The organism is Mesobacillus boroniphilus JCM 21738, assembly GCF_000517385.1.
GTDB classification, from domain to species: Bacteria; Bacillota; Bacilli; order Bacillales; family Cytobacillaceae; genus Mesobacillus; species Mesobacillus boroniphilus.
Map to the genome: position 1 here is coordinate 1 of NZ_BAUW01000002.1, position 57,671 is coordinate 57,671.

At 43.1% G+C, this 57,671-nt stretch carries 41 protein-coding genes and 18 pseudogenes; 58 read left to right on the top strand and 1 reads right to left on the bottom strand.

Annotation, left to right across the window (positions count from 1 at the left end; all coding sequences use genetic code 11):
• The first annotated feature begins 408 nt into the window (after positions 1 to 408).
• From coaBC to spoVM, 12 genes and pseudogenes are all read left to right on the top strand, one after another.
• Positions 409 to 1,617, top strand: a pseudogene (coaBC, locus tag JCM21738_RS00895) (bifunctional phosphopantothenoylcysteine decarboxylase/phosphopantothenate--cysteine ligase CoaBC).
• Positions 1,614 to 4,027 (top strand): annotated as a pseudogene (priA, locus tag JCM21738_RS00900) (primosomal protein N'). The pseudogenes coaBC and priA overlap by 4 nt, the downstream one beginning before the upstream one ends.
• Before the next feature lie 137 nt (positions 4,028 to 4,164).
• Entirely contained in the window at positions 4,165 to 4,650 is a 486-nt protein-coding gene (gene def, locus JCM21738_RS00905) for a peptide deformylase (protein WP_023614944.1), read from the top strand.
• A pseudogene (gene fmt, locus JCM21738_RS00910) lies at positions 4,647 to 5,599 on the top strand (methionyl-tRNA formyltransferase). Before def ends, fmt begins: the two are co-directional and overlap by 4 nt.
• Positions 5,592 to 6,940 (top strand): annotated as a pseudogene (gene rsmB / locus JCM21738_RS00915) (16S rRNA (cytosine(967)-C(5))-methyltransferase RsmB). Before fmt ends, rsmB begins: the two co-directional pseudogenes overlap by 8 nt.
• A 1-nt stretch (position 6,941) precedes the next feature.
• A pseudogene (gene rlmN, locus JCM21738_RS00920) lies at positions 6,942 to 8,032 on the top strand (dual-specificity RNA methyltransferase RlmN).
• Positions 8,033 to 8,036: 4 nt separating this feature from the next.
• Positions 8,037 to 8,788 (top strand): annotated as a pseudogene (locus tag JCM21738_RS00925) (Stp1/IreP family PP2C-type Ser/Thr phosphatase).
• 5 nt (positions 8,789 to 8,793) lie between these two features.
• Complete coding sequence (gene pknB / locus JCM21738_RS00930; protein WP_023614939.1) at positions 8,794 to 10,740, top strand: Stk1 family PASTA domain-containing Ser/Thr kinase; 1,947 nt, start codon at positions 8,794 to 8,796, stop codon at positions 10,738 to 10,740.
• Between the two features lie 18 nt (positions 10,741 to 10,758).
• Positions 10,759 to 11,640 carry a ribosome small subunit-dependent GTPase A gene (gene rsgA / locus JCM21738_RS00935; RefSeq protein WP_023614938.1) on the top strand — a complete coding sequence of 294 codons (882 nt, stop codon included), beginning with the start codon at positions 10,759 to 10,761 and terminating at the stop codon, positions 11,638 to 11,640.
• Positions 11,641 to 11,643: 3 nt separating this feature from the next.
• Entirely contained in the window at positions 11,644 to 12,285 is a 642-nt protein-coding gene (rpe, locus tag JCM21738_RS00940) for a ribulose-phosphate 3-epimerase (protein WP_023614937.1), read from the top strand.
• A gap of 96 nt (positions 12,286 to 12,381) precedes the next feature.
• Positions 12,382 to 13,029: a thiamine diphosphokinase gene (locus tag JCM21738_RS00945; RefSeq protein ID WP_023614936.1), complete on the top strand. Its 648-nt coding sequence runs from the start codon at positions 12,382 to 12,384 to the stop codon at positions 13,027 to 13,029.
• Between the two features lie 137 nt (positions 13,030 to 13,166).
• A complete protein-coding gene (gene spoVM / locus JCM21738_RS00950) occupies positions 13,167 to 13,247 on the top strand; it encodes a stage V sporulation protein SpoVM (protein ID WP_023614935.1) in 81 nt (26 codons plus the stop codon).
• Between the two features lie 362 nt (positions 13,248 to 13,609).
• On the opposite strand, the gene rpmB is transcribed toward spoVM, so the two are convergent.
• Positions 13,610 to 13,798, bottom strand: a complete 189-nt coding sequence (gene rpmB / locus JCM21738_RS00955; RefSeq protein ID WP_023614934.1) for a 50S ribosomal protein L28 — start codon at positions 13,796 to 13,798, stop codon at positions 13,610 to 13,612.
• A 294-nt stretch (positions 13,799 to 14,092) separates the two neighbouring features.
• Between rpmB and JCM21738_RS00960 the strand changes: the two genes are divergently transcribed.
• The 46 genes and pseudogenes from JCM21738_RS00960 (at position 14,093) to JCM21738_RS01180 (ending at position 57,663) form a co-directional block, all read left to right on the top strand.
• Positions 14,093 to 14,455 carry an Asp23/Gls24 family envelope stress response protein gene (locus JCM21738_RS00960; protein ID WP_023614933.1) on the top strand — a complete coding sequence of 121 codons (363 nt, stop codon included), beginning with the start codon at positions 14,093 to 14,095 and terminating at the stop codon, positions 14,453 to 14,455.
• A 15-nt stretch (positions 14,456 to 14,470) separates the two neighbouring features.
• Positions 14,471 to 16,141 (top strand): DAK2 domain-containing protein, encoded by a 1,671-nt coding sequence (locus JCM21738_RS00965; protein WP_023614932.1) that lies wholly within the window; start codon positions 14,471 to 14,473, stop codon positions 16,139 to 16,141.
• A gap of 142 nt (positions 16,142 to 16,283) precedes the next feature.
• Positions 16,284 to 18,331, top strand: a pseudogene (recG, locus tag JCM21738_RS00970) (ATP-dependent DNA helicase RecG).
• A 168-nt stretch (positions 18,332 to 18,499) separates the two neighbouring features.
• Positions 18,500 to 19,069: a transcription factor FapR gene (gene fapR, locus JCM21738_RS00975; protein ID WP_023614930.1), complete on the top strand. Its 570-nt coding sequence runs from the start codon at positions 18,500 to 18,502 to the stop codon at positions 19,067 to 19,069.
• Positions 19,070 to 19,082: 13 nt separating this feature from the next.
• Positions 19,083 to 20,063 (top strand): phosphate acyltransferase PlsX, encoded by a 981-nt coding sequence (gene plsX, locus JCM21738_RS00980; protein WP_023614929.1) that lies wholly within the window; start codon positions 19,083 to 19,085, stop codon positions 20,061 to 20,063.
• A 56-nt stretch (positions 20,064 to 20,119) separates the two neighbouring features.
• Complete coding sequence (fabD, locus tag JCM21738_RS00985) at positions 20,120 to 21,067, top strand: ACP S-malonyltransferase (RefSeq protein WP_023614928.1); 948 nt, start codon at positions 20,120 to 20,122, stop codon at positions 21,065 to 21,067.
• A pseudogene (gene fabG / locus JCM21738_RS00990) lies at positions 21,064 to 21,806 on the top strand (3-oxoacyl-[acyl-carrier-protein] reductase). The gene fabD and the pseudogene fabG overlap by 4 nt, the downstream one beginning before the upstream one ends.
• A gap of 149 nt (positions 21,807 to 21,955) precedes the next feature.
• Positions 21,956 to 22,189, top strand: coding sequence for an acyl carrier protein (locus tag JCM21738_RS00995; RefSeq protein ID WP_023614926.1), 234 nt, complete (start codon positions 21,956 to 21,958; stop codon positions 22,187 to 22,189).
• A gap of 359 nt (positions 22,190 to 22,548) precedes the next feature.
• Positions 22,549 to 23,322: a ribonuclease III gene (gene rnc / locus JCM21738_RS01000; RefSeq protein WP_023614925.1), complete on the top strand. Its 774-nt coding sequence runs from the start codon at positions 22,549 to 22,551 to the stop codon at positions 23,320 to 23,322.
• Between the two features lie 60 nt (positions 23,323 to 23,382).
• A pseudogene (gene smc / locus JCM21738_RS01005) lies at positions 23,383 to 26,947 on the top strand (chromosome segregation protein SMC).
• Between the two features lie 108 nt (positions 26,948 to 27,055).
• Positions 27,056 to 28,058 (top strand): annotated as a pseudogene (gene ftsY / locus JCM21738_RS01010) (signal recognition particle-docking protein FtsY).
• 100 nt (positions 28,059 to 28,158) lie between these two features.
• A pseudogene (locus JCM21738_RS01015) lies at positions 28,159 to 28,475 on the top strand (putative DNA-binding protein).
• 13 nt (positions 28,476 to 28,488) lie between these two features.
• Positions 28,489 to 29,841: a signal recognition particle protein gene (gene ffh / locus JCM21738_RS01020; RefSeq protein ID WP_023614921.1), complete on the top strand. Its 1,353-nt coding sequence runs from the start codon at positions 28,489 to 28,491 to the stop codon at positions 29,839 to 29,841.
• A 109-nt stretch (positions 29,842 to 29,950) separates the two neighbouring features.
• Complete coding sequence (gene rpsP, locus JCM21738_RS01025; RefSeq protein ID WP_023614920.1) at positions 29,951 to 30,223, top strand: 30S ribosomal protein S16; 273 nt, start codon at positions 29,951 to 29,953, stop codon at positions 30,221 to 30,223.
• 14 nt (positions 30,224 to 30,237) lie between these two features.
• Positions 30,238 to 30,468 (top strand): KH domain-containing protein, encoded by a 231-nt coding sequence (locus JCM21738_RS01030; protein WP_023614919.1) that lies wholly within the window; start codon positions 30,238 to 30,240, stop codon positions 30,466 to 30,468.
• Positions 30,469 to 30,690: 222 nt separating this feature from the next.
• Positions 30,691 to 31,083, top strand: coding sequence for a YlqD family protein (locus tag JCM21738_RS01035; protein WP_023614918.1), 393 nt, complete (start codon positions 30,691 to 30,693; stop codon positions 31,081 to 31,083).
• Positions 31,084 to 31,090: 7 nt separating this feature from the next.
• A complete protein-coding gene (rimM, locus tag JCM21738_RS01040; protein WP_023614917.1) occupies positions 31,091 to 31,609 on the top strand; it encodes a ribosome maturation factor RimM in 519 nt (172 codons plus the stop codon).
• Positions 31,606 to 32,349: a tRNA (guanosine(37)-N1)-methyltransferase TrmD gene (gene trmD, locus JCM21738_RS01045; RefSeq protein ID WP_023614916.1), complete on the top strand. Its 744-nt coding sequence runs from the start codon at positions 31,606 to 31,608 to the stop codon at positions 32,347 to 32,349. Before rimM ends, trmD begins: the two co-directional genes overlap by 4 nt.
• A gap of 130 nt (positions 32,350 to 32,479) precedes the next feature.
• A complete protein-coding gene (gene rplS / locus JCM21738_RS01050) occupies positions 32,480 to 32,824 on the top strand; it encodes a 50S ribosomal protein L19 (RefSeq protein ID WP_023614915.1) in 345 nt (114 codons plus the stop codon).
• 228 nt (positions 32,825 to 33,052) lie between these two features.
• Positions 33,053 to 33,606, top strand: a pseudogene (gene lepB / locus JCM21738_RS01055) (signal peptidase I).
• Between the two features lie 60 nt (positions 33,607 to 33,666).
• Positions 33,667 to 34,553: pseudogene (ylqF, locus tag JCM21738_RS01060) on the top strand (ribosome biogenesis GTPase YlqF).
• Positions 34,554 to 34,630: 77 nt separating this feature from the next.
• Positions 34,631 to 35,398 carry a ribonuclease HII gene (rnhB, locus tag JCM21738_RS01065; protein WP_023614912.1) on the top strand — a complete coding sequence of 256 codons (768 nt, stop codon included), beginning with the start codon at positions 34,631 to 34,633 and terminating at the stop codon, positions 35,396 to 35,398.
• Positions 35,399 to 35,423: 25 nt separating this feature from the next.
• Entirely contained in the window at positions 35,424 to 36,254 is an 831-nt protein-coding gene (locus JCM21738_RS01070) for a TP0910 N-terminal domain-containing protein (protein ID WP_052019527.1), read from the top strand.
• 59 nt (positions 36,255 to 36,313) lie between these two features.
• Positions 36,314 to 36,979 carry a hypothetical protein gene (locus JCM21738_RS22060; protein WP_052019528.1) on the top strand — a complete coding sequence of 222 codons (666 nt, stop codon included), beginning with the start codon at positions 36,314 to 36,316 and terminating at the stop codon, positions 36,977 to 36,979.
• Complete coding sequence (locus tag JCM21738_RS22065; protein ID WP_052019529.1) at positions 36,940 to 37,278, top strand: hypothetical protein; 339 nt, start codon at positions 36,940 to 36,942, stop codon at positions 37,276 to 37,278. Before JCM21738_RS22060 ends, JCM21738_RS22065 begins: the two co-directional genes overlap by 40 nt.
• Positions 37,275 to 37,560: pseudogene (locus JCM21738_RS01080) on the top strand (EscU/YscU/HrcU family type III secretion system export apparatus switch protein). The gene JCM21738_RS22065 and the pseudogene JCM21738_RS01080 overlap by 4 nt, the downstream one beginning before the upstream one ends.
• Before the next feature lie 321 nt (positions 37,561 to 37,881).
• The gene (gene sucC, locus JCM21738_RS01085) at positions 37,882 to 39,042 is read left to right on the top strand and encodes an ADP-forming succinate--CoA ligase subunit beta (RefSeq protein WP_023614909.1); all 1,161 of its coding nucleotides are present in this window, start codon (positions 37,882 to 37,884) and stop codon (positions 39,040 to 39,042) included.
• Positions 39,043 to 39,064: 22 nt separating this feature from the next.
• Positions 39,065 to 39,967 carry a succinate--CoA ligase subunit alpha gene (gene sucD, locus JCM21738_RS01090; RefSeq protein ID WP_023614908.1) on the top strand — a complete coding sequence of 301 codons (903 nt, stop codon included), beginning with the start codon at positions 39,065 to 39,067 and terminating at the stop codon, positions 39,965 to 39,967.
• 64 nt (positions 39,968 to 40,031) lie between these two features.
• Entirely contained in the window at positions 40,032 to 40,886 is an 855-nt protein-coding gene (dprA, locus tag JCM21738_RS01095) for a DNA-processing protein DprA (protein WP_023614907.1), read from the top strand.
• A 381-nt stretch (positions 40,887 to 41,267) separates the two neighbouring features.
• Positions 41,268 to 43,343, top strand: coding sequence for a type I DNA topoisomerase (topA, locus tag JCM21738_RS01100; RefSeq protein ID WP_023614906.1), 2,076 nt, complete (start codon positions 41,268 to 41,270; stop codon positions 43,341 to 43,343).
• 431 nt (positions 43,344 to 43,774) lie between these two features.
• On the top strand, positions 43,775 to 45,082 hold the full coding sequence (trmFO, locus tag JCM21738_RS01110; RefSeq protein WP_023614904.1) for an FADH(2)-oxidizing methylenetetrahydrofolate--tRNA-(uracil(54)-C(5))-methyltransferase TrmFO: 1,308 nt from the start codon (positions 43,775 to 43,777) through the stop codon (positions 45,080 to 45,082).
• A gap of 60 nt (positions 45,083 to 45,142) precedes the next feature.
• A pseudogene (gene xerC / locus JCM21738_RS01115) lies at positions 45,143 to 46,044 on the top strand (tyrosine recombinase XerC).
• Between the two features lie 19 nt (positions 46,045 to 46,063).
• Positions 46,064 to 46,606 carry an ATP-dependent protease subunit HslV gene (hslV, locus tag JCM21738_RS01120; RefSeq protein ID WP_023614902.1) on the top strand — a complete coding sequence of 181 codons (543 nt, stop codon included), beginning with the start codon at positions 46,064 to 46,066 and terminating at the stop codon, positions 46,604 to 46,606.
• 19 nt (positions 46,607 to 46,625) lie between these two features.
• Positions 46,626 to 48,028: pseudogene (gene hslU / locus JCM21738_RS01125) on the top strand (ATP-dependent protease ATPase subunit HslU).
• 128 nt (positions 48,029 to 48,156) lie between these two features.
• A pseudogene (gene codY, locus JCM21738_RS01130) lies at positions 48,157 to 48,935 on the top strand (GTP-sensing pleiotropic transcriptional regulator CodY).
• 484 nt (positions 48,936 to 49,419) lie between these two features.
• Entirely contained in the window at positions 49,420 to 49,815 is a 396-nt protein-coding gene (gene flgB, locus JCM21738_RS01135; RefSeq protein WP_031307882.1) for a flagellar basal body rod protein FlgB, read from the top strand.
• Positions 49,816 to 49,817: 2 nt separating this feature from the next.
• Positions 49,818 to 50,267, top strand: a complete 450-nt coding sequence (gene flgC, locus JCM21738_RS01140; protein WP_023614898.1) for a flagellar basal body rod protein FlgC — start codon at positions 49,818 to 49,820, stop codon at positions 50,265 to 50,267.
• Between the two features lie 45 nt (positions 50,268 to 50,312).
• On the top strand, positions 50,313 to 50,591 hold the full coding sequence (gene fliE, locus JCM21738_RS01145) for a flagellar hook-basal body complex protein FliE (protein ID WP_232215895.1): 279 nt from the start codon (positions 50,313 to 50,315) through the stop codon (positions 50,589 to 50,591).
• Positions 50,592 to 50,700: 109 nt separating this feature from the next.
• Positions 50,701 to 51,638, top strand: a pseudogene (gene fliF / locus JCM21738_RS26465) (flagellar basal-body MS-ring/collar protein FliF).
• Positions 51,625 to 52,254, top strand: coding sequence for a flagellar M-ring protein FliF C-terminal domain-containing protein (locus JCM21738_RS26470; RefSeq protein ID WP_256360155.1), 630 nt, complete (start codon positions 51,625 to 51,627; stop codon positions 52,252 to 52,254). The pseudogene fliF and the gene JCM21738_RS26470 overlap by 14 nt, the downstream one beginning before the upstream one ends.
• Before the next feature lie 11 nt (positions 52,255 to 52,265).
• Complete coding sequence (fliG, locus tag JCM21738_RS01155; RefSeq protein ID WP_023614895.1) at positions 52,266 to 53,282, top strand: flagellar motor switch protein FliG; 1,017 nt, start codon at positions 52,266 to 52,268, stop codon at positions 53,280 to 53,282.
• Positions 53,266 to 54,036: a flagellar assembly protein FliH gene (gene fliH / locus JCM21738_RS01160; protein WP_051391333.1), complete on the top strand. Its 771-nt coding sequence runs from the start codon at positions 53,266 to 53,268 to the stop codon at positions 54,034 to 54,036. The genes fliG and fliH overlap by 17 nt, the downstream gene beginning before the upstream one ends.
• Positions 54,036 to 55,349 (top strand): flagellar protein export ATPase FliI, encoded by a 1,314-nt coding sequence (gene fliI / locus JCM21738_RS01165; protein ID WP_023614893.1) that lies wholly within the window; start codon positions 54,036 to 54,038, stop codon positions 55,347 to 55,349. The genes fliH and fliI overlap by 1 nt, the downstream gene beginning before the upstream one ends.
• 7 nt (positions 55,350 to 55,356) lie before the next feature.
• Entirely contained in the window at positions 55,357 to 55,803 is a 447-nt protein-coding gene (gene fliJ, locus JCM21738_RS01170; RefSeq protein WP_023614892.1) for a flagellar export protein FliJ, read from the top strand.
• Positions 55,804 to 55,807: 4 nt separating this feature from the next.
• Complete coding sequence (locus tag JCM21738_RS01175) at positions 55,808 to 56,407, top strand: MotE family protein (protein ID WP_023614891.1); 600 nt, start codon at positions 55,808 to 55,810, stop codon at positions 56,405 to 56,407.
• Positions 56,408 to 56,436: 29 nt separating this feature from the next.
• Positions 56,437 to 57,663 (top strand): flagellar hook-length control protein FliK, encoded by a 1,227-nt coding sequence (locus tag JCM21738_RS01180; protein ID WP_023614890.1) that lies wholly within the window; start codon positions 56,437 to 56,439, stop codon positions 57,661 to 57,663.
• Positions 57,664 to 57,671: the final 8 nt, after the last annotated feature.

Genomic DNA, 57,671 nt, shown 5'->3' on the forward strand with positions numbered 1-57,671 from the left:
TTTACCAAACTATGTCTCGTTGGGCTGTGTTAATAAAGACTGTTGATTTCCGTTCCAGGCGCTTCGCTTTCCGCGGGGCTGGCGCTGAGCCTCCTCGTCGTTTCACTCCTGCGGGGTCTCACCTTCCAGCTTATCCCGCAGGAGTCTACGCGCCTTCCACTGCAATCAACAGGATATAAAAATGTTTGTAAGTATTAACACAGCCATTTTATTTATAGGGAAACATAGAAAAGTACTAAAGGTTCCTAATGATTTCTTGGTCAGATAAGCCACCTTGCAATCATCAAAAATGGGCCAAGCTTCTAAATTTCTAAAAGTACCTGCCTTGCCTATTTCATGCTTAATCTGTGAAAAAATGTTATAGTTCAATCATAATGATAGTTTGTTGTAAAATGGGGGTTCTCTGACATGCTGAACGGTAAAAAAATTCTATTGTGCGTGACCGGTGGGATCGCTGTATATAAGGGTGCTGCGTTGACGAGCAAGCTTACCCAGGCTGGCGCTGAAGTGAAGGTGATCCTGAGTGACTCTGCGGCTAAATTCGTAACTCCGCTCACTTTTCAGGCATTGTCCAGAAGTGAAGTTTATACAGATACATTCGACGAGAAAAATCCTGAAAATATCGCCCATATCCATTTAGCTGATTGCTGATTTAATTATAATTGCTCCGGCAACTGCCAACATCATCGGCAAGCTTGCAAACGGGATTGCGGACAATATGATTTCTACCACACTCCTGGCTGCAACTGCACCAGTATGGGTTGCACCCGCGATGAATGTACATATGTACCAGCATCCTGCTGTCAAGAAAAACATGGAAACTCTAAGGAGCTTCGGTTATGAATTTATTGAACCGGGAGAAGGATATTTAGCGTGTGGATACACAGGAAAAGGCCGTCTTGAGGAACCTGAGACAATCGTGGAGCTAGCACGCCAGTTTTTCGATAACCCAAGCGGGGAACTGTCGGGTAAAACCCTTTTGATTACTGCGGGCCTACAAGGGAGAAAATCGATCCTGTCCGCTTTCTTACCAACCATTCAACTGGCAAGATGGGGTATGCAATAGCAGGAGAAGCTGTGAAAATGGGTGCAAGAGTGATCCTGGTTTCCGGTCCGGTTAACCTCGAACCTCCGAATGGAGCTGAATTGTTCAAGGTGGAAAGTGCGGAGGATATGTACCAGGCTGCACTAGCACATTTTGATGAAGCAGATGTCCTGATTGGCACCGCAGCCGTCGCGGATTACCGGCCGAAGTATATATATGAAGAAAAAATGAAGAAAAAAGAAGGCGACCAGGCTCTTGAGCTGGAAAGAACAAAAGATATCCTTTTTGAGCTTGGTCAAAGGAAAAAGGACCAGGTGATTGTTGGATTTGCGGCTGAAACAAATGATGTCGAAAACTATGCAAAGGGCAAGCTTGCCAGAAAAAACGCAGACATGATTGTGGCAAATAACGTCAAGCAGGAAGGGGCTGGCTTTGGTACTGATACCAATATCGTGACCATTTTCAAAAAAGATGATACGAACATTGCACTGCCTCTGATGCTAAAAGCAGATGTAGCCCGTCATATCCTTACCGAAGTTCTCCAATTGTTAAAAAAGGATGAAAGCTTATGAATATAGCAAGCGTTATTGTCGATGTGCCTGCAAAACAAACCGACAAAACTTTTGACTATAAAATTCCTGAAAAATACAAAGATGTCATCAAGCCTGGGACAAGGGTGATTGTACCCTTTGGTCCAAGAAAAATTCAGGGGTTTGTCAGGGACCTTAAGGGAGAGTCCAGTTTTTCGAAGCTGCGGGCAATCATTGAACCTCTTGACTTGACACCGGTATTGAATGAAGAGCTTTTACAGCTGGGTGACTGGTTGACTGAGCAAACATTAAGCTATAAAATCTCCTCTTATCAGGCAATGATTCCAGCAGCTTTAAAGGCTAAATATGAAAAGAAAATTGTTCTGGCAAAAGGAACAGAGTTTACCGACCTGTCTGGAAACTTAATAGAGTTATTCAGAGAAAATAGAGAAATTAAATGGGAGGATGCCGTTTCGAAGGGGCTTGTCCAGCAACTCCAAAAGGAAGCGGCATCTGGCAGGGTAGATGTTGTTTACCAGGTGAAGGACAGGGTACGTAAAAAGCTGCTCAAGCATGTTTCCCCAGCAATTAAATCTGAACAGCTGAAGGAGATACGGGACAAACTTCCACCCCAGGCGTCAGGGCAACAATCTGTGCTCGACTTCTTTCTTGAGCATCAGGAGCCTGTGGAACAGAGGCTGATACTCTCCACTCTCGGAATCTCCCAGGCATCAATTCAATCACTTGTTAAAAAAGGTATACTGAAAGTTGAAGAGCTGGAGGTATACAGAGATCCATATTCAGAACGGGAATTTGAACGGAAAATTGCTCTCGAACTGACAGAAGAGCAAAAAAAGTCTATTACCCCAATTCTTTCTGCAATTGAAAAGGATTTGCATGAAGTCTTCCTATTGTACGGTGTTACAGGCAGCGGGAAGACGGAGATCTATTTACAATCCATCCAGGAAGTTTTGAGGAAAGGCAAGGAAGCGATTGTCCTTGTGCCGGAAATTTCATTAACGCCACAAATGGTCACGCGTTTCAAAGAGCGGTTTGGTGATTTGGTGGCTGCCATGCATAGCGCCTGTCGGCTGGGGAGAAGTATGATGAATGGCGGAAAATCCAGCGCAAGGAAGTAAAAGTTGTTGTAGGTGCGAGGTCAGCGATCTTTGCTCCATTTGAGAATATCGGCATCATCATCATCGATGAAGAACATGAAACAAGCTATAAACAAGAGGGAAACCCAAGATACCATGCAAGGGACGTGGCAATCCAGCGGGCTATAACAAATGCTTGTCCAGTTGTCCTTGGCAGTGCAACACCTTCACTTGAATCATTTGCGCGGGCGCAAAAAGGAAGGTATACTCTGCTATCCCTTCCAAAGCGGATGAACAATCAGGCGCTCCCATCAGTTGAAATCGTTGATATGCGAGAGGAATTGCGGACGGGAAACCGGTCTATGTTTTCGGTAAAGCTTTTTGAAAAGATAAAAGACAGGCTGGAGAAAAAAGAGCAGACTGTCCTGTTTTTGAATAAACGCGGACATTCGTCGTTTGTGATGTGCCGTGATTGCGGATACGTCATGAACTGCCCGCATTGCGAAATTACGCTGACATACCACCGTTATAATGAGCAGATGAAATGCCATTATTGCGGCTATGAAGACAGGGTGCCGATAATTTGTCCTGAGTGCAACAGTGAGCATATACGCTATTTCGGTACCGGGACTCAAAAGGTTGAGGAAGAATTGTTAAAATTGATTCCTGAAGCGAGAATCATCAGGATGGATGTTGATACAACCGGAAGGAAAGGTTCACATGAAAAGTTACTGACTGCTTTTCAGGAGGGCCAGGCAGACATTTTACTCGGAACGCAAATGATTGCGAAAGGGCTGGATTTTCCAAACATTACATTAGTAGGTGTTCTTTCGGCTGACACAATGTTGAATCTGCCCGATTTCCGGTCCTCGGAAAAAACATTTCAGCTTTTGACGCAGGTTAGCGGGAGGGCTGGAAGGCATAAGCTTCCTGGAGAGGTAGTGATCCAGACTTATACCCCTGAGCATTACAGTGTTGAGCTTGCCGGGACACAGGATTATGACCGGTTTTACCAGCAGGAGATGCTGATCCGGAAGGTTCATCAGTACCCGCCATTTTATTACCTTTCCCTGGTAACTGTCAGCCATGAAGAATTGATGAAAGCCGTATCAGTTACTGAAAAGATCGCAAAGTTCATTTCCTCAAGGCTGACGAATGAAGCAGTCGTTCTGGGTCCTGTAGCATCGCCGATTCCACGGATCAACGATAGATATCGCTATCAATGTCTGATAAAATACAAAAAGGAACCCGAACTTAAAAATGCCTTGAAAATAATACTGGATCATTACCAGCAGGAAACAGGTACGGGAGGTTTGCAGATTTCCGTCGACCTGAACCCTTATATCCTGATGTAATGATTTTTTCAGCTTGTGTTTTGATTTTGCTTTCCAAGCAATGAAGTTTACGGAATCAGCTTTAAGGAAAGTTTACGAAAAAAGATGATTGAACAAGCTAATACTATTATTTAAATGGATTTATTGGAGGATTTATTTTGGCAGTAAGAAAAATAGTTAATTACCCAGCAGACATTTTAGAGCAGGAATGCGAAGATGTCACTGTTTTCGATAAAAAATTGGCAAAGCTGCTGGATGACATGTATGATACAATGATTGAATTTGATGGTGTCGGCCTGGCTGCCCCTCAAATTGATATAAAGAAGCAGATTGCGATTGTCGATATTGATGACGAGCACGGTACGATTGAATTGATCAACCCGGTGATTCTCGAAACTCGCGGCGAGCAGACTGGACCTGAAGGATGCTTAAGTTTCCCGGGATTATACGGAGAGGTCACTCGCCCGAACTATGTGAAGGTAAAGGCACAGGATCGCAAAGGGAAAAGCTATGAATTAGAAGCAGAGGAGTTTTTGGCAAGAGCGGTCCTGCATGAAATTGACCATCTGCATGGTGTGTTATTCACCACTAAGGTATCAAGATATATCGAAGAAGCTGAGTTAGAGGAGTTGAACCAGGAATGACAAGAATTGTATTTATGGGGACTCCGGACTTTTCTGTCCCGGTTTTGAGAAGGTTGGTGGACGAGGGCTATGACGTCATAGGTGTTGTTACCCAGCCGACCGCCCAGTTGGCAGAAAAAGGGTCCTGACTCCGCCTCCTGTAAAAGCAGAAGCGCTGAAACATGGTATCCCGGTTTATCAGCCAGAGAAAATCCGTCAGCAGGAAGAGCTGGATCAAATCTTGGCACTTAATCCGGATTTAATTGTCACTGCTGCGTTTGGACAAATCTTGCCAAATCAGCTCCTTGAGGCACCGACGTATGGCTGCATCAATGTCCATGCATCCCTTCTGCCAGAGCTTCGCGGCGGTGCACCAATTCACTATGCCATCATTGAAGGAAAAGAAAAAACAGGAATAACTATCATGTATATGGTTGAAAAGCTGGATGCTGGCGATATCCTGACTCAGGTGGAAGTACCAATTACCGAAACAGATACAGTTGGATCGTTGCATGATAAAATGAGTGCTGCTGGTGCAGATCTTTTGTCAGAGACGCTTCCAAAGCTGTTAAGAAGAGAGATCACTCCTGTTCCACAAAATAATGAAGAAGCTACATTCGCATGGAACATCACACGTGAACAGGAAAAAATCGATTGGAACAGAGCTGGAGCGGAGATATATAACCATATCCGCGGCATGAATCCTTGGCCTGTTGCCTATACCACTATGGGTGGATCGTTCATGAAGCTATGGAGTGCCGAAAAGGCAAGCTATAAAGGAAGCGACCAACCTGGGACGATCGTCAAGATTGAAGAAGATGGTTTTGTTGTTGCGACTGGTGATGAAACCGCAATAAAAATCACAGAACTTCAGCCAGCCGGCAAGAAAAAGATGGATGCGAAGCAATTCTTGCTTGGGGCAGGGGCAAACTTAGAGCCAGGTGTTAAGTTAGGAGACATCAATGAGTAAAAAGAAAAATGTAAGAGATACAGCATTGCAGCTCCTGGAAACAATAGAAAAGAACCAGGCGTACAGCAATCTGCTCTTGAATAGCGCGATCGATAAAAATGAAATCAATCCGATCGATGTAGGATTGCTGACAGAATTGGTTTATGGCACGCTTCAGCGCAAAATGACCATCGATTTTTACCTAAAGCCTTTTATCGAGAAAAACAAAAAGCTTCAAAGCTGGGTCATCAACCTGCTTCGCATGACAGTTTACCAGATGGTTTACTTAGATAAGATTCCAGAAAGAGCAGCAATCTTTGAAGCGGTGGAAATCGCAAAACGCAGGGGACATAAGGGCATTGCCAGTCTTGTGAATGGTGTCCTCAGGAGCATCCAGAGAAACGGACTGCCTTCACTTGATTCCATTACGGACCCTGCGGAAAGAATATCGATTGATACCAGCCATCCAATGTGGCTTGTAAGAAGGTGGGTAAATCAATTCGGTGAGGAAAAGACACGGGAAATGTGCGAAGTGAATTTAACGGCACCGCTGCAGACGGGCAGAGTCAATTTGACAAGAATCTCTCGTGATGAGTGCCTCGAGCTTCTGGAGGAAGAGGGTTTTGAAGTAGAGCTGAGTCCAATCCTGCCAGAAGCAATAAAGTGTCTTAGGGGCAATCTGGCCTCATCCAAAGCTTTCAAGTATGGGTTGTTGACGATCCAGGATGAGAGTTCCATGCTGGTTGCCCACGCACTAGGCATTAAAGGAGAAGAAGTCATTCTTGATGCATGTGCTGCACCAGGAGGGAAAACTACTCATATCGCTGAAAAGCTGGGCAATAGCGGAAAGGTGATTTCACTCGATCTCCATGAGCACAAGGTGAAGCTCATCTCCGAGAATGCCGAGCGTCTGGGTCTCGAAAACATCGCAGCTCAAAAAATGGACAGCCGACAGGCCGCCGACCAGTTTAAGAAAGAATCGATTGACAGGGTATTGCTCGATGCTCCTGCTCAGGACTTGGGGTAATGAGACGTAAGCCAGATATGAAGTATACTAAGAAAGAACAGGATTTATCACAGCTGCAAACCATACAGGTGAGCCTGCTGCAATCAGTCGCCCCGCTCTTGAAGGCTGGTGGGACACTGGTATATAGTACATGCACGGTTGACCGTGAAGAAAATCAGGAAGTAATCGAAAAATTTTTACGCGAGCATCCGGAATTCGAAGGAGATACAGCATTTGCAGAAAGAATGCCAGTGGCAATCAAACCATTGATCAATGGCTATGATGTGCAGATTTTTCCGCAGGACTTTGGCTCTGATGGGTTTTATATTGCTTGTTTAAGAAAGAAGGTGGAATAACATGGAACAAGAAAACACAACTAGAAATGAAGCAACCGGCGAAACAGCAAAAAAGTCCATTTATTCACTTCAGCTTGAAGAACTGAAGGACTGGCTGAGGGAACAAGGAGAAAAACCGTTTAGGGCAGAACAAATTTTTGACTGGCTCTACAAAAAAAGAGCAGCCTCTTTTGAGGATATGTCCAATTTGCCTAAACCTTTGAGGGACAAGCTTGACGAGCATTTTGTCCTGACAACCCTGAGTACGATCATCCAGCAGACGTCCTCTGATGGAACAATCAAATTTTTATTTGAACTGCAGGATGGAGTTTCAATTGAAACGGTGCTCATGCGGCACGAGTATGGAAACTCTGTCTGTGTAACGACACAGGTTGGCTGCAGGATTGGCTGTACTTTCTGTGCTTCTACCTTGGCGGTTTAAAGAGGAACCTGGAAGCAGGAGAAATCGTTGCCCAAGTCGTAAAAGTACAACAGGCACTAGATGAGACAGACGAGAGAGCCAGTTCGATTGTTATCATGGGAATCGGCGAACCGTTCGATAACTATGACAATATGCTTTCTTTCTTGAAAATCATGAACCATGACAAAGGTATGAATATTGGTGCACGCCATATTACCGTATCTACAAGCGGGATCATCCCTAAGATCTATCAATTTGCGGATGAAAATATGCAAATAAACTTTGCTATTTCCTTGCACGCGCCAAATACTGAATTGCGCAGCAGGCTGATGCCAATCAACCGCGCATACAAGCTTCCTGATTTAATGGACGCAGTCCGTTACTATGTGAACAAGACAGGAAGAAGAATCAGCTTTGAATACGGCCTGTTCGGGGGCGTCAATGATCAGGTCGAGCATGCGGAAGAGCTTGCACAACTGGTTAAAGGTTTGAAATGCCATATCAATTTGATTCCGGTCAACTATGTACCTGAACGTGATTACGTAAGAACACCAAAGAGCCAGATTTTCAAGTTTGAACGTACTCTTCGCGACCGTGGAGTGAATGTGACAATCAGAAGAGAACAAGGGCATGACATTGAAGCAGCTTGCGGACAACTTCGGGCGAAAGAAAGAAAAGAAGAGACGAGGTGACAAGATGAAAGCTGTTTTCATGACAGACAGGGGAAAAGTCCGCCTGCATAATGAAGACAATGGCGGCATCTTTGTAAATCCTCACGGTCAGCGCCTTGCATCGTAGCAGATGGCATGGGCGGCCACCGTGCGGGGGATGTTGCCAGTGAAATGACAACCAATCATTTAAAAGATCTTTGGGAAAATTCAACACAGATACATACAGCAGAAGAAGCAGAAAAATGGATGGAAAGAGCAGTTTTGCAAGTTAACAAGGAAATATTCGAGCACTCTATGAAAAACACCGAATGTGAAGGCATGGGCACGACAATCGTGGCAGCCATTTGTACGAATCTGTTCGCTACCATCGCAAACATTGGTGACAGCCGTTGTTACTTATTGAACGAAACTGGATTCAAACAGTTAACGGAGGATCACTCTCTTGTTAACGAACTTGTTCGTTCCGGACAGATTTCCAGAGAAGATGCAGAGCATCATCCGCGGAAAAATGTCCTTTTAAGGGCGCTTGGAACTGAAGACTCGGTTGAGATGGATGTAAAAACAATCATCTTTGAAGAGGAAGATGTATTGCTGCTTTGTTCAGATGGCCTTTCCAATAAAGTGAGCCAGGAAGAAATGGAAAGTGTGATAACTAACAAAGAGATGTCCCTTGAAGATAAGGCATTAGAATTTATCAAAAGGTCAAACCAATACGGCGGCGAAGATAATATTACTCTTGCTATCGTCGAATACCAGGAATTCAACGAGGGCAGGTGAAGAATATGATTATCGGAAAAAGAATCAGCGGGCGTTATAAGATCAAGGATATGATTGGCGGCGGAGGCATGGCGAATGTCTACCTTGCCCATGATATGATTCTCGACAGGGATGTAGCGGTCAAGATGCTTCGTCTTGATTTTGCCAATGATGATGAATTCATCCGCAGGTTCCATAGAGAAGCGCAATCTGCAACAAGCCTGGCCCATCCGAATATCGTCAGTATTTATGATGTCGGTGAAGAGGACGGGCTATACTATATTGTGATGGAATATGTTGATGGACAGACGTTGAAGCAGTACATACAGCAACATGCACCTGTGCCAGTTGAAGAAGCCTTGGACATCATGAAGCAGCTTACTTCGGCAATTTCAGATGCCCACCATAACCATATTGTCCACCGGGATATCAAGCCGCACAATATCTTGATCGACAGCAGCGGTACAGTGAAAATTACCGATTTCGGGATTGCGATGGCTTTGAGTGCGACCAGTATTACTCAAACGAATTCAGTGCTGGGATCTGTTCATTATCTTTCTCCTGAACAGGCAAGAGGCGGCATGGCAAATAAGAAATCGGATATTTATTCGATTGGGATTGTCATGTTTGAATTGCTCACCGGCAGGCTGCCGTTTTCGGGTGAATCTGCCGTTTCCATCGCCCTGAAGCATTTACAGTCCGAAACTCCTTCTCTAAAAAGGTGGAATCCGCAAATTCCTCAAAGCGTTGAGAATATTGTCCTAAAGGCAACTGCGAAGGATCCATTCCACCGCTATGATAATGTCGATGAAATGGAAGCTGATTTGCGTACAGCGCTTGACTCTAGGCGCTTGAATGAAGGAAAGTTCGTCATTCCCGAAGACGATGAAGCAACAAAAGCGATACCAATCATAACGAATGACCGGCCTTATCATACTCTTGATGAAACAATCGTAAGGAAAGATGCTCCTGCTTCACAGGAACCAAACGGAAAGCCTGAGAAAAAGAAGAAAAAGAAGTGGCCAATTATTTTGACGCTTTTGTTTTTGTTGATCTTGACTGCGGGAATAGTAATGGTGACAATGGGACCTGACATATTCGGGCCGAAGGAAAAGGAAGTGCCTGATGTAAATGGCATGGAAGTAGAAGAAGCAGTCGCTGCACTCATGTCCGCTGGTTTTATTATCGGGGATAAAAAGGAAATCAGTGATGAAGAAGTTGAAGAAGGAAATGTAATTCGTACGAGTCCTAATGCCGGAAAGATGATCAAGGAAGGCAATGAAATCGACTTGTATATCAGTACCGGTAAAGAAAAGGTAGAATTATCGGATTATACTGGCAGGAATTACGACGATGTCCGCAGGCTGCTGGAAGGGAAAGGCTTCAAGGATATCATAAAAACCGAAGAGCATGACGATAGTGAAGCAGGTACCATCCTTGAGCAAAATCCATCAGGTGGTGAATCCGTCATTCCTGAGGAGACAACTTTGGAATTTAAAGTCAGCAAGGGTCCAGAATTGGTTACGTTGCGTGATTTAAAAGGATACAACCAAGGCAACCTCGATGTATATGAAGAAACCACTGGCCTTGTCATTGAGAGAACTGAGGCTTTTCATGATACGATACAAGCCGGATCGGTCATTTCTCAAAAACCTGAAGCAGGCACTCAACTGCCGCCAGGGAGCAAGGTAAGTGTTGACATTTCTATAGGACCTGAGCCGGTACCGAAAAAGGAAACAAGAGAAGTGCCCATACCCTATCAGCCTACAGAAGATGGAGTACCTCAAGAAGTCAAAGTCTTCATAGGTGATATGAACAACAAGGAAGATGTTCCTGCAGACACCTTTGAACTCACTGAGGATATAATTTATAATCTTGATTTTCTGATTGCTCCTGGTGAAAAGGCTACCTATAAGATTATGCGGGATGGGAAAATCATTGATAGTGGCACCGTGGATTATCCACAAGACTAACAGACAGGGAGTGTTGCTATGCCTGAAGGCAAAATTATCAAGGCGCTGAGCGGTTTTTATTATGTTGCTAATGAGGATGGAGTTGTCCAGTGCCGCGGCCGCGGTGTGTTCCGGAAAAACAAGGTAACACCGCTTGTTGGTGACGAGGTCGTTTTCCAGGCTGAAAACGACACGGAAGGCTATATCATGGAAGTCAAGGATCGGAAAAATGAGCTGGTCCGTCCACCCATCGCGAATGTTGACCAGGCAATTCTTGTTTTCTCGGCAGTAGAGCCTGGCTTCAGCTCAGCACTGCTCGATCGGTTTTTGGTTCTTGTAGAATATAACCATATCGAGCCACTCATCTGTATTACGAAAATGGATTTGACCAGTGAAGAGCAAAAGTCCCAACTTGAGGCATACGCAGAGGATTATCGGAAAGCAGGCTATGAAGTTATTTTTACATCGTCTGAAACTTCAGAGGGTCTGGAAAAATTAAAGCCCCATATTGAGGGGAGGATCTCAGTATTTGCCGGCCAATCCGGAGTTGGGAAGTCATCACTGCTAAATGCGATCCGTCCGGATCTGGAATTGAAAACCGATGATATATCTTCACATCTTGGCAGGGGCAAGCACACGACAAGACATGTCGAATTGATTACCATCAATAATGGACTCGTTGCTGACACACCTGGTTTTAGTTCTCTGGAATTTTCCGGAATTGAAGCCGAAGAGTTGAATTCATGCTTCCCGGACATTTCTGAAATCAGCGATGATTGCAAATTCCGTGGTTGTCTTCATATGGCTGAACCTAAGTGTGCAGTTAAAGCGGCAGTCGAGTCTGAAACTCTGCCTGTATACAGATACTCGCATTATAAGGACTTTTTGTTAGAAATCAAAGATAGAAAGCCGAGGTACTGAAACGTGGTGAAAATAGCGCCTTCAATCTTATCAGCTGACTTCGCCCGCCTGGGGGAAGAAATCAAGGACGTCGAGCGAGGCGGAGCTGATTATATTCATGTGGATGTAATGGATGGACATTTTGTGCCGAATATTACGATTGGCCCACTGATTGTCGAGGCAATCAGGCCAGTAACGGAACTTCCGCTTGATGTCCACCTGATGATCGAGAATCCAGACCAATATATTGAAGCATTTGCTAAAGCTGGAGCTGATTACATCACGGTCCATGCAGAAGCAAGCAGGCACCTGCACAGAACGATCCAGCTAATTAAATCGACTGGTGTTAAGGCAGGGGTTGTCCTGAATCCAGCAACTCCAGTGGAATGCCTGAAGCATATCATTGAGGATGTGGATATGGTACTGCTTATGTCTGTTAATCCAGGCTTTGGCGGCCAAAAATTCATTTCCTCAGTACTCCCAAAAATCAGGCAGGTAAAAGAGCTAGCAGATGCACTGAATCCTAAACTCGAAATCGAAGTCGATGGCGGAGTTAACGAAGAGACAGCGAAGCTTTGTATAGAAGCAGGAGCTAATGTACTTGTAGCCGGTTCAGCAGTCTTTAATAAGGAAGACAGAAAAGCTGCTATTGCAAGCTTAAGATAATAAATAAAGCCAGCCGTCACATGCGGCTGGCTTTATTTAGCTTATTGTTTGATGTTCTATCTAATAATCTTGATTTGTAAAAAGGAGATCGTCTTCATGAAAATAAACTTAGTAGCAGGAGGACCATCCAACCTGATACCTGATTTCCACTTGTATGATGAAAGCCATGTAATTTGGGTTGGAATCGATAGAGGTGTATTCTATTTATTGAAAGCGGGATTAAAGCCAGCAGCAGCCTTTGGAGACTTTGACTCTGTTTCAGAAGCGGAAATGGCAGAAATAGAAAAAGTGGTTACAAACCTGAAAAAATTCAAGCCTGAAAAAGATGAGACAGATATGGAACTAGCTTTAAATTGGGCTCTTGAACAGAAACCAGAACTCATAACGATATTTGGCGCAACCGGAGGAAGGCTTGACCATTTAATGGCTAACATCCAGCTGCTTGTCAAACCACTCCAGCAGGATTCTGCAATTCATATTGAAATTCTTGATGCAAATAACATTTTGTATGTTAAAAATCCAGGCACTTACACCGTAAACAGAATGGATGAATTTAAATATATTTCTTTCCTCCCTGTAACACCAACAATCTCCGGAATGACACTGAAAAATTTTAAATACCCATTAAGTGACTGTCATATTCCTATGGGTTCGACACTATGTATTAGTAATGAACTTATTAGAGGTCATGGTACTTTTTCATTTTCTGAAGGCATATTATTAGTTGTAAGGAGCAAGGATTGAAAGTCTTCTTATAGAGCTCTAATCATGAATTTTAATACACGGATTCTCATGTAAGGAGCAATTTTTGCATACCCGCGAATATACTATAAGGATGCAGAAAGAAGACTGGTTTGCGAGAGATGGTGAGGAGGGACGGTATGAGATTCTATACAATCAAACTGCCAAAGTTTTTAGGTGGCCTCGTACGGGCAATGTTAGGTGCATTTAAAAAGGATTAGAAACCGGATAACAAATAAGCAAAAAAGGAAAGTGTATGAAAGCTCTTTGGCACCCTGAAAACAGGGTGCTTTTTTGCGGTCAAATGGGAAGAATGAGCACGAGGACGAAATAAAACCTGTTTAGAAAATGAAAAAGGCACCCTAATGGATGCCGTGCGGTTTCCTGCCGGCTGCTGGAGCCAGGCAGAAGGTCTGCAACTTTTTTTTACTGGATAAGAAAGTATAAATTTATCCACTTAGATTAGTGTCTAGCTCCAGCGCCTCGAGACGTTTCGGTCCGCCCGGTGAAGTCAAAGAGCGACTTCACCGGGCGGACCTCCAACGCTTGTCGGGGCTGAACAAGGCGCTTGCGCTGTTCTTAATTATACGCGTTCAACTTTACCTGATCTTAGAGCTCTTGCAGATACCCAAACACGCTTAGGCTTACCGTCCACAAGAATACGTACTTTTTGAAGGTTAGCACCCCATGTACGCTTGTTAGCGTTCATTGCGTGAGAGCGTGCGTTACCAGAACGAGTTGATTTACCAGTTACTACACATTTACGTGGCATATGATTTCCCTCCTAACTGACAAAAGCTGAAACTATTTTTCGCTGCAATTCTTTGCATATCGTCAGAACTGCGATTTAACAGGATAACCTTTTCTCTGACATACTTTAATAATTTATCATAGAAATTTCCCAATTGCAATAGTTCTGGCGAAAGCTATAAAGAAAAAAACCTTGACATATAGTTGAGATTCTTGCTGAATAATAAAGGGAAGGGCAGAATAACTTTAAAAATTGATTAGCTTATAGTAAAATATACTGTAGCATTATGCTATTTTTCCAAAGGGGGAACGAATCATGTCCATCGAGCTAAAAACGAAGTACGGACAAATTGATATATCAAATGACGTCATTGCAACGATTGCGGGCGGCGCAGCAGTCGATTGTTATGGTATTGTCGGGATGGCTTCAAAGAACCAGATCAAGGACGGATTGACAGATATTTTGCGCAGGGAGAATTTCACTCGCGGAGTTATCGTTCGCCAGGAAAACGAAGAAGTACATATTGATATGTATATTATTGTGAGCTATGGGACGAAAATTTCCGAGGTTGCCCATAATGTCCAGTCAAAGGTAAAATACACCCTTGATAAAACTGTCGGGCTGGCTGCTGACTCGGTCAATATTTACGTTCAGGGAGTTCGTGTAACGAACCCGTAAGAGGAGGAAAGATTTGTGTCTATTAATGTTCTAGACGGAAAACGTTTTGCGGAGATGATCATCCAGGGCGCCAACCATTTGGCGGCTAATGCCAAATATGTCGACGCACTGAACGTCTTCCCTGTTCCTGATGGTGATACGGGAACGAATATGAATTTATCCATGACTTCCGGTGCCAAGGAAGTAAAGAACAATGTGCAGGAACATATCGGCAAAGTCGGTTCCGCGCTTGCCAAAGGATTGCTTATGGGAGCGAGAGGTAACTCTGGAGTTATCCTTTCCCAATTATTCCGCGGTTTTGCAAAAGCAATCGAAAATAAGCCGACTGTGAACTCTGTAGAGTTTGCCGCTGCGTTGAATGCAGGTGTTGAAACAGCTTATAAGGCTGTAATGAAACCTGTCGAAGGCACGATTTTAACAGTAGCTAAGGATGCTGCCAAGCATGCTGTAGCTGTTGCGAATAAACATGAAAGCCTTATTGGTTTGATGGAAGAAGTGTTGAAAGAAGCGAAGGCATCATTAAACCGCACGCCTGACTTGCTGCCAGTCCTAAAGGAAGTAGGAGTAGTCGATAGCGGCGGACAGGGTCTTGTATTCGTTTACGAAGGTTTCCTTGCAGAATTGAAAGGTGAAAAGCTTCCTGATTCCCCATCTGCAATGCCGAACATGAATGAGCTTGTCAGCGCTGAGCATCATAAGAGCGTTCAGAGCCATATGAATACTGAGGATATTGAATTCGGCTATTGTACTGAATTCATGGTTAGGCTTGAAGGTAAAGAAGCATTTTCTGAGGAAAATTTCCGCCAGGACTTGAGTAAATATGGAGATTCTCTTCTCGTTATTTCAGATGACGATGTTGTAAAGGTACATATCCACTCAGAACAGCCTGGAGAGGTTCTGACTTATGGACAAAGATACGGAAACCTGATCAATATGAAAATCGAAAATATGCGCCAGCAGCATACTGATATTGTCGGAGAATCGACAACTCCTCTTCGAACACAGGCCAGTGAGCCAAAGAAAGAAAAGCGGGAATACGGAGTCGTTGCTGTCTCAATGGGTTCAGGAATTGCTGAGCTTTTCCGCAGCATTGGTGCCAATGCGGTAATCGAAGGCGGGCAGACAATGAATCCTAGTACAGAGGATATCATTACGGCGATCAAAGAAGTGAACGCGCGCAAGGTAATCATCCTGCCGAACAATAAAAACATCATCATGGCCGCTGAGCAGGCTGCTGAGGTAGCGGAGGAAGAAGTGGTAGTCATCCCTTCAAAGACTGTTCCTCAGGGAATGACAGCGTTGCTATCCTTTAACCCATCAGCTGAAGCTGGTGACAACAAAGAAGCAATGACTGAAGCCATGCAGCATGTGAAAACAGGCCAGCTGACATATGCTGTCCGTGATACAAGTATTGACGGTCTTGAAATTTCAACAGGTGATTTCATGGGTCTTGCCGATGGGAAGATCATCCTGAAGGATCAGGATAAAGTCAAGGCTGCGAAGGATCTATTGGACCAGATGCTTGATGAAGACTCTGAAATCCTGACGATCCTTAAAGGTGAAGACGCTTCTGATGAAGATGTCGATTCAATCGTCGAGTTTGTTGAAAGCAATTACGGCGATGTGGAAGTTGAAGTCCATAATGGAGAACAGCCATTATACGCCTTTATCTTCGCGATTGAATAACGATCAATCAGGGAAATCGCCTATTTTAAAATATTTTCCGGCTGTACTGATTCGGCCTGCTGGACAAATAAAATTAGAATATGATACTAAGAAATAGAAGGGAAAATCCCTTCTATTTCGTTTTGTATAGAGGGGATTTTACGTGGATGAACAACTGAAACAACCAGTAACAGCAGTTAAAGGGATCGGCAATGAAATGGCGGATACTCTGGCAGATATGCAGATCATGACTGTCGGTGACTTGCTTGAATACTTCCCGTACCGTTACGAGGATTATCGCCTAAAGGACCTGGCTGAAGTCAAGCATGAAGAGAGAGTCACGGTTGAGGGGAAAGTTCACAGTGAACCTTCTGTTGTTTATTATGGCCGAAAAAAAAACCGTCTTACAGTCAGGCTGCTTGTAGGCCGGTACTTAATCATTGCCACTTTCTTTAACCAGCCGTATTTAAAACAAAAAATAAATGTTGGGGAAACAATCACTGTTACCGGGAAATGGGATCAGCATAGGCAGACAATTACCGCTACACAAATGTCCGCTGGTGAACATGCGATAAACCAAGATTTTGAACCTGTGTATGCTGTGAAAGGGAAAATGACCGTAAAAACGATCAGAAGGCTGATCAAGCAAGCATTTTCACAATTTGGCCATGAAATAACCGAAATACTGCCAAACGAGCTTCTGCAGAAATATAAGTTGATTAATCGAAGAGATGCATTAAGGATCATGCATTTCCCATCAGGGTCTGATGAAATGAAGCAGGCGAGAAGAAGATTTGTTTACGAGGAATTTCTCTTATTCCAGCTTAAAATGCAGTCATTGAGGAAGCTGGAACGTGAACAGAGTCCGGGAATTGCTATTTCTTATGAATTGGACAACCTAAAGGCGTTCATCACAGGGCTGCCTTTCCCATTAACAGGGGCACAAAAACGAGTGGTAAATGAAATCCTTGGTGACATGAAGTCACCTTACCGCATGAATCGTCTCCTTCAAGGGGATGTTGGCTCAGGTAAAACAGTAGTTGCCGCGATAGCCCTCTATGCAGCAAAGTCCGCTGGTTATCAAGGTGCATTAATGGTCCCGACCGAAATCCTGGCTGAACAGCACTCGCAGTCACTGACACAGCTGTTTGAGCCGTTTGGAATAACAGTTGCTCTCTTGTCCAGCTCTGTTAAAGGCAAGCGAAGAAGAGAGATGCTGGAACAGCTAAAACTTGGTGAAATTAACGTATTGATTGGAACACATGCTTTGATTCAGGATGATGTGGATTTTCTAAACCTTGGACTCGTCATTACTGACGAACAACACCGTTTTGGCGTTGAACAAAGACGTGTTCTTCGGGAAAAAGGGGAAAACCCAGATGTTCTGTTCATGACTGCGACACCAATTCCAAGAACTCTGGCAATTACCGTATTCGGTGAAATGGATGTCTCTGTGATCGACGAAATGCCTTCTGGCCGTAAAACGATCGAAACTTATTGGGCTAAACATGAGATGCTTGAGCGAGTACTTGCTTCATGGAAAAAGAGCTCGCGCAAGGAAGACAGGCCTATGTTATCTGTCCCCTCATCGAGGAGTCTGATAAGCTGGATGTCCAGAATGCAATCGATGTCCATAGCACACTGAGTTTTTATTTTAAAGAGCGTTACAAGGTCGGGCTTATGCATGGACGCCTTCATTCTGATGAGAAAGATCAGGTCATGAAAGCTTTTATTGAAAATGAGGTGCAAGTCCTCGTTTCTACTACAGTTGTCGAGGTAGGAGTCAATGTACCGAATGCGACTGTCATGCTCATTTATGATGCTGAGAGATTTGGTCTTGCACAGCTTCATCAATTAAGAGGCAGGGTCGGCCGTGGCAGTGACCAATCATACTGTATATTGCTTGCAGATCCTAAAAGCGAAGTCGGGAAAGAGCGTATGAAAATAATGTCCGAAACGAATGATGGGTTTGTTCTTAGTGAGAAGGATCTGGAGTTGCGGGGCCCAGGCGACTTCTTTGGTAAAAAACAAAGCGGCCTGCCGGAATTCAAAGTAGCAGATATGGTCCATGATTACCGTGCATTAGAAACAGCAAGGAATGACGCGACATTGCTCGTCCAGTCAGAAGCTTTCTGGCAGCGTGAAAAATATAGATTATTGAGGGAGTATCTAGCGGAAACAGGTGCTCTTGCCAATGAGAAACTGGATTGACCTTACTGAATCTATTCACTATTACAAGATTCATAGCATGGACGGAAGCAGATTCAGTTGTGGATCTGTTTTCGTTTATTTGAGGTATATTTTTTCTTGCAATCTTTTTTTATAGTATATATACTACTATTAGTACCTAGTCTTAATAGCTCGGGCGGTGTTAAATAAATGAAACGCAACAAAAGAGAACGACAGTCAGTGTTGACTGAGACGATTAAAGAAAATCCTTTTATAACGGATGAGGAACTGGCTGAAAAATTTACTGTCAGCATACAGACTATAAGGCTGGATAGATTAGAATTATCTATTCCCGAACTAAGGGAAAGAATAAAGAACGTGGCCGAAAAACGTTTTGAAGATGAAGTCCGTTCATTGCCGCTTGAAGAAGTAATAGGAGAAATCATTGATATCGAACTTGACCAAAGTGCTATATCAATACTTGATATAAAAAGTGAACATGTATTTAGACGAAATAAAATCACAAGGGGACACCATTTGTTTGCGCAGGCGAATTCATTGGCGGTTGCAGTCATAAATGATGAATTGGCATTGACAGCTAAAGCGAATATACAATTCACAAGATCGGTAAAAGAGGGTGAACGGGTAATAGCCAAAGCGAGAGTCGAAAAAATCGATGATGACAATGGCCGGACCCATGTAGAAGTGAAAAGTTATGTGAACAATGAGCTTGTTTTTAAAGGTGAATTTGAAATGTACCGTTCAAAAAATGAAAAGTAAAGGATGAAATCCGATGAGGCTAGCAGTAGATGCGATGGGCGGAGATAATGCACCAAAACAAATCGTCCTCGGAGCAATGAAAGCAATAGAAAAATATAATGACATACATATAGTTCTTATCGGCGACGAAAGTAAAATCAGAGAGCATCTGACAAATGAAGAGAGGATAGAAATTCATCATACAGAAGAAGTAATCCTCGGGACAGATGAACCTGTCAGAGCAGTGCGCCGAAAGAAAACAGCTTCAATGGTCATTGCAGCCCAGCTAGTTGCAGACGGAAACGCTGATGCCTGCATTTCTGCCGGCAATACAGGAGCATTGATGGCTGCTGGTTTGTTCGTGGTTGGAAGAATAGAAGGGATCGAAAGGCCGGCCCTTGCGCCGACTCTCCCTACAATTGGCGGAGAAGGCTTCCTGCTTCTTGATGTCGGAGCTAATGCTGATGCTAAGCCGGAACATCTCGTCCAATATGCGATCATGGGCTCGATTTACAGTGAGAAGGCAAGGGGGATCACAAACCCTCGTGTTGGCCTGTTGAATATTGGCACAGAAGAAAAGAAGGGCAATGAGCTTGTACGTAACACATATGAACTATTGAAGGATGCAGACATCAACTTCATAGGTAATGTGGAATCAAGGGACTTGCTTGATGGTGTCGCGGATGTTGTAGTGGCAGATGGCTTTACCGGAAATATGGTCCTGAAGACAATTGAAGGTACTGCAATGTCGGTGTTTAAAATGCTTAAATCGGCTTTGACTTCCAGTTTTAAAAGCAAGATGGCTGCAGCCGTACTGAAGCCGGACCTGACAGTGCTCAAAAATAAGATGGATTACACGGAATATGGCGGTGCTGGTCTTTTCGGCCTTAAGGCTCCTGTAATCAAAGCGCATGGGTCATCTGACGCAAACGCGGTGTTTAATTCGATCCGCCAGGCGAGAGAAATGGTTCAGAAGGATGTTTCCGGTACAATCAAAACTGCCGTAGAAAAATGATAAAAGTAATCGAAGCTACGATGAACATAAAATAACGAGTTAAAGGGGAATCTTTCATGGGGAAAATCGCGTTTTTGTTTCCAGGACAGGGATCACAGACAGTTGGGATGGGACAAGCCCTTGCGGATTCAGAGCAATCAGTCTCAGAAACTTTTAAAAAAGCGGACGAGGTTCTGGGTGAAAGCTTAAGCACTTTGATTTTTGAGGGACCGCAAGAAAAGCTGACGCTCACAACTAATGCCCAGCCCGCTCTCTTGACGACTAGTATAGCAATCTTGAATTATTTCAGCCAGTTTGGGATCAAGCCGGATTTCACTGCCGGACATAGCCTGGGTGAGTATTCTGCATTGGTCGCTGCGGGGGCTATCTCGTTCGAAGAGGCTGTGTATGCAGTCCGCAAACGTGGTGAATTCATGGAAGAAGCTGTACCGAATGGAGAAGGAACAATGGCTGCTGTCCTAGGCATGAATCGACAGAAGCTAATGGATGTAACCTTAACAGTTTCAGCAGGCGGAAAACCTGTTCAGTTGGCTAACTTGAATAGTCCGGGACAAATTGTAATTTCTGGTTCGAAAAGTGGTGTGGAGGAAGCATCAGTAAAAGCAAAAGAAGCTGGGGCTAAACGGGTTATTCCTCTTGATGTCAGCGGTCCATTCCATTCATCGTTAATGAAGCCGGCAGCAGAAAGATTTGAATTTGTATTGGACAAAATTGCAATAAAGGATGCGGCTGTCCCAGTGATTGGAAATGTAACTGCTGAACCGATGACAGAAGCTTCCGAATTCAAAAAAAGACTAGTGGAGCAGCTTTATTCTCCGGTACTATGGGAGGATTCGGTATCCAAAATGCTGGAACTCGGCGTCGATACTTTTATCGAAATCGGCCCAGGTAAGGTTTTGTCAGGACTGGTTAAGAAAGTTGACCGCTCGGCAAAGACATTCGCAATATATGACGCAGAAACATGTGCAGCAGCTGTTGCTGCCCTGGAGGAGGAGAAGGAATGAGACTAGAAGGTAAGGTGGCGCTGGTAACAGGTGCATCACGTGGGATTGGGCGCGAAATTGCTTTAGAACTTGCCAGGGAAGGCGCGTCAGTTGCTGTCAACTATGCTGGCAGTGAAGGAAAAGCGCTTGAAGTGGTTGATGAAATCAAGGCGATGGGACGAGATGCTTTTGCCATCCAGGCAGATGTCTCCAACTCTGAATCAGTGACTGATATGGCCAAAGAAACAATCGAGCGTTTCGGCAAGATTGACATCCTTGTTAACAATGCAGGTATAACAAAAGACAACCTGTTGATGAGGATGAAAGAGTCCGAATGGATGATGTAATCAATATCAATCTAAAAGGTGTCTTCTTGTGTACGAAAGCAGTTACAAGACAAATGATGAAGCAGAGAAGCGGCAGGATCATAAATATCTCTTCGATTGTAGGCGTAAGTGGGAATCCCGGCCAGGCAAACTATGTTGCTGCAAAGTCCGGAGTAATCGGGCTTACAAAAACAACCGCAAAGGAACTTTCGTCAAGAGGCATCACCGTGAACGCAGTAGCTCCAGGCTTTATTACGACAGACATGACCGATAAGTTAAATGAAGATGTAAAAACAGAAATGCTGAAGCAAATACCGTTAGCCCGTTTCGGAGAGCCTAAAGACATTGCAAGGACCATCATCTTCCTTGCATCCGAAGACAGTGCATATATGACAGGCCAAACCCTCCACATAGATGGCGGCATGGTGATGTAGAATATCTGGAAATAACAAGTGTAATATTTTTTGATAATTTTGACACTTTTTGGATGAGAGTGAATAATTTTTCCTGGTTAAAAAACCATTACATCCATTTATTAATTAAATAAAATCAACTATAATGGCTTGAGGGGAGGTGAACAAGCATGGCAGACGTTTTAGAACGCGTAACAAAAATTATTGTTGACCGTTTGGGAGTAGAAGAATCTCAAGTAACTTTAGAGGCATCTTTTAAAGATGATCTTGGTGCTGATTCCCTTGATGTTGTTGAATTGGTTATGGAACTAGAGGACGAGTTCGACATGGAAATTTCTGATGATGATGCTGAAAAAATCGGTACAGTTGGTGACGCTGTTAAGTACATAAATAGCCAAATGTAATTGTTCGATTTACTAAGAAGCTCCGTTTTTATAAACGGGGCTTTCTTCTGTACATGGTCTCCTCATACTCCGCTGCGGATTAAAACGAGTGTAAGGCTATGCTGGTCTTGAAGAAGAAGCCAGTTTTTTATTTTTATACGAAAAGCGACCATCCCCGCGAAATTAGCTTCTGTATAAAAACTCCCTATGTTTTCCTTATAATTAAGTTATCTGCTGGAATTAAGCCAAGTTTTTTTGCTTTATATACGTTATTTTTTGTAAACTGTTATTAGTCTGTATTGTTTTGTAAAATCAATAATCATTTAAAACAGCAATTCATGCAATCGCAGCTTTAAATTATGAGCAAGGTGGAATAAATTATGCGCAACAATGGAAGAGAAAGAGAAAAAAAGAATATCCGCGCAAAGGAGCAGAAATTCAAAGAATTCCAGGATCATATTGGTATTCATTTTGATAGTGATAAGCTTTTAAAACAGGCTTTTACACATTCATCCTATGTGAATGAGCATCGAAGGAAGCCTCATGAGGATAATGAGAGGCTGGAGTTTCTTGGTGACGCTGTTTTGGAATTGACTGTATCCCAATTTTTGTATAAAAAGTATCCAATGATGAGTGAGGGAGAGCTTACAAAGCTGCGCGCAGCTGTAGTTTGTGAGCCATCGCTGGTGGCATTTGCCAACGAGCTGTCCTTTGGTGATCTCGTATTGCTTGGCAAGGGAGAAGAAATGACAGGCGGAAGAACAAGGCCGGCTCTTTTGGCTGATGTCTTCGAGGCTTTCATCGGTGCTTTATACTTGGACAAGGGAATTGAAACAGTCACTACTTTCCTGGAAGAAATTGTGTTTCCGAAAATCAATGACGGTGCTTTTTCTCATGTGATGGATTTTAAGAGCCAGCTTCAGGAGCTCGTACAGCGGGATGGTGCAGGGTCGCTTGAATACCGGATTATGAGGGAGATTGGTCCTGCGCACAGCCGGGAATTCGAATCCCGTGTCTTCCTTAATGGGCAAGAATTAGGAACAGGCACAGGGCGCTCGAAAAAGGAAGCAGAGCAGCATGCTGCCCAGATGGCACTTGAAAAGTTGAAGTCTCATATGGAAGCGAACTTGGAAACAGGCGACAAAAAGCAATAAGTTAAAAATCATTCTTAACAGACATCTTAGAAATAGTTTAACTGGAAAGGGAGAGCCATATTGTTTTTAAAACGATTAGATGTGGTCGGCTTTAAATCGTTCGCCGAGAGGATTTCAGTAGAATTCGTTCCTGGTGTGACCGCTGTCGTAGGGCCTAATGGAAGCGGGAAAAGCAATATTACTGATTCCATCCGCTGGGTTTTAGGAGAACAATCAGCCAAGTCGCTCCGTGGCGCAAAAATGGAAGATATCATCTTTGCCGGAAGTGATTCGCGGAAGCCGCTGAATTTTGCCGAAGTAACATTAACCCTCGATAACGAAGATCAATCATTGCCCCTCGATTACAATGAAGTGAGCGTTACAAGGCGTGTCTACCGTTCAGGTGACAGTGAATACTTGATCAATAAACAGAATTGCAGACTCAAGGATATTGTTGATTTATTCATGGACTCCGGACTTGGCCGTGAAGCTTTCTCCATTATCAGCCAGGGCAGGGTTGAGGAAATCCTAAACAGCAAGCCTGAGGATCGCAGGACGATATTTGAAGAAGCTGCTGGTGTCCTTAAATATAAATCTCGGAAGAAAAAAGCAGAGAGTAAGCTTTTTGAAACGCAGGAGAACTTAAGTCGTGTAACGGACATCATACACGAATTAGAAGGTCAGGTAGAGCCGCTGAAGATTCAGGCTTCGATTGCAAAGGATTATCTAGAGCAAAAGGAAGATCTTGAACAGATAGAAGTTGCGCTGACTGCTTATGAAATCGAAGACCTGTATGGCCGATGGGAACAGCTGTCCAAGCAGCTTGAACAACATAAAGAAGATGAAATCAAGCAGTCTGCTGTCCTTCAGAAAAAAGAAGCAGAAATTGAAAAGATGAGAGACCAGCTTACTGCTCTTGATGAATCGGTAAGCGACTTGCAGAACGTGCTCTTGCATGCCAGTGAGGAGCTTGAAAAGCTGGAAGGCAGAAGAGAAGTTCTCAAGGAACGAAAGAAGAACGCTTCACAGAACAAGGGTCAGCTTGAAAAGAATATCGAGGAACTGACTTCTTCCGTTGCATTGCTGGAAAAACAGAAGGCTGAGTACGAAGAATCTGTAGCTGCATTATCATGGGAAGCTTCTGCTCTTCAGAAAGAACTTCAGGAGAAACAGGAGCAACTAAAGCTTTACAGTGAAGATGTCGAGCTTAAAATTGATTCAATCAAGAGTGACTACATCGAGTTACTGAACGAACAGGCCGGCGCTAAAAATGAAAAAATTTATATCGAACAGCAGCTGCAGCAGCAAGCAGCCAAAGGGTCAAAGCTGGACAATGAAAATGATCGCTTTGTCTCGATTCGCGATGAAATCAATGGGAAGAAAGCAGAAATAGAGAAAAATATCGTTTCTTCACAGCAGGAATTGGAGGAACAGGCAAGGATCTATTTTGAAGAACAGAAGAAGCTTGAATTTCTCAGAAATAATTATGATAAGCAAGAGAAAACACTTTATCAGGCATATCAGTACCTTCAGCAAGCTGAATCAAAGAAGGAAATGCTTGAGGAAATGGAAGAAGATTATTCTGGCTTTTTCCAGGGTGTAAAAGAAGTGCTGAAAGCAAGGGACACTCGTCTTCAGGGGATTGAAGGAGCGATTGCAGAATTAATCCATGTTCCTAAACAATATGAAACGGCAATTGAAACAGCTCTTGGCGGTGCAATGCAGCACATTGTTGTCCAAACTGAAGAGAATGCCAGAGCTGCCATTCAGTTTCTGAAGCAAAAATTGTTCGGCAGGGCAACCTTCTTGCCTCTCAGCATTATCAAAGGCAAGTATCTCGCCTCCTCACAGCTCGCACTTCTTTCGGGGAATAGTGCGTATATCGGCACGGCAACTGATTGATTCAATTCAATCAAAAATATGCTGAAGTCGTAAAAAGCTTGCTTGGCAATGTAGTGATTGCCAGGGATTTAAAAGGAGCGAATGATATTGCCAAAATGCTGCAATACCGCAGCAGAATCGTCACGCTTGATGGAGATGTGGTCAATCCTGCGGGTCGATGACTGGAGGGGCCGTAAAACAAAAATCAAGTTCATTGCTTAGCCGTAAGGGCGAATTAGAAGAATTAACAAATAAGCTAGCTGATATGGAAGAAAAGACAAACTTGCTTGAATCGAAAGTGAAATCATTAAAGGCTGAAACGCAAGCCAGTGAAGCAAGGTTGGAAGAGCTGAGAAAAACAGGAGAAGAGCTTCGTTTTAAGCAGCAAAGTTTGAAGGGTGACTTGCGGGAAGTGGAGCTGGAACAGAAGAATATCAATGAACGCTTATCGGTATACGATTCTGAAAAGACCCAGCTCGACTCAGACAAGGACAAGCTAGAATCCAGATTGGTTGAACTTGACGGATTATTAGCTAAGTATCGGCAGGATCTTCTTCAATTTGATAAAGAAATAGAGCGGTTGACTGAGCTGAAAAACTCGAATTCTACTTCTAAGGATACGCTTATTGCAGAAATCAGTGATTTGAAGATTAGCCTGGCATCCAAGAAAGAACAGCTTTCCCATGTGAAGGAAAAGCTGGATTCTGCAGTTTTACAGGCAGAAGAGCAGTCCGGAAAATTGGAAATCCTTAAAGAAGATTTATCACTTCTTTCCTCTGAAATGACCGATAGCTCCTCCGGGGAATCACAATTGGAGGATGCGGCAAAAAGAAAGCTTCAAGACAAAAACGAAACGCTTAAGCTGATTTCTTCACGGAGGAATGAGCGGCTTGAGCTTCAGAATAAGCTGGAAGATCAGGAGTTAGAATCCAAGGAGCTAAGGAGACTGCTTAAAGGCATCAATGAAGTGCTTAAGGATGAGGAAGTGAAATTGAACAGGCTTGATGTAGAATTGGACAATAAGCTTGCCCATCTTCGCGAGGAATACCTGCTCTCATTTGAAGGTGCAAAGGAACAGTATCCTTTGACAATTCCTGCTGATGAGGCAAGAAGAAAAGTAAAGCTCATCAAAATGGCGATAGAGGAACTGGGTACGGTAAATCTTGGTGCGATTGAAGAATACGAACGTGTATCAGAGCGTTACGAATTCCTGTTGGAGCAGAGGAATGATCTCCAGGAAGCAAAGGACACATTATTCCTTGTCATCGAGGAAATGGACCACGAGATGAAGAAACGATTTGAACATACATTCACTGCCATCCGCTCACACTTTGAGTCTGTGTTCCAGGCGTTGTTCGGTGGCGGCAGAGCGGATCTGCGGCTGACACAGCCTGAAGACTTGCTGAACACAGGGGTCGAAATTGTCGCCCAGCCTCCCGGTAAGAAGCTGCAAAATCTCGGGCTATTATCTGGCGGAGAGCGGGCGTTGACCGCGATTGCTTTATTGTTCTCCATCCTGAAAGTCCGTCCAGTGCCATTCTGTATCCTAGATGAAGTTGAAGCCGCATTGGATGAAGCCAATGTATACCGTTTCGCTCAATATTTGAAGAAATACCGTGATGAAACACAATTTATCGTCATTACACACCGTAAGGGTACAATGGAGGAAGCAGATGTCCTATATGGTGTAACCATGCAGGAGTCAGGAGTATCCAAGCTGGTATCCGTCCGGCTTGAAGATTCGAAAAAACTTGTGAAAGCATAAGAATAGCGTTATCACCTTGTTCCGTCTCGAGAAATCAGGAGCCGCGTCTGGTTCAATCTTGAAGCGGAACGAGATATTTTTGAATTATAGTAGGAAGGCGATGGGACTGTGAGTTTTTTTAAGAAATTAAAAGAAAAGTTTACGACGCAGACTGAGAGTGTCACAGAGAAATTCAGAGATGGCTTGACGAAAACCAGGGATAATTTCTCTAACAAAGTGAATGATCTCGTATCACGATACCGGAAAGTGGATGAAGAATTTTTCGAAGAACTTGAAGAAATCTTGATCCAGGCTGATGTAGGCTTTGACACAGTAATGGACCTTGTCGAGGAGCTGAAAAAAGAGGTTAAGCGACGCAACATTCAGGACACAAAAGACGTTCAGTCTGTTATTTCCGAGAAGCTAGTTGAGATCTATGAGGCCGGAGCGGATGATGACTCTTTCCAGCTGAACATCCAGGAAGATGAGTTGACAGTCATTTTATTCGTCGGTGTCAATGGTGTCGGCAAAACAACGACAATCGCAAATTAGCCATAAATTCAAAAGTGAAGGAAAGAAGGTCCTTCTTGCGGCAGGAGATACATTCCGCGCCGGTGCAATCGAACAGCTTGAAGTCTGGGGTGATCGCGTTGGTGTCGACGTCATCAAGCAGGCAGAAGGTTCAGACCCAGCTGCTGTCATGTATGATGCTGTCCAGTCTGCCAAGTCACGAAAGGCAGATATCCTGATTTGCGATACTGCCGGCAGATTGCAAAATAAGGTCAATCTCATGAAGGAACTTGAAAAGGTTAAGCGTGTAATTGAGCGTGAGGTTCCGGGCGCTCCTCATGAAGTCTTGCTTGTGCTTGATGCAACGACTGGCCAGAACGCGCTGATCCAGGCTAAAACTTTCAAAGAAGCAACTGATGTGAGCGGCATCGTCCTGACTAAACTCGATGGAACGGCGAAGGGCGGAATTGTACTTGCGATCCGCAATGAGCTGAACATTCCGGTTAAATTTGTAGGATTAGGCGAAAAAATGGATGATCTTCAGGAATTCGATGCTGAAAGATATGTTTATGGACTGTTCGCTGACCTGGTTGAGGAAGAGGAAGCAACGGAGGAATATTGATATACCAACGTATTACTGTAAAGAACTTTTCTTGACAGGAAAGTTAATCGTGTGTAAACTCTTAATGTAAAGGTATTTCACTTAACACGGGGGAATTCAAATGCTTGAGAAAACGAACCGCATTAATTATTTGTATGACTTTTATCAGGCATTGCTTACTCCAAAACAAAGCAGTTATATGGCTCTATACTATCTTGATGACTATTCGCTCGGGGAAATTGCTGAAGAGTACGATGTTAGCCGGCAGGTGTATACGACAACATCAAACGCACGGAAGCGATGCTCGAGCAATACGAAGAGAAGCTGTTGTTGTTCGAGAAATTCAAAAAAAGAAGTGAGCTTATTTCAAAAATGAAAGAGCTTGTGGGGAATGACGATTTAATTGATATGATAGCCGAGCTTGAGAAATTAGACTAGGGAGGCACATGATATGGCATTTGAAGGATTGGCCGACCGACTGCAAAATACGATGCAAAAAATCCGCGGAAAAGGCAAGGTATCTGAAGCAGATGTAAAAGAAATGATGCGAGAGGTCCGTCTGGCTCTGCTTGAGGCTGACGTTAACTTTAAAGTTGTAAAAGACTTCGTTAAAAAAGTCACTGAAAGGGCAGTTGGCCAGGAGGTAGTAAAAAGCCTGACACCGGGCCAGCAGGTCATCAAGGTTGTTAAAGAAGAACTTACCGAGCTGATGGGTGGCGAGCAAAGCAAGATTGCTGCCGCAAACCGCCCGCCGACCGTCATCATGATGGTCGGACTTCAAGGTGCAGGTAAAACGACTACAACCGGAAAGCTTGCAAATCTCCTTCGTAAAAAATACAATCGAAAACCTTTGCTTGTAGCGGCGGATATCTATCGTCCAGCAGCCATCAAGCAGCTTGAGACGCTTGGGAAGCAATTGAGCATGCCGGTTTTCTCACTGGGAGACCAGGTCAGCCCTGTAGAAATCGCAAAGCAGGCAATTGCCAAAGCGAAGGAAGACCATAATGACTATGTCCTGATTGATACTGCGGGCCGTCTTCATGTGGATGAAAACCTGATGGACGAGCTGAAGCAGATCAAAGAGCTTTCCAAACCAGACGAAATCTTCCTTGTCGTTGACGCCATGACAGGACAGGATGCTGTCAATGTCGCACAGAGTTTCAATGAACAACTTGGCCTGACTGGTGTTGTCCTGACAAAGCTTGACGGTGATACACGTGGCGGTGCCGCGCTGTCCATCCGCGCTGTTACCAATACCCCGATCAAATTTGTCGGTCTTGGTGAAAAGCTTGATGCCCTGGAAGCATTCCACCCTGAAAGAATGGCTTCAAGGATTCTCGGAATGGGTGACGTCCTGACGCTAATCGAGAAAGCCCAGGCAAACGTCGATGAAGAAAAAGCGAAAGAGCTCGAGAAGAAAATGCGTACAGCATCATTTACCCTGGATGATTTCCTAGACCAGCTTGGCCAGGTGAGGAAGATGGGGCCATTGGACGAGATTCTGAAAATGATGCCTGGCGCAAACAAAATCAAGGGCATGAACAATCTTCAAATCGATGAAAAGCAAATCTCGCATGTCGAGGCGATCATTCAGTCGATGACAGCGAATGAAAAAACTCATCCGGAAATCATCAACGCCAATAGGCGGAAACGGATTGCAAAGGGAAGCGGAACATCCATACAGGAAGTCAACCGTCTGCTCAAGCAGTTCGAAGACATGAAAAGGATGATGAAACAGATGACGAACATGCAGCAAAAAGGCAAGAAAAAAGGCGGTTTCAAGATGCCGTTCAATCCTTTTTAACTTGTAAATTCAGGAATTTTCAGTCTGTAAAGAAAAAAACCTTTACAAGCTGTTTTCAATTTGATATTATTCTATCTTGTGTGAAACTATTCGGAGGTGCTTATTTAAAATGGCAGTAAAAATTCGTTTAAAGCGTATGGGAGCTAAAAAGTCTCCTTTCTATCGTATTGTAGTAGCTGATTCCCGTTCACCACGTGACGGTCGTTTCATCGAGTCTATTGGAACTTACAACCCGGTTGCTCAACCAGCAAAGGTTGAACTTAACGAAGAGTTAGTTCTTAAGTGGTTGAACGACGGTGCAAAACCATCTGATACAGTGCGCAACTTGTTCTCTAAGCAGGGTATCATGGAAAAATTCCACAACGCTAAGCAAACCAAGTAATTGTGGACACGCCCATGAAAGAATTAATTGAGACGATCGTGAAGCCACTTGTTGATTTTCCTGAAGATGTCCATGTAAATGAGCATGAAGAGGATCAGCGCGTTACCTATAAGCTTTCCGTCAACAAAAGTGATATGGGCAAAGTAATTGGTAAGCAGGGACGCGTTGCAAAGGCGATTCGAACAGTAGTCTATGCAGCAGGCTCATCACAGCAAAAGAAGATTTTCTTGGAAATCGTCGAATAACAATCAGAAACGATAAATTCAATATGATTGTTTGAAAAGGGAGGGGTAACCCTCCTTTTTTCTATTTGCAAAAATTAAGGTATAATAGATACTTGGTATAATGATTAGTATTGAGACGCAATTGTATTCTGGAACCAGCCTTGCGAAAGGTCCAGAAAAACCAGCCCGGAAGAGGTCTGGAAAATAATGCTGTGATAAGGTTGGCTTTAAGGAGGAAATGCTTTGAAGGTACTGCAAACAATCATTGTCAAACAGGTACTGACAGAAGAAAGCAAGGAAAGAATCCACCAAAAATATCACTCCAGAAAGCTTCAGCTGCAGAAGGAATGGGATCAGCTGAGATTTGAATTGAAGAAGCTGGAAAAATCCAGGAAGTTTCCACCTGAAACATTGAAGAAGCATTTTGAACAAGAAATCAAAGTCTATAAAGAAAAAATCAAGCTCCTGGATTTTCAAATAGAACAACTACATATTCTTCCGCTTGGGAGTGAAATTAAAGAAACGGAGTTGCAGGGTGTCGTCGATGTGAGTGTAGGTGACCAATGGGATGAGTTTCTTTCAGGAAAGACTATTATTGTGAAAGATGGCATCGTGGCCGAAATTCGCGAGAGGTGATTGAGCAATGGAAAAGTACTTTAATGTTGGAAAAATTGTAAATACACATGGGATACGAGGGGAAGTTAGGGTGATATCAAGGACTGACTTTCCTGAGGAACGCTACAAGATAGGGAATACTTTATTTTTATTCATGCCTGGTGCAAAGGATCCGAAGGAATTGGTAGTGAAAAGCCATAGGACTCACAAAAATTTCAATCTGTTGACCTTTGAAGGTTTCGAAAATGTCAACGAGGTAGAAAGAATGAAGGGTGGCATCCTCAAGGTTCCAGAAACGCAGCGTGGTGAGCTGGAGGAAGGCGAATTCTATTTCCAGGATATTATCGGCTGTAACATGGTAACAACGGAAGGAGAAGAACTTGGCAAGGTAATCGAAATCCTTACTCCCGGTGCCAATGATGTCTGGGTTGTGAAGGGAGCCAGTGGTAAGGAACTCCTGATTCCTTATATTGAGGACATCGTGAAAAAAGTAGACGTCAAGGAAAAGCTTATTGTAATTGAGCCGATGGAAGGGCTTCTTTCATGATGAATATCGATGTCCTGTCTATTTTCCCAGAAATGTTTGAGGGTGTGTTTGGCCATTCAATCCTGAAAAAAGCTGCTGAAAAAGGGGCAGCCGGGTACAATGTCGTCAATTTCCGTGACTTTGCCAATAACAAACACCAGACAGTGGATGACTATCCATATGGCGGCGGTGCTGGAATGGTGTTAAAGCCTCAACCGATTTTCGATGCCGTGTCTGATTTAAAGGAGCGCGCAAAAAGCACTTCCCCAAGAGTGATTCTCATGTGCCCCCAGGGAGAACGGTATACACAGAAGAAAGCGGAAGAGCTGGCCAGGGAAGAGCATTTGATTTTTATCTGCGGCCATTATGAGGGATATGATGAGCGGATCCGTGAACATGTGATCACTGATGAGATTTCGATCGGTGATTATGTACTGACCGGCGGAGAGCTTGGAGCGATGGTCGTCATCGACAGTGTCGTGCGCTTGCTTCCTGGTGTACTGGGCAGCGAGGAATCGCATATCCAGGATTCCTTCAGCACCGGCCTGCTCGAGCATCCCCACTATACAAGACCGGCTGACTTCCGTGGAATGAAGGTCCCTGATGTTTTGGTTTCTGGGAACCATAAACTGATTGACGAGTGGCGGATGAAAGAAAGCCTTAGAAGGACCTTACAGAGAAGGCCCGATCTTCTTGAAGAAGCAGAGCTGACAGAGAAGCAGAAAAAATGGCTTGATGAACTGATAAAACTTAATGAATAATATTGCAGTCAAGCGCTGTTTATGTTAAGATACTTCTTGTGGCTAAAAGCAAACATGCTGTATGTCACTTATAACAATGTTCCGCTGCAATGAAAGTGTGCAAGAGCATTCGTGGGAGGAGTTGAAAACGATGCAACATTTAATCGAAGAAATCACAAAAGCACAGCTTCGCACTGATCTTCCATCTTTCCGTCCTGGTGACACTGTACGTGTACACGTTAAGGTTGTTGAAGGAACTCGCGAACGTGTCCAGTTGTTTGAAGGTGTAGTGATTAAGCGTCGTGGTGGTGGAATCAGCGAAACTTTTACAGTACGTAAAGTTTCTTACGGAGTAGGCGTTGAGCGTACTTTCCCTGTTCACACACCAAAAATCGCGAAGCTTGAAGTTATCCGCCGCGGTAAAGTACGCCGTGCGAAACTTTACTACCTACGTAACCTGCGTGGTAAGAAAGCTCGTATTAAAGAAATTCGATAAGAATGAATGTCAAAAAGGAGCTTGCCTAGCCAAGCTCCTTTTTCATTCAGATTCTTTTCCTGGCAAAGTGCTAATAAAATGCAACCGCATATTTAATGGCATCATTTTCAAAAAGAGCATTGTTAAATTTATTTTAAAAATCATTGCCCATCGTGTTTATCTTGTCTGACTTATGTAAAATAAAGTTATGTACTCAAACAACATATATAATGGAATGGTGGGAAAAGAATGGCCGAGAAAAAGAAGAATGAACTATGGGAATGGACGAAGGCACTTCTGATTGCTGTCGTGCTGGCAGCGGTTATTCGATACTTTTTATTTGCACCAATAGTGGTGGACGGTTTATCGATGATGCCTACACTCCATGACCAGGACCGAATGATCGTGAACAAGCTCAGCTATAAAGTCGGGAAGCCAGAAAGATTCGATATCATCGTCTTTCATGCACCCGAAAACAAAGATTACATAAAAAGAGTAATCGGCCTTCCAGGCGATAAAGTAGAATATAAAAATGACACGTTATATGTGAATGGGAAAGCATACGAAGAACCATACTTGGCAGAATATAAAAAACAGGTAATGGATGGGCCGCTGACAGATCCTTTCACACTTGAGGAGAAGATCGGCAGGGAGACTGTACCTGAAGGCCATCTTTTCGTTATGGGTGATAACCGGCGTTTCAGCAGGATAGCCGCCACATTGGCACTGTGCCTTTTGAAGAGGTGCTGGGAAAGACCAGCATCATCTATTGGCCTATTGAAGATATTCGTACAATAGATTAGGACATGACAAGATCCCAACAGGCATACGGGAGATTGCTAAACAGATAGGAGGTGGCTGCTTTGACGATCCAATGGTTTCCAGGCCATATGGCTAAGGCTCGCAGAGAGGTCACGGAAAAATTAAAGCTCGTGGATGTCATCTTTGAATTGGTGGATGCGCGGATACCGTATTCATCCAGGAACCCTATGATTGATGAAATCATCCAGCACAAACCAAGAATTGTTTTACTGAATAAAGCGGATATGGCGGATAAAGCCGTAACAGAACAATGGCTGCGTCACTACCGTCAAAAAGGAATCACTGCACTGGCAATCAACTCACAGGCTGGCACTGGCTAAAGCAAATCGTCCAGGAGTCCAAGGTCCTCTTAAAAGACAAGTTTGACCGCCTGAAATCAAAAGGTGTCAAGCCGAGGGCTATTCGTGCAATGATTGTTGGCATCCCGAATGCTGGTAAATCGACCTTGATCAACAGGCTTGCAGGAAAAAATATCGCCCAGACCGGGAATAGGCCTGGAGTGACGAAATCTCAGCAATGGATCAAAGTTGGCAAAGAACTTGAACTTCTGGATACTCCGGGAATCCTTTGGCCAAAGTTTGAGGACCAGGAAGTAGGCACAAGGCTTGCAGTTACTGGGGCAATCAAAGACACGATTCTTAATCTTCAGGATCTGGCTGTATATGCTTTAAGGTTTTTAGAAAAGCATTATCCACAACGCCTGCAGGAGAGGTATAAGCTTTCCGAGCTGCCAGAAGAGATTGTGGAGCTTTTTGATCAGATTGGCGATTTTCGCGGCTGCAGAATGCCTGGTGGATACGTTGACTATGACAAAGTCGCAGAACTTGTGATCAGGGAAATACGGACAGAAAAACTAGGTCCGCTATCATTTGAACGACCTGAGGATTTGACCTCTGTGAAAGAAATAAAAAATGACGCTCAAAAATAAAAGGTCCTGAATCCAGGGCCTTTATTTTGGTTTAAACTGCCGATACATAATAAAGAAGTATCACTAGGAGATTTTTTATGGAGAAATATACTATTGGTGAAATTGAACAGCAGCTTTTCGGGAAAGAAGAAGTAAACAAAGAATTCCTGAAAACCTTAAAAAAAGACAGCCGCAAAGGTGTGCAAAAACTTGTCCTGAAATGGGAAAGGCAGGAAGAGCAAAAGAGACAAGTCCATGATCAATTCGTCAACATGACTTCCTTTGAAAGGAAATATCGATCGGAAGGGTTCGAGTATATTGCCGGGATTGATGAGGCAGGACGAGGTCCTTTAGCCGGGCCAGTTGTTGCAGGGGCAGTCATCCTTCCGGAGAACTTTTATCTTCCAGGCCTTAATGATTCTAAAAAACTGACTGAATCAAAAAGGGATGAATATTTTGAGGTCATCATGTCTGAAGCCCTGGCTTTCGGAGTCGGAATGATCAGCGCTGCGGAAATAGATGAAATCAATATTCTCCAGGCCAGCAAGAAAGCGATGCTTTCAGCTGTGGACCAACTAGGGATTACGCCCGATTTTCTTTTGATCGATGCCGTCAAGCTGGACACACCTTATCCGTTTGAAGCGCTGATCAAAGGTGATTCCAGAAGCATAACCATCGCGGCAGCTTCCGTTATTGCCAAAGTAACGAGGGACAGGCTGATGAAGGAACTTAGTATTGAATTCCCGCACTATGGATTCGGAGCAAATAAGGGGTATGGAACCGCTGAACACTTTAGGGCTATCAAAGAGCATGGTGTCACAAATCATCACAGGAAGACATTCGCTCCCGTAAGAGAGTATATTTAGTAGAACTTGGTAAAGCAGGTGAACCATGGAAACAGGAGCGCTGCAAGGCTTATTTAACCAAAAAACAACACAGCAAATAAAAACCGCGGAATTTCGGCCTGGACAAATCATTAATGGAAAAATCCTGAAGCTCTACCCTGATCAAGTAGCAGAAGTGCAAGTAGGAAACCAAAAAATGATTGCGAAATTAGAAACGCCATTATCAGCAAATGAGAGATACTGGTTCCAGGTTCAGCCTGGAGAAGGAAAGGTCCATTTGAAGGTAATCGGATCAGGTAGCGATGATAAGGGCCAGCCTGGAAGCCTGGCAAAGATTCTCGGGGAATTGTCAATGCAGCCGACAAAGGAAAACCTAGAACTTATCCGGTTTTTCATCAAGGAGCAGCTACCTGTAAACCGTGAACTTCTAAAGCAGGCGTCAGAGTGGCTAAGTATGGCGGATTCCCGCAATGCTGGTCAAGATACTATGAAATTGATCCTGACTAGAGGATTTCCTGTTACACAGGCCGTGTTTGATGCCCTCTACACCACCACAAAAGAACAATCTCTGGTCCAGTTGATGGATAAGCTTGACAAGGCTTTAGACGCGGCGTGGAGTTCTGCGGCAGGTACAAGTCTTAAAAAACTTTTGAATGAAATGCTGCCATCCAGTAAAATAATGAATTCTGAAGCAGCCGTAAATAATCTAGCAGCAATATGGGTTAAACGGGAAGGTCAGGAAAGTCAAGTTGCTCTGGAGCTGCTTAAACAGTTTGGTGCGATTACTTCGAAAAGCAGTGAAAGCTATCTTTTACAGCAGATGCTGGGCAGGCTGCAAGGCTTAGGCACAGTTAGAGATGAACTGCCTGAAGGCTGAATTTCGCCAAAAATATCATTACACTCATAGGAAATGGCGAGAGTTCTACAGCAAGACAGATGATTTCAAATTTCGTTCCTGAAAAACCATTACAAGCTAATGAGCTGGTAGAATCACTTAAATTGTTATTCTACCGGACTTCTGGAAAAGAAGCGGAGGTACAGCAAGGACTCCAGGCTTTCAAGCAGTTAACCTCAATGGTGAGCGATGGAGAGTCCCTATCTGTCCTGATGGGAGAAAAGGATACGTGGCGACAAGCAGGAGTAGACTTGCTTAAGGTTGTGGGACAGCCCCGATCTGGCAATTTAACAGGCCTGTATGCACAGCTGCTGTCAGAAGCAGTTGCCAAAGCAGAACATCCAGCTCTGATGCAAGAAACTGACAGCGCACTGCTTACTGATACAAGGATAAAACAATTCCTATCAGCCCTCGGTCTTTCTTACGAACAACAGCTTGGCGAAGTTTTAAAGGATGGTGAGTTTGGCAAGGCACAAGTATCAGAGACGCTTAAATCCCTTGTTCTGCGCCTGTTGAACGAGAATCCTCCACCTGCTGTTAAAGAAGCTGCTGAGCTGATCTTGAACAAACTCACCGGATTCCAGCTGCTTTCCCAGGAAGCAGGTCCGATTCAGCAGCTTGTCGTTCAAATACCTTTATGCTGGGTGGAAAAACGAATGAACTCACGATGCAGTGGAGTGGGAAAAAGACTGAAGACGGAAAAATAGACGCTGATTTTTGCCGTGTGCTCTTTTACCTTAAACTTGAGCATTTGGATGATGTGATCGTTGATATGCAAGTGCAGAATCGAATTATGAGTGTCCAGATTTTTAACGAAAATCCCACTCTGAGAAAAATGGCAGAAGAAATGACACCGTTATTGAAATTGAAGCTAGCGGAAATCGATTATCATCTGTCCTCTGTTCACTTCCATGTTCCTGGGCAATCCCAGACAGGGAGAAATCAACGCAGCCTGGCAGAACTTTATGGCCAAAAAGAATATAGCGGAGTGGATATTAAAATATGAAACCACCTAAGCATACAAGGAAATCAGCTGTAGCCTTGGGGTATAACGCCGGAAATATGGACGCTCCTAAAGTTATGGCAAAGGGTAAGGGTCTCGTTGCTGAACAAATTATTGAAAAAGCAAAGAATCATGAAATTCCCATCCAGGAAGACCCTTCACTCGTTGAAGTCCTGAGCCAGCTGGAATTAAATGAGCGAATTCCAGAAGAATTATATCAAGCAGTAGCGGAAGTTTTTTTCCTTTGTCTATCATTTGGATAAACAAGCAGGACGACAAAAATAATATTTTTACAAAGAAAACCAAGAGATTGAATATAGCTTTTTTAGCATGGATTATTATTGTCAAAGCCGGGAAACGTAATGATTCCGGCTTTTTATAATCACAAGCTTTCACTTCGTTATTTTTTTACAATATTTAAAATGGCAAGATATTTAAATCATAAAGGTAGACAATCAATAATTCATTATATAAAATGAAAGCGCAGTCTAATTTTAAAACCTTTAAATGAATTATATTTTCTACTTAGGAAAATGAATTTACGGAGCGGATGGATAGGCGATTCTGTATTTTTGTTCGTTTTTCTAATAGATAGGAGGATGGGAAATGAATGTCCATGAGTATCAAGGAAAAGAAATCCTCAGAAAATATGGGGTAAAAGTACCGAATGGGAAGGTTGCTTTTACAGTTGATGAAGCTGTTGAAGCAGCTAAAGAGCTTGGTACGTCTGTTGTTGTCGTAAAAGCTCAAATCCATGCTGGCGGAAGGGGTAAAGCTGGCGGTGTCAAGGTTGCAAAGAACCTTGATGAAGTACGTACATATGCTTCTGAGATTTTAGGTAAGACACTGGTTACTCACCAGACTGGTCCAGAAGGCAAGGAAGTAAAACGTCTATTGATTGAGGAAGGCTGCGACATCAAGAAGGAGTATTATGTAGGCCTTGTGCTAGACCGTGCTACTTCACGCGTTGTCCTTATGGCTTCTGAAGAAGGCGGAACGGAGATCGAAGAGGTTGCTGAAGCGACTCCTGAAAAAATCTTCAAAGAAGAAATCGATCCTGTAGTGGGGCTTATGCCATACCAGGCTCGCCGTATCGCATTCAACATCAACATCCCGAAGGAACTAGTCAACCAGGCTGTAAAGTTCATGATGGGCTTATATTACGCTTATATCGAAAAGGATTGCTCAATCGCTGAAATCAACCCATTGGTTGTGACTGGTGATGGACAGGTTATGGCACTTGACGCTAAATTGAACTTTGATTCAAATGCGCTATACCGCCAGAAGGATATCCTTGAGTACCGCGACCTTGAAGAAGAAGATCCAAAGGAAATTGAAGCATCGAAGTATGACCTTAGCTATATTTCTTTATATGGAAATATCGGCTGCATGGTTAACGGTGCTGGTCTTGCGATGGCAACTATGGACATCGTGAAGCATTATGGCGGAGACCCGGCAAACTTCCTTGATGTTGGGGGCGGTGCCACTGCTGAGAAAGTAACGGAAGCATTCAAAATCATCCTTTCAGATCCAAACGTAAATGGAATCTTTGTTAATATCTTCGGCGGCATCATGAAGTGTGATGTAATTGCTACTGGTGTAGTAGAGGCTGCCAAGCAGGTTGGACTCAAGGTTCCTCTAGTCGTTCGTCTTGAAGGTACTAACGTTGATCTTGGAAAACAGATTCTTAATGAGTCTGGATTGAATATCATTGCTGCTGAATCAATGGCAGACGGCGCTGAAAAAATCGTTTCATTAGTTAAGTAGGATCGAAAGGAGAGAATTTGACGTGAGCGTATTTATTAATAAAGATACAAAAGTCATTGTTCAAGGGATTACGGGTTCCACAGCCCTTTTCCATACAAAACAAATGCTTGAATATGGTACAAAAATTGTTGGAGGAACATCTCCAGGCAAGGGCGGTACAGAAGTAGAAGGCGTTCCTGTATTCAACACTGTGCAAGAGGCTGTTGATGCAACAGGCGCAAATGCTACAGTAATCTATGTACCAGCTCCATTTGCTGCAGATGCGATTGTCGAAGCTGTTGATGCTGAGCTTGATTTAGCAATCTGTATTACTGAGCATATACCAGTATTGGATATGGTCAAAGTTAAGCGCTACATGGAAGGAAAGAAGACTCGCCTAGTGGGTCCTAACTGCCCGGGCGTCATCACTCCTGAAGAGTGCAAGATTGGTATCATGCCTGGATATATCCATACAAAAGGACATGTTGGTGTTGTATCCCGTTCTGGAACACTGACATATGAAGCGGTACACCAGTTAACTCAAGAAGGAATCGGCCAGTCTACAGCTGTAGGCATTGGCGGAGACCCGGTTAACGGAACGAACTTCATCGATGTCCTGAAGGCATTCAATGAAGATCCAGACACTTATGCTGTCATCATGATTGGTGAAATCGGCGGCACGGCTGAAGAAGAAGCAGCTGAGTGGATCAAGGCTAATATGACTAAACCGGTTGTTGGCTTCATCGGCGGAAGAACTGCACCTCCAGGGAAGCGCATGGGCCATGCCGGTGCGATTATTTCTGGCGGAAAAGGAACGGCAGACGAAAAAATCCGCGTAATGAACAAATGCGGCATTCAGGTTGCAGAAACTCCATCCGTAATGGGCGAAACGCTGATCCGCGTTTTGAAGGAGCAAGACCTTTACGACAAGTGCAAAACACACTAAAATATTCAATCAGGCAGTCCCTCTTAGCAGAGGGGCTGTTTATTAATCCCAGGGGGGGAATCATATGGATGAATTAAAAAAGAAACTGATCCAGCTTGTCCATAGCAGGCATGCCAGCTGGAAAGCAATTTACTCAATCCTCAAAGAAAATTCTGCAATTAGCAATAATGAAACTGCAAATTATACCTCTATTAATCCTCGAGCAGAACAACTCAAAAGAGACCATCAATTTATTTCCGCCGACAAACTTCTCAATGACTACACCACACAGAATATTCACCTAATCACTATTTTTGACGACGACTACCCAGATAGGCTTAAGACTATCTATCAACCTCCGTGGATACTGTTTGCCAGAGGAAATTTATCTTTGTTAAAGAACAGAGAAAAACTTGCTGTAGTTGGCTCAAGGAACGCCACAGCATATGGCATTGGAGCGATCAACTATTTATTTCCCTCATTAATTGATAAAAATGTACTGATTGTTAGTGGTCTTGCAAGGGGAATCGATGCCCATGCCCATAAAGCAGCCATTAAATTGGGCGGGAAAACAATTGGTGTCATAGCTGGCGGGTTTCACAATCTATATCCGAAGGAAAATGTTAAATTAGCAGAATACATGATGGAAAAACAACTGGTGTTATCAGAATATCCACCAGCAACCATGCCTGCGAAATGGCAATTTCCAATGCGAAACAGGATTATCAGCGGTCTTTCAGAGGGTACACTTGTAGTTGAAGCGAGGGAAAAGAGCGGATCACTGATCACGGCAGATTTTGCATTGAATGAAGGCAGGGATGTATTTGCGGTTCCCGGCAGCATTTTGAGTCCGGATTCTGATGGAGTCCACTATTTGATCCAGCAAGGAGCCAAACTGGTTAAAAGTTCAGGGGATATTTTAGAGGAACTTGGTATGTAATGTGGAATAATATTGAGAAAACTGTATAAAATGCAAAAAGCAGAACCTAAAAAGAATTGATAATTTTTGGATTATGGTTTATTAAAGAGGTTGATGGAAAGAGAATATAGGCAGAAGCTTAACAGCTTACCTGGTCTGAAATGGTAGAGTTGAGTTGGAAAAAGTTTTAAAAATATACCTTTTCAGCAGGTTATTTTTATATTTAAAATAAAATTTACATCAAAAAGGTTGAAATAATTTTCAATCTGTTATACATTTTGCATCAGGTATTTTAAAATCCCTAAGTTAGATGAAACCGTTCACTTAAAGGATTAATTTGACAACTCAACGGTATGTTGATAATAATTAATGTAATTTTATACCTCTAAGGAGGACAATAGGATGTCGGATTTTTTAGTCATCGTCGAATCGCCTGCAAAGGCTAAGACGATTGAGCGTTATCTTGGAAAAAAATATAAAGTGAAAGCCTCTATGGGGCATTTGATAGATTTGCCTAAGAGCCAGATGGGAATCGATACGAAAAATAATTATAATCCCAAGTACATTACAATCCGGGGTAAGGGACCGGTTCTGAAGGAATTGAAATCTGCAGCAAAAAAAGCTAAGAAAGTCTATCTCGCGGCTGACCCCGACAGAGAAGGGGAAGCAATTGCATGGCACTTGGCCAAAAGTCTTGACGTTGATGTCCATTCTGATTGCAGGGTTGTATTTAATGAGATAACCAAGGATGCCATCAAGGAATCTTTTAAACATCCCCGGGCGATCAATATGGACCTTGTAGATGCCCAGCAGGCACGTCGTGCTCTGGACAGACTAGTAGGATATAATATCAGTCCGCTGCTTTGGAAGAAGGTCAAGAAGGGGCTGAGCGCAGGACGCGTGCAATCTGTTGCCTTAAGGATGATCATTGATCGTGAGAAGGAAATCGCTGCGTTTGTTCCGGAAGAGTATTGGACAATCGGTGCGGAATTCCTGAAAGGCAAAAGTTCTTTTGAAGCTTCTTTTTACGGAATTGGCAAAGAAAAAACTGATTTGAAATCAGAAGATGATGTCAAGAACATCCTGAAACAAGTACAGGGGAACAAATTCACTGTTGAGTCGGTGACGAAGAAAGAACGTAAACGTCATCCTGCACCGCCATTCATTACCTCTTCACTGCAACAAGAGGCAGCACGAAAGCTTAACTTCCGTGCCAAAAAGACAATGATGCTTGCGCAGCAGCTTTATGAAGGTATCGACCTAGGAAAAGAAGGCACAGTCGGTTTAATCACCTATATGAGAACGGACTCTACCAGGATTTCTGAAGTTGCACAAGGCGAAGCAAGGGAGTATATCACTGGTCAGTATGGTGAAAAGTTCATTCAGACAGAGGCCAGGAAAGATAAGAAACAGTCCAATGCTCAGGATGCCCATGAAGCGATCCGGCCAACAAGTACAATGAAGGTTCCTGAGACGATAAAGGAATTCCTTTCAAGGGATCAATACAGGCTTTACAAACTTATATGGGAACGCTTCGTCGCAAGCCAGATGGCTCCAGCGATCATGGATACGATGAGTGTTGATTTAAAGAACGGGGAAGTAACTTTCCGTGCGACAGGATCTAAGGTTAAATTCGCAGGCTTCATGAAGGTTTATGTAGAAGGTACGGATGACCAGGTGGAAGAAAAGGATAAATTCCTTCCTGAACTAAAGCAAGGTGACGAGGTCACGAAGAAAGATATCGAACCGAAGCAGCACTTTACACAGCCGCCTCCAAGATATACAGAAGCAAGGCTCGTCAGGACGCTTGAGGAAATGGGGATCGGCCGGCCATCAACATACGCGCCAACCCTTGATACTATCCAGAAGAGAGGCTATGTGTCACTTGATAACAAGCGATTCGTGCCTACAGAACTTGGCGAAGTGATCCATGAGCTTATGCTGGAATTCTTCCCGGGAATTCTTGACCTCGAGTTCACCGCCAAAATGGAACAGAACCTCGATAATGTCGAAGATGGGAAAATCAATTGGGTCAAAGTCATTGACGAATTCTACCGTGGTTTTGAGAAAAATCTTGAAGTAGCGGAAAAAGAAATGCAAGAAATTGAAATTAAGGATGAACCCGCCGGGGAAGATTGTGATCAGTGCGATTCACCGATGGTATTCAAGATGGGACGCTACGGTAAGTTTATGGCCTGCAGCAATTTCCCTGACTGCAGGAACACAAAGGCAATCGTCAAGGAGATAGGGGTCAAGTGCCCTAAGTGTGAAGAAGGTAATATCATTGAGCGGAAGAGCAAGAAACGCCGGATTTTTTACGGCTGCGATCGTTTCCCAGAATGTGATTTCCTTTCATGGGATAAACCACTTGCAAGGAAATGCCCTAAATGCGAAAATATGCTAGTTGAAAAGAGGCTTAAAAAGGGCGTCCAGGTTCAGTGTACAGAATGCGACTATAAAGAAGAACCACAAAGCTAGAGTGAGCCCTTGGGCTCACTCTTTATGTTTGGGAAGTGCGCTGCCGGGGCTGGTCAAGGCGCTTCCGCTTTTCTTTGTCCAGCTCCAGCGCCTAGCCCCTCGAGTCGTTTCGGTCTGCCAATGAAGTCAAAGAACGACTTCACTGTCAGGCCCTCCAACGCTTGTCGGGGCTGGTCAAGGCGCTTCCGCTTTTCTTTTTTGAATCTTTTTTCTTTCTTTTTCGTAAAGGAAAGTGCAAAATGGTACAGGAATCAGGGTAAAGTAAGTAAGATTGAGTATATAATAGAAGCTTTATGTCAAGGCAGATGTTATAATAATTCTTTTGGAAAGGCAGATGCTTCTATTCTGCCTGTTAAGGTCCTATTAGACATTGCAACTTGGATTAGAATAAGCACACGCGTAACTTTTAAAAGCTACTGGAGGAAATAGAAATGACCGAAGCTACAGTAAATGTCGTTGGCGCCGGCTTAGCCGGAAGTGAAGCTGCATGGCAGCTTGCCGAAAGAGGCATCAAAGTGAACTTATATGAGATGAGGCCTGTAAAGCAGACACCTGCTCACCATACAGATAAATTTGCTGAACTGGTATGCAGTAACTCTTTGCGCGCAAATACATTAACAAATGCAGTGGGTGTATTAAAAGAAGAGATGAGAAAGCTTGACTCTGTCATCATGGGGTCAGCAGACGCATGTGCTGTACCGGCAGGCGGAGCTTTGGCAGTAGATCGCCATGAGTTCTCGGCACATGTTACTAGCCGTGTGAAGGGACATCCTAATGTTACTGTATTTAATGAAGAAATCACAGAAATCCCACAGGGGCCGACCATCATCGCTACGGGGCCATTGACAAGCCAGGCGTTGTCCCAACAACTGAAGGAGCTTACTGGGGAAGAATATTTATATTTTTATGACGCGGCAGCTCCCATTATTGAAAAAGACAGCATCGACATGGATAAGGTCTATCTGAAATCCCGATATGACAAAGGGGAAGCCGCATACCTTAACTGTCCGATGACAGAGGAAGAATTCGATCGTTTTTATGAAGCTTTGATTTCTGCTGAAACAGTTCCGCTTAAAGAATTTGAAAAAGAAATCTTTTTTGAAGGCTGTATGCCGATCGAGGTCATGGGCCAAAGAGGAAGGAAGACGATGCTTTTCGGGCCGATGAAGCCGGTTGGCCTGGAGGATCCTAGAACTGGTAAGCGGCCTTATGCCGTAGTTCAGCTTCGTCAGGATGATGCTGCTGGAACACTTTTCAACATTGTAGGCTTCCAGACTCATCTTAAATGGGGACCGCAAAAGGAAGTTATTCAATCGATTCCGGGATTGGAAAATGCTGAAATTATTCGGTACGGTGTCATGCATCGTAATACCTTTATCAACTCACCTAAGGTTTTAAAAGCAACATATCAATTCAGGAATAGAGAAAATCTATTCTTTGCAGGACAAATGACTGGGGTTGAAGGGTATGTGGAATCTGCAGCGAGCGGCATGATTGCTGGAATCAATGCTGCACGTCTTGTAAAAGGTGAAGAGCCAGTGGAATTCCCGCATGAAACAGCAATGGGAAGCATGGCCAGATATATTACAACAACGAACGCGAAAAACTTCCAGCCGATGAATGCAAATTTCGGGCTTTTCCCTGATCTTCCAGAAAAAATCAAGGCTAAGCAGGAACGTAATGAGAAGCATGCTTCCAGAGCATTGGAAACAATTCAGAAATTTGCGAAAAATTTGTAATTTATATTGCGAGGACTATTTAAATATGATACTATTTAGTAGCCCTTGTGAGGTGACGAGATGGAAGCAAATGTGAACAATTCTTTAAACTTATTTATTGAATATTTACAAATTGAAAAAAATTACTCACAATATACTATTGAACATTATCAACATGATATTAGGGGATTTTTTTGTTCATGTCTGAACAAGGCCTGACCAGTCTTGATGATGTTGAGTATGCTGATACAAGGATTTACCTCACGAAATTATTCGATCAGCAGCTCTCCAGAAAGTCTGTCGCCCGCAAGATTTCATGTATGCGCAGCTTTTATAAGTTTTTGCTTCGTGAAAAAATGGTAGAAGATAATCCTTTTTCCCTTGTATCCATACCAAAACTGGAAAAGCGATTGCCAGATTTTTTTTATGAAGAGGAACTTTCCCAGCTATTTAATGCATGTGAAACCGAAACAGCGATTGGAAAAAGGAACAAAGCCCTTTTGGAACTTCTTTACGCTACTGGAATCCGTGTAGGTGAGTGCTGTAAAATCCAGCTGAAGGATATAGATTTATCTTCATCTACAGTTTTAATTCATGGAAAAAGGAAAAAGGATAGATATGTGCCTTTCGGTAGTTTTGCTCAGGATGCGATTGAAGACTACATAAAGAATGGAAGACCAGATCTTCTTAAGAATAAAGATGATCATGGCCATTTGTTCTTGAATTTCCGGGGTGGGCCTCTCACAGACAGAGGAATCAGGGAGATCCTGAATAAGCTGATTGAAAAGTCTGCCCTGACAGGAAAAATTCATCCCCATAAACTGCGCCATTCCTTTGCCACACACATGATGAGCAATGGAGCGGATATGAGGACTGTCCAGGAGCTAATGGGCCATGCGTTCCTGTCTTCAACGCAAGTATATACCCATGTTACGAAAGAGCACTTACGCAAGATTTATATGTCACATCATCCGAGGGCTTAAGCAAAAGGAGGACGAAGGAATGTCAGAATTCCATGCCACAACGATATTTGCTGTTCAACATAAAGGCCAATGCGCAATGTCAGGCGATGGCCAGGTGACCTTTGGGAATGCTGTAGTGATGAAACACACAGCAAAGAAAGTCCGAAAGTTGTTTAATGGTAAAGTAATTGCTGGATTTGCCGGTTCAGTAGCAGATGCGTTCACCCTGTTTGAGATGTTCGAAAGCAAGCTCGAGGAATACAATGGAAATCTCCAAAGAGCCGCGGTCGAACTTGCAAAGCAATGGAGAAGTGATAAAGTCTTAAGGAAACTCGAGGCAATGCTGATTGTATTGAATGAGGCTGATATGCTTCTTATTTCTGGAACAGGCGAAGTCATTGAGCCTGATGATGGCATTCTGGCGATAGGTTCTGGAGGTAATTATGCCTTGTCTGCTGGCCGTGCATTAAAGCAATATGCTGGAGAACATTTAACAGCAAAAGAAATCGCGAAATCTTCATTGGAAATTGCTGCTGATATTTGTGTTTACACAAACCACAATATTATCGTGGAAGAACTGTAACGGAAAAGGAGTGTTGAGTGTGAAGCAAACGACAAATTTAACTCCAAGGCAGATTGTGGAAAAGCTGGACCAATATATTATCGGTCAAAAGGATGCAAAAAAAGCTGTTGCAGTTGCTCTCAGGAACAGATACCGCCGCGGCTTGCTCGCTGAGAATATCCGGGATGAAATCATCCCTAAGAATATCCTGATGATTGGGCCTACTGGAGTAGGCAAAACAGAAATTGCCAGAAGAATGGCTAAGTTAGTTGGCGCTCCTTTCGTCAAGGTGGAAGCGACTAAGTTCACTGAAGTCGGTTATGTTGGCCGTGATGTCGAATCCATGGTTCGGGATCTTGTTGAAACCTCAATCAGGCTTGTAAAAGAGGAAAAAATGGAGAATGTAAAGGAACCGGCAGAAGAAAATGCAAACCGCCGTCTTGTCGAACTGTTAGTCCCATCAGCGAAAAAATCCGTCAATTACAAAAATCCACTGGAAATGTTGTTCGGCGGAAGCCAGCAGCCTGAACAAGAGCAAAACCAATCAGAAGATTTGGGGTTATTCGAAAAGCGTAAAACCATCAAGGAAAAGCTCGAAAAAGGTGAGCTTGAGGATGAGCTGGTAACCGTTGAAGTCGAGGAGCAGACGCCTTCCATGTTTGATATGCTCCAGGGTTCTGGTATGGAACAAATGGGAATGAATATGCAGGATGCTTTGAGTGGATTGGTGCCTAAGAAACGCAAGAAACGAAGGCTGCCTGTACGTGAGGCCAGGAAGGTATTAATCAATGAGGAAGCCCATAAGCTGATTGATATGGATGAGGTGACTCAGGATGCTACATACCGTGCTGAGCAGGCAGGCATCATTTTCATTGATGAAATTGATAAAATTGCCAGCAAGAATTCCGGCGGTTCCAGTGCAGATGTTTCTCGTGAGGGTGTTCAGAGGGACATACTTCCAGTTGTGGAAGGGTCGACTGTTAACACGAAGTACGGTCCTGTAAAAACAGACCATATCTTGTTTGTCGCTGCAGGTGCTTTCCACATGGCGAAGCCTTCCGACCTGATACCTGAATTGCAAGGGCGTTTCCCAATCAGGTAGAGCTTACTAAGCTGACAGTTGAGGACTTTTACAGGATTCTTGTAGAGCCTGATAATGCACTTACAAAGCAATATGAAGCTTTATTGGAAACAGAAGGTATACAAATTGAATTTTCTGACGATGCTATTCGTAAAATAGCTGAAGTCGCTTATGATGTGAATCAGAATACGGATAACATCGGAGCGCGAAGACTGCAGACGATTCTTGAGAAGCTGCTTGAAGACCTGAGCTTTGAAGCTCCAGATATCAATCTGGAGAAGGTTGCGATCACTCCGCAATATGTAGAAGAAAAACTTGGCGCGATCTCAAGAAACAAAGATTTAAGCCAGTTCATATTATAATGGGTAATCGTTTTAATGCATACTCAATAGGGTAGACAAAAAATGACTGCTTATTGTGGTAAAGTATTGAAACTAGCCAGGATTAAAATAAATGATTTTTTGTTTGAAGCAAATAGGAGGAAGAAACAATGGACTTACTATCAAAAACTAGAAAAATTAATGCCCTGCTCCAAAAAGCTGCAGGCAAACCGGTAAACTTCAAAGAAATGTCAGAAACTCTAAGTGAAGTAATCGAGGCCAACATCTTTGTTGTCAGCCGCAGAGGGAAGCTATTAGGGTTAGGAATCAATCAGCAAATCGAAAATGACCGAATGGTTAAAATGTTAGAAGACCGCCAATTCCCTGAAGAGTATACAAAGAATCTTTTCAATATACAGGAGACATCACCGAACCTGGATGTTGAGAGTGAGTACACTGCATTCCCTGTTGAAAACAAAGAACTTTTCAAAAACGGCTTAAAAACGATCGTACCGATTATCGCGGCGGTGAGCGTCTAGGTACATTGATCCTTGCCCGTCTTGAAGAACAATTCCACGACGATGACCTAATTCTTGGGGAATATGGCGCGACCGTTGTAGGGATGGAAATCCTTCGTGAAAAGGCTGAAGAGATTGAGGATGAAGCACGAAGCAAAGCTGTAGTCCAAATGGCTATCAGTTCATTATCCTACAGTGAACTGGAAGCGATCGAGCACATCTTTGAAGAACTTAACGGAAAAGAAGGCCTTCTAGTTGCTTCTAAAATAGCTGACAGAGTCGGCATCACTCGTTCCGTAATCGTCAATGCACTGCGCAAGCTAGAAAGCGCAGGAGTTATCGAATCTCGTTCCCTTGGAATGAAAGGAACTTATATCAAAGTATTAAATGACAAGTTCCTATTTGAACTTGAAAAACTTAAAAACAATTAAATAATAATGAAAAAATCCGCTGAACTTCAGCGGATTTTTTGTCCTACTTGCGAGTTTAGTTAGCTAAGTACAAGTTTACGACCAGTTAATGTTACAAAAATATTGCGTTTTTTTTACACTCATCAAATTATCAAATTAAAATCGAGGGATTTTAAAAAGAAGATAATGGAAAAAAGTTTTACCAATATAGCAATTTAGCCTTTCATCTGCCTGGAAAAATTAGAAATAGTGATTCGTTACTCCTATCTTTTTTTTAAAACTTTACAAAAAAGAGGCTGCATTTATTGAAAATATAATATTAAGTAAACTAATAGGTCTTTTGTCCTGTTTTGAAAAATGAGCATTATGCATGATAAAAATTAACTGAAAGTACATAGACAGATTATTTCAGATTCTTTACAATTAGGAATATAATGACGAAATTCACCAAGGAATTACAAAATTCAGCAAAATAATCCAGTGGAGCAATTGCGAGGTGCAAAAATTGAAGTTGTTTTCAAACACTGTATCAACCCTCGAGCATGCGTTGAACTATTCTTCTGCGAAGCAAAAAGTCATTTCGCAGAATATCGCGAATGTTGATACACCGAATTATAAAGCAAAGGACGTGTCCTTCAAGGCAGTATTTCAGGATGTAATGGGCAAATCCTTTCAAGCGAATAGATCAGATGCCCGCCATTATGAATTCAGCAGCAAAGCGAGTCGTTTACCTGGAGTCGTTACTTATCCAAACGTGAATTATAACCAGAATGGAAACAGTGTTGATCTGGATAAAGAAATGGCCGATTTGGCTACAAACCAAATTTACTATAATGCGCTGACTGAGAGGATTAATGGGAAATTCAACTCTCTCCAAACAGTCATTAGGGGAGGTAAGTAATCATGACCATGTTTCATAGCATGAACACGACTGCATCAGCGTTAACTGCTCAGCGTCTCAGAATGGATGTCATTTCTTCCAACATGGCGAATGTTGATTCGACCAGAGGTGTAAATGGTGAGCCATACCGCAGGAAAATGGTCGTCCTTCAACCTAAGGAAGGAAACTTTTCTTCATTCCTGAATAAAGCAATGGGAAAAACAGACGGCTCAGGGGCTGGAAATGGAGTTAAAGTATCGAGAATAATAGAGGACAGGGAAAATCCTCTAAAGATGGTATATGATCCTGAACACCCAGATGCAAATCAAGAAGGATATGTTGTGTATCCCAATGTCGAACCATTAAGGGAAATGGTGGATTTAATAAGCGCGACACGATCTTATGAAGCAAATGTCACGGTTTTCAACGCTTCCAAGGGCATGATGATGAAAGCCCTTGAGATAGGAAAATAAGGAGATAACTAAATGAACTCAGCTGGGATTAATTCTGTCAGCCAAATGGTCAGGCCATTTGAAACAAAAGTGTCTACTCCCACAACTACACCATACGAAGCGCAAAAAAGTTTTTCGTCCGTACTTAAGCAATCTATTGAAAATTTAAATAAAACTCAGCTTCAGTCAGATGCAATGACGGGAAAACTAGCTCGTGGGGAAAACGTTGACCTCCATCAGGTAATGATTGCGAGCCAAAAGGCGAGCATTACACTGCAGGCTACAATGGAAGTCAGAAACAAAGTGGTTGAAGCATACCAGGAAATGATGAGAATGCAGGTTTAATAATATGAGCTAAAAACTAAGATTATATCGGTTATTAGCTGTATAAAAGAAGAGACTTAATAACCGGGGGATTGAAATGAAAGAAACCGTTCAAAAGTATATACATACAATGAAGGATTTCTGGCAGGGGCGCACCAGAAAGCAAAAAATCAGTTTTGGTGCGTCTATTTTCTTTGTTTTGACAGTAGCCGTCCTTACAGCCTATTTTACCTCGAGGACATCCCTTGAGCCGCTTTATAGCAATCTTTCTCCAGCCGAGACTGGAAGTATCAAAGAAAGCCTTGATGCAAGGGGCATAAAATCTGAAATTGCTGATGGTGGCAATACCATCCTTGTTCCGAAAGAAGCGGTTGATAGCTTGAAAGTTGAGCTGGCAGCTGAAGGGATTCCTAAATCGGGAAGTATCGATTATTCATTTTTTAGCCAGAATGCCGGTCTCGGTATGACAGATAATGAATTCTTTGTCTTAAAACTGGATGCTATGCAAACAGAGCTTGCTGATTTGATGAAAGGAATAGACGGCGTCAATGATGCTAAGGTAATGATCAACCTGCCTGAAAAAGGTATTTTTGTTAGCGATAATGAGCAGCCTGCATCGGCATCCATTGTGCTAAGTACAAGCCCGGGCTATCAATCAAGGAAGATCAAATTAATGCACTCTATCACTTAGTGTCTAAAAGTGTTCCTAACCTCCCTACAGATAATATCGTCATCATGAATCAATTTTTTGAGTACTTTGATTTAAAAAATGAAAAAAATTCCAGTGGAGCCTCTTTTGCTTCTCAGCATCAAATCAAACAGCAAATTGAAAGAGATGTCCAAAGACAGGTCCAAAATTTGCTTGGCACTCTTATGGGACATGATAAAGTAGTAGTTTCCGTTACAGCCGATATAGACTTTACCCAGGAAAACAGAGAAGAAAACATCGTTGAGCCTGTTGATAAAGAAAATATGGAAGGAATCGCAATTAGTGCTCAACGAATTACTGAAACCTTCACTGGGAACGCAGATCAAGCTGGTGGAATCCCCGAAGGTGGGAACTGGTGAAGCCATTGGAGCTCAATACCTTGAGGGAGCAAATGGCAACGGGGATTATGAGAGAGTCGAAGAAACAATTAATAATGAGGTCAGCAGAATTCGCAAGGAAATTACCGAGAGTCCATACAAGGTGAGAGATCTAGGGATTCAGGTGATGGTTGAACCGCCAACACCAGATGACCTCAATTCATTACCACAGGAACGTGTAGAGGATATTACAAAAATTCTTGGTACTATCGTCAGAACCACCATTGATAAAGAGTCGTTAGACGCAGAGCTGACAGATGAAGTGATTGAAGACAAGGTGGTTGTGTCGGTTCAGCCGTTCAATGGGAAGGTAACCTTCGAAAATCAGGTTGTAGAAAAGCTGCCTTGGTGGGTATACCTTATTGGCGGATTATTGCTAGCGGGTATTGTAGTCTTATTACTTCTATTTATGAGATCAAGAAAGAGAGAAGTAGAAGAATATGTAATGGAAGAGAAATATGAACAAATTCGTGTTCCTGATGTGAACAAGGAATTCGAGACAGAAGGCACAATGAAGAAAAAACAGCTGGAAAAAATGGCGAAAGAGAAGCCTGAGGACTTCGCAAAGCTATTGCGAACTTGGATTTCTGAGGATTAGGAGGAGGACCAATGGTGAGGAAAGACCAAAAGGAATTAACAGGAAAACAGAAGGCGGCAATCCTCCTGATCTCACTTGGCCCAGATGTTTCTGCTTCGGTTTATAAGCATTTAAGTGAAGAAGAAATCGAGAAGCTTACACTTGAAATATCAGGTGTTAAGAAGGTCGACTCGCTGGCAAAGGAAGAAATACTGGAAGAATTCCATAGCATTGCTCTTGCACAGGATTATATCACGCAAGGTGGAATCGGTTACGCAAAGACAGTGTTAGAAAAGGCACTAGGTACCGATCAGGCCGCTGTGATCATCAATAGATTGACCTCATCACTGCAAGTAAGGCCGTTTGATTTTGCGCGAAAAGCGGATGCTGGCCAAATTCTCAATTTCATTCAAAATGAGCATCCACAGACAATTGCACTTATACTTTCTTATTTAGATTCGGCACAAGCCGGCCAGATTTTATCTGAACTGCCGCAAGACGTCCAGGCGGATATTGCACGCCGTATTGCAGTGATGGACAGCACATCACCAGAAATCATCAATGAAGTCGAACAAATCCTTGAAAGAAAGCTTTCAGCCACAGTTACTCAGGACTATACGCAAACTGGAGGCATCGAGGCTGTAGTTGATGTATTGAACGGAGTGGACCGTGCAACAGAACGCACGATTCTCGATGCACTGGAAATCCAAGATCCTGAACTGGCCGAGGAAATCAAAAAGCGGATGTTCGTATTCGAAGATATTGTCACACTTGATAACCGTGCAATCCAGCGAGTAATCCGAGATTGTGAAAACGAAGATCTCATGCTTGCTCTTAAAGTTTCAAGTGATGAAGTGAAAGAAATTGTCTTTAAAAATATGTCTAAGCGTATGGTCGAAACCTTCCAGGATGAAATGGAATTCATGGGTCCTGTAAGGCTTCGAGATGTTGAAGAAGCACAATCCAGGATTGTAGCTATTATCCGTCGTCTGGAAGAAGCTGGTGAAATCGTCATTGCGCGTGGCGGAGGAGATGATATTATTGTCTAGGCTTATCAAATCCCAATACACCAGTAATATGCCTGCAGAAAAAAAGGTCATCTCTATCCGGGTGTTAGAATCATCGGAACAACAAGAAGTTCCACAAGTTTTCACTCATACAGAAGATGAAAGAAGGCGGATCCTTGAGGAGGCTGTGGCAGAGGCGGATAACATTGTGTCAAAGGCCATGGCGGAAGCAGAACAGATTCGGCAGCAAGTCCAACTGGAACAGCAAGATTGGGATCAGCAAAAATCTGTATTGGCCGAAGAATCCAGGCAACAGGGTTTTGAACAAGGCTACCAAGAAGGCAGAACCCAGGGGTATGAAGAGTACCGCCAAACAATCATGTTTGCCCAGGAAACGGTAGATGCGTCGAAAAGAGATTACGAGAATCATATTGAATCATCAGAAAAGGTGATTCTCGATCTCGGGGTGAAAATAGCCGGGAAGATAATCGGGGAAAAACTGGCTGCAGATGAAGCGTTCCTTTACCTGGTAAAGAGGGCGTTAAAAAACTCGAGGGATTATAAGGATATCCAACTTCATGTTCATCCGAAATACTATCAGGAACTGCTTATTCAAAAGGATGAACTGATTGCCATCTTTCCGAAAGATATTGATTTCTATATTTACCCGGATGAAGAGCTTGAGGAGACATCTTGCATCATTGAATCTGAAAATGGCAGGGTCGACGCAAGTGTAGACAGCCAATTGGAAGAGATCAAAAATAAGCTGTTTGAAATGCTGGAGAGTGAACAATAGTGAAGGCCAAGGATTTATTGGAACATGTCGACTTTCTGGATAGTTTTAAACGTTATGGACGTGTAAAAAGAGTTGTTGGTTTGATGATTGAGTCACAAGGGCCTGAAAGTTCAATAGGCGATGTCTGCTTTATTCATGTTGGTACAAAGAAAAAACGGAAAATCCAGGCGGAGGTTGTCGGTTTTAAAGATGAAAACGTCATTTTGATGCCGTATACATCTCTTCATGATATATCACCAGGAAGTCTGGTTGAAACGACAATGAAACCACTTGAAATTAAAGCAGGACCAGGATTGATTGGCAAAGTAGTAGATTCGCTAGGTGCTCCATTGGATCAATCAAGCCTGCCAAAAGGATTGGCGTCAGTTCCAACAGAACAAGACCCTCCCAACCCTTTGAGCAGGCCGCCAATCTCAGAACCGATAGAAGTCGGAGTCAGGATGATTGACAGCCTGCTGACAGTTGGCAGCGGCCAGCGTGTTGGGATTTTCGCCGGCAGTGGTGTAGGGAAGAGTACTTTGCTGGGAATGATTGCGAGAAATACTACAGCAGACCTGAATGTTATTGGGCTGATTGGTGAACGGGGACGAGAAGTCAGAGAATTCATCGAACGCGATTTAGGGCCTGAAGGACTAAAGCGTTCGATAGTAGTTGTTGCCACTTCAGATCAGCCTGCGTTAATGCGGATCAAAGGAGCCTATACAGCAACAGCCATCGCAGAGTATTTTCGTGATAAAGGATTGAATGTCATGCTGATGATGGATTCAGTTACCCGAGTGGCTATGGCGCAGCGTGAAGTAGGTCTCGCAGTTGGAGAACCTCCTACCACGAAAGGCTATACTCCTTCAGTGTTCGCCATTCTTTCAAGGCTTCTTGAAAGGACAGGTACGAATGAATTCGGATCAATAACAGGGTTTTATACCGTCCTTGTGGATGGTGATGACATGAATGAACCTATTGCTGACACAGTAAGGGGAATACTGGATGGCCACTTTGTATTAGACAGGGACTTAGCTAATAAAGGCCAGTACCCTGCAGTGAACGTGTTAAAAAGCATCAGCCGAATCATGAACAATATTGTCGCCGATGAACACGTCAAAGCGGCTGAAAGATTTAGGGAATTATTAAGTACCTATATCAATGCTGAAGATTTAATTAATATCGGGGCATATAAAAAAGGCACTTCTGCAGAGATTGATGAGGCGATTATGAGATACCCTCTAATTCTTAATTTCTTGAAGCAAGAGACCAATGAAAAAGTCTCAATAAATGAAAGTGTTCAGGCTTTATTGCAGTTAGTAAGGAAAGGTTGATGGATCAATGCGGTATCAATTCAAGTTTGATAAAATCCTTTCACTTAAGTCGAGAGAAGTGGACGAAGCACAAGTTGTATACCAGGATTCAGTGAAAAAGTTCGAAGAGGCGGCTGATAGACTCTACCATCTTCTTAAGAAAAAAGAAGATCTTGAGAGCTTGCAATCAGACCGGCTGCTAGATGGTTTGCCGGTCCAGGAAATACGACACCATCAACAGTTTATCGGCAATCTTGAAAAATCGATTGCCCACTATCAGAAAGTCGTGATGAATGCGAGAAACATCATGAATTATCAACAAATACAATTGATGGAAAAAAATCAGGAAGTAAAGAAGTTTGAAAAAATCAAAGAGAAAGACCATCTTCAATTTAAGGCAGATGAAAAGTATGCAGAGAGCAGGATGATGGACGAAGTCTCGATTCAGCAATATATGAACCGGGAAATTAGGTGATCGAATGGCACAGAGCGTTGAGGAAAAAGAAAATCAGGATGGGAACAAGTTTCAATGGTTTTTATATGTGATAGCAATTCCAAGCTTGTTTGCGATTGTTATTGCTTTAGTTGCACTTTCGATTTTAGGGATTAATATTTTTGATACAGCGAAGGACATCGGCGGGAAAGTACCCTTTATTTCTCAATTTGTTAAGGAAAAAAAGCCGTTATCTATTGAAGAATTTGAAAAAGATATCATCAGCCTAGAAGCAGAAATTAAAGACCGCGAAGCAAAAATGGAACAACTGCAGTCTAAAGTCGACAGCAAAGATACACAGTTAAAACGAATGGAACTGGAAAAAGCACAGCTGCAAGCACAAATCGAGGAATTAACCGCGATCCAGGAAGAAAACAAGCGAGCCTTCCGGGAAATCGTCAAAACCTATGAAACGATGTCAGCAAAGAGTGCCGCTCCGATTATTTCTAAAATGGACACGGAAGAAGCAGTAAAGATTCTGAAAAACATAAAGCCGGAATCACTCGCTGCAATAATGGAAAAGCTGCCTGCCCAGGAAGCAGCAAAGTATACAGAGATATTGACGAATGAAACTAACGGAAATTAGCTGACGAGAATTTGAGAGGAGGTGAAAAAATGGAAATAGAAGGTCTTGGCTTTTTTAATACCATTGCTGTAGGAAAACAGAAATTTTCAGAAAAGGCTGGGGATGGAGGAAGCTTTGCCGGATTAATGTCAACAGTATTGTCCGGAAAAGCGGAGTCAATACCATCAACTGAATCTGCACAGGGTGAAAAAAACCTTGAAAGTCTGGATGCCCTGACGGAAATGATCAACATAAAAGACCTTTTAGACTTGGAAGATGGACTGAAGTTGCTGGATGTATTGAATTCAGACTCTGAAAATCTATTAACTAAGGCGCTGGCTTATTTTGGAATCAACAAAGAAGATTTGAAGCTATTTATCCAAAAATGGACCGGTAACAGTGAAGCTGATTTCGAAAGTCCTTCTGAAGATGAGCTGTTGTCATCCTTAGCGGCAATAATAACAGGAATTGCAAATCAAAATGGAAATCAATTACTGAATAAGTTGGAACAAAATGATTTGCAGACATTAAAGGCATTAAAGCTTTTGGAGTTAATGGCCAGATATGCTGATGGGAATAAATATAAAAGCTCTGATACTGTTAAAGGATCACTGAAAAATCTTGGTGAGGAATTAAAGAATTTTTTAGAAATGAGTAAACCAAATTCTCATACGGATTATTTACAAAAAAGATTTACCCAGTTAGCGAGTGACATAAACCTTGCAAACTCAAAAAAAATAACTTTTACAGAGAGCAGACCGGGACTGAAGACAGATGGTCTAGCAGGAATTATTGCTTATCTCCCACAGATGACAAAGGCTGAGCAATTAATGTTAACAATGAATAGTCCTGAAAGGCCGGTTTCACCAGAACAATTAATGAAGCAATTTGAATCGATTCTTTCAAAATCGCATTTTATGAACAGTGGGGGAACACAAAAACTATTCATTAAATTATTCCCTGAGCACCTTGGCAGCATCCGTATAGAGCTTTTCCAAAAAGATCAAACGATGATAGCGAGAATCATAACTACGACAGGTACGGCAAAGGAAACGCTGGAATCCCAGATTAATGGTCTCAAACAGGCCTTTGCGGCACAAAACCTTTCAGTAGAAAGGATTGAAGTGACTCAGCAGCAGGCCCAGCAAGAGCGATTCTTGAATAGAGATTCTCAGCAGCAGGAGAGACAGCCTGACAGAGGGAAGCAGGAAAAGAAAGAAGAAAAAGGCGATTTTAACCTTTCCTTCGAGGAAGCGCTGCTAAATACTGAAGTATAGGAGTTTGA

Coding starts and splice junctions, on each gene's coding strand:
- pknB (WP_023614939.1), top strand. CDS start 8,794: ATGATTATCGGAAAAAGAATCAGCGGGCGTTATAAGATCAAGGATATG.
- rsgA (WP_023614938.1), top strand. CDS start 10,759: ATGCCTGAAGGCAAAATTATCAAGGCGCTGAGCGGTTTTTATTATGTT.
- JCM21738_RS00945 (WP_023614936.1), top strand. CDS start 12,382: ATGAAAATAAACTTAGTAGCAGGAGGACCATCCAACCTGATACCTGAT.
- spoVM (WP_023614935.1), top strand. CDS start 13,167: ATGAGATTCTATACAATCAAACTGCCAAAGTTTTTAGGTGGCCTCGTA.
- rpmB (WP_023614934.1), bottom strand. CDS start 13,798: ATGCCACGTAAATGTGTAGTAACTGGTAAATCAACTCGTTCTGGTAAC.
- JCM21738_RS00960 (WP_023614933.1), top strand. CDS start 14,093: ATGTCCATCGAGCTAAAAACGAAGTACGGACAAATTGATATATCAAAT.
- fapR (WP_023614930.1), top strand. CDS start 18,500: ATGAAACGCAACAAAAGAGAACGACAGTCAGTGTTGACTGAGACGATT.
- plsX (WP_023614929.1), top strand. CDS start 19,083: ATGAGGCTAGCAGTAGATGCGATGGGCGGAGATAATGCACCAAAACAA.
- fabD (WP_023614928.1), top strand. CDS start 20,120: ATGGGGAAAATCGCGTTTTTGTTTCCAGGACAGGGATCACAGACAGTT.
- JCM21738_RS00995 (WP_023614926.1), top strand. CDS start 21,956: ATGGCAGACGTTTTAGAACGCGTAACAAAAATTATTGTTGACCGTTTG.
- rnc (WP_023614925.1), top strand. CDS start 22,549: ATGCGCAACAATGGAAGAGAAAGAGAAAAAAAGAATATCCGCGCAAAG.
- ffh (WP_023614921.1), top strand. CDS start 28,489: ATGGCATTTGAAGGATTGGCCGACCGACTGCAAAATACGATGCAAAAA.
- rpsP (WP_023614920.1), top strand. CDS start 29,951: ATGGCAGTAAAAATTCGTTTAAAGCGTATGGGAGCTAAAAAGTCTCCT.
- JCM21738_RS01030 (WP_023614919.1), top strand. CDS start 30,238: ATGAAAGAATTAATTGAGACGATCGTGAAGCCACTTGTTGATTTTCCT.
- rimM (WP_023614917.1), top strand. CDS start 31,091: ATGGAAAAGTACTTTAATGTTGGAAAAATTGTAAATACACATGGGATA.
- trmD (WP_023614916.1), top strand. CDS start 31,606: ATGATGAATATCGATGTCCTGTCTATTTTCCCAGAAATGTTTGAGGGT.
- rplS (WP_023614915.1), top strand. CDS start 32,480: ATGCAACATTTAATCGAAGAAATCACAAAAGCACAGCTTCGCACTGAT.
- rnhB (WP_023614912.1), top strand. CDS start 34,631: ATGGAGAAATATACTATTGGTGAAATTGAACAGCAGCTTTTCGGGAAA.
- JCM21738_RS01070 (WP_052019527.1), top strand. CDS start 35,424: ATGGAAACAGGAGCGCTGCAAGGCTTATTTAACCAAAAAACAACACAG.
- JCM21738_RS22060 (WP_052019528.1), top strand. CDS start 36,314: ATGATTTCAAATTTCGTTCCTGAAAAACCATTACAAGCTAATGAGCTG.
- JCM21738_RS22065 (WP_052019529.1), top strand. CDS start 36,940: ATGCAGTGGAGTGGGAAAAAGACTGAAGACGGAAAAATAGACGCTGAT.
- sucC (WP_023614909.1), top strand. CDS start 37,882: ATGAATGTCCATGAGTATCAAGGAAAAGAAATCCTCAGAAAATATGGG.
- dprA (WP_023614907.1), top strand. CDS start 40,032: ATGGATGAATTAAAAAAGAAACTGATCCAGCTTGTCCATAGCAGGCAT.
- topA (WP_023614906.1), top strand. CDS start 41,268: ATGTCGGATTTTTTAGTCATCGTCGAATCGCCTGCAAAGGCTAAGACG.
- trmFO (WP_023614904.1), top strand. CDS start 43,775: ATGACCGAAGCTACAGTAAATGTCGTTGGCGCCGGCTTAGCCGGAAGT.
- hslV (WP_023614902.1), top strand. CDS start 46,064: ATGTCAGAATTCCATGCCACAACGATATTTGCTGTTCAACATAAAGGC.
- flgC (WP_023614898.1), top strand. CDS start 49,818: ATGACCATGTTTCATAGCATGAACACGACTGCATCAGCGTTAACTGCT.
- fliE (WP_232215895.1), top strand. CDS start 50,313: ATGGTCAGGCCATTTGAAACAAAAGTGTCTACTCCCACAACTACACCA.
- fliG (WP_023614895.1), top strand. CDS start 52,266: ATGGTGAGGAAAGACCAAAAGGAATTAACAGGAAAACAGAAGGCGGCA.
- fliH (WP_051391333.1), top strand. CDS start 53,266: ATGATATTATTGTCTAGGCTTATCAAATCCCAATACACCAGTAATATG.
- fliJ (WP_023614892.1), top strand. CDS start 55,357: ATGCGGTATCAATTCAAGTTTGATAAAATCCTTTCACTTAAGTCGAGA.
- JCM21738_RS01175 (WP_023614891.1), top strand. CDS start 55,808: ATGGCACAGAGCGTTGAGGAAAAAGAAAATCAGGATGGGAACAAGTTT.
- JCM21738_RS01180 (WP_023614890.1), top strand. CDS start 56,437: ATGGAAATAGAAGGTCTTGGCTTTTTTAATACCATTGCTGTAGGAAAA.